This is a genomic window from Streptomonospora sediminis (genome assembly GCF_054778995.1).
On the sequence record NZ_BAAGYZ010000069.1, the window covers coordinates 55,017 to 110,206 of the forward strand.

At 72.0% G+C, this 55,190-nt stretch carries 52 protein-coding genes and 3 pseudogenes (2 of these 55 cut by a window edge); 30 read left to right on the top strand and 25 right to left on the bottom strand.

Going from position 1 to position 55,190, the window contains the following annotated elements; all coding sequences use genetic code 11:
- From ACYVD5_RS13935 to ACYVD5_RS13945, 3 genes are all read right to left on the bottom strand, one after another.
- Nucleotides 1-572, bottom strand: partial view of a zinc-dependent alcohol dehydrogenase family protein gene (locus ACYVD5_RS13935; RefSeq protein ID WP_461001448.1) — the 5' portion only. 448 nt of this gene lie to the left of the window's left edge; only the first 572 of its 1,020 coding nucleotides appear in the window; its start codon is at nt 570-572; its stop codon lies beyond the left edge, outside the window.
- Between the two features lie 155 nt (nt 573-727).
- Nucleotides 728-1,126 carry a (R)-mandelonitrile lyase gene (locus tag ACYVD5_RS13940; protein ID WP_461001449.1) on the bottom strand — a complete coding sequence of 133 codons (399 nt, stop codon included), beginning with the start codon at nt 1,124-1,126 and terminating at the stop codon, nt 728-730.
- Between the two features lie 110 nt (nt 1,127-1,236).
- Nucleotides 1,237-1,560, bottom strand: a complete 324-nt coding sequence (locus ACYVD5_RS13945) for a carboxymuconolactone decarboxylase family protein (protein ID WP_461001450.1) — start codon at nt 1,558-1,560, stop codon at nt 1,237-1,239.
- Nucleotides 1,561-1,969: 409 nt separating this feature from the next.
- Here ACYVD5_RS13945 and ACYVD5_RS13950 point away from each other — a divergent pair, with 409 nt between their 5' ends.
- Nucleotides 1,970-2,863 carry a manganese catalase gene (locus ACYVD5_RS13950; protein ID WP_461001451.1) on the top strand — a complete coding sequence of 298 codons (894 nt, stop codon included), beginning with the start codon at nt 1,970-1,972 and terminating at the stop codon, nt 2,861-2,863.
- A gap of 223 nt (nt 2,864-3,086) precedes the next feature.
- Here the strand turns inward: ACYVD5_RS13950 and ACYVD5_RS13955 are convergent, their stop codons facing one another.
- Nucleotides 3,087-3,638, bottom strand: a complete 552-nt coding sequence (locus tag ACYVD5_RS13955) for a YciE/YciF ferroxidase family protein (RefSeq protein ID WP_461001452.1) — start codon at nt 3,636-3,638, stop codon at nt 3,087-3,089.
- A gap of 18 nt (nt 3,639-3,656) precedes the next feature.
- A complete protein-coding gene (locus ACYVD5_RS13960; RefSeq protein WP_461001453.1) occupies nt 3,657-4,454 on the bottom strand; it encodes a DUF1932 domain-containing protein in 798 nt (265 codons plus the stop codon).
- A gap of 130 nt (nt 4,455-4,584) precedes the next feature.
- Here ACYVD5_RS13960 and ACYVD5_RS13965 point away from each other — a divergent pair, with 130 nt between their 5' ends.
- The 7 genes from ACYVD5_RS13965 (at nt 4,585) to ACYVD5_RS13995 (ending at nt 10,470) form a co-directional block, all read left to right on the top strand.
- Nucleotides 4,585-5,283, top strand: a complete 699-nt coding sequence (locus ACYVD5_RS13965; protein WP_461001454.1) for a GntR family transcriptional regulator — start codon at nt 4,585-4,587, stop codon at nt 5,281-5,283.
- Between the two features lie 191 nt (nt 5,284-5,474).
- On the top strand, nt 5,475-6,440 hold the full coding sequence (locus tag ACYVD5_RS13970) for a DUF6282 family protein (protein WP_461001455.1): 966 nt from the start codon (nt 5,475-5,477) through the stop codon (nt 6,438-6,440).
- Nucleotides 6,437-7,153, top strand: coding sequence for a PIG-L deacetylase family protein (locus tag ACYVD5_RS13975; protein WP_461001456.1), 717 nt, complete (start codon nt 6,437-6,439; stop codon nt 7,151-7,153). The genes ACYVD5_RS13970 and ACYVD5_RS13975 overlap by 4 nt, the downstream gene beginning before the upstream one ends.
- Nucleotides 7,150-7,800, top strand: coding sequence for an RraA family protein (locus ACYVD5_RS13980; protein ID WP_461001457.1), 651 nt, complete (start codon nt 7,150-7,152; stop codon nt 7,798-7,800). The genes ACYVD5_RS13975 and ACYVD5_RS13980 overlap by 4 nt, the downstream gene beginning before the upstream one ends.
- Nucleotides 7,797-8,561, top strand: a complete 765-nt coding sequence (locus ACYVD5_RS13985) for an ABC transporter ATP-binding protein (protein ID WP_461001458.1) — start codon at nt 7,797-7,799, stop codon at nt 8,559-8,561. The genes ACYVD5_RS13980 and ACYVD5_RS13985 overlap by 4 nt, the downstream gene beginning before the upstream one ends.
- A complete protein-coding gene (locus ACYVD5_RS13990) occupies nt 8,558-9,436 on the top strand; it encodes an ABC transporter permease (protein ID WP_461001459.1) in 879 nt (292 codons plus the stop codon). The genes ACYVD5_RS13985 and ACYVD5_RS13990 overlap by 4 nt, the downstream gene beginning before the upstream one ends.
- Nucleotides 9,433-10,470, top strand: coding sequence for an ABC transporter substrate-binding protein (locus tag ACYVD5_RS13995; protein WP_461001460.1), 1,038 nt, complete (start codon nt 9,433-9,435; stop codon nt 10,468-10,470). Before ACYVD5_RS13990 ends, ACYVD5_RS13995 begins: the two co-directional genes overlap by 4 nt.
- 241 nt (nt 10,471-10,711) lie before the next feature.
- Here the strand turns inward: ACYVD5_RS13995 and ACYVD5_RS14000 are convergent.
- Nucleotides 10,712-10,948 (bottom strand): annotated as a pseudogene (locus ACYVD5_RS14000) (MarR family transcriptional regulator); the annotation flags it as partial.
- A gap of 96 nt (nt 10,949-11,044) precedes the next feature.
- Here ACYVD5_RS14000 and ACYVD5_RS14005 point away from each other — a divergent pair.
- Nucleotides 11,045-11,779: an SDR family oxidoreductase gene (locus tag ACYVD5_RS14005; RefSeq protein ID WP_461001461.1), complete on the top strand. Its 735-nt coding sequence runs from the start codon at nt 11,045-11,047 to the stop codon at nt 11,777-11,779.
- 61 nt (nt 11,780-11,840) lie between these two features.
- Here the strand turns inward: ACYVD5_RS14005 and ACYVD5_RS14010 are convergent, their stop codons facing one another.
- Complete coding sequence (locus ACYVD5_RS14010; RefSeq protein ID WP_461001462.1) at nt 11,841-12,704, bottom strand: DUF817 domain-containing protein; 864 nt, start codon at nt 12,702-12,704, stop codon at nt 11,841-11,843.
- Nucleotides 12,705-13,161: 457 nt separating this feature from the next.
- Here ACYVD5_RS14010 and ACYVD5_RS14015 point away from each other — a divergent pair, with 457 nt between their 5' ends.
- Nucleotides 13,162-13,347: a hypothetical protein gene (locus ACYVD5_RS14015; protein ID WP_461001463.1), complete on the top strand. Its 186-nt coding sequence runs from the start codon at nt 13,162-13,164 to the stop codon at nt 13,345-13,347.
- Nucleotides 13,348-13,624: 277 nt separating this feature from the next.
- Here ACYVD5_RS14015 and ACYVD5_RS14020 read toward each other — a convergent pair whose 3' ends face one another.
- Entirely contained in the window at nt 13,625-14,290 is a 666-nt protein-coding gene (locus tag ACYVD5_RS14020) for an FMN-dependent NADH-azoreductase (RefSeq protein ID WP_461001464.1), read from the bottom strand.
- 90 nt (nt 14,291-14,380) lie between these two features.
- On the opposite strand from ACYVD5_RS14020, the gene ACYVD5_RS14025 reads away from it, so the two are divergent.
- Nucleotides 14,381-14,815, top strand: a complete 435-nt coding sequence (locus ACYVD5_RS14025; RefSeq protein WP_461001465.1) for a winged helix-turn-helix transcriptional regulator — start codon at nt 14,381-14,383, stop codon at nt 14,813-14,815.
- 229 nt (nt 14,816-15,044) lie between these two features.
- On the opposite strand, the gene ACYVD5_RS14030 is transcribed toward ACYVD5_RS14025, so the two are convergent.
- Nucleotides 15,045-15,722, bottom strand: a complete 678-nt coding sequence (locus ACYVD5_RS14030; RefSeq protein ID WP_461001466.1) for a DsbA family oxidoreductase — start codon at nt 15,720-15,722, stop codon at nt 15,045-15,047.
- 417 nt (nt 15,723-16,139) lie between these two features.
- Here ACYVD5_RS14030 and ACYVD5_RS14035 point away from each other — a divergent pair, with 417 nt between their 5' ends.
- From ACYVD5_RS14035 to ACYVD5_RS14050, 4 genes are read left to right on the top strand one after another with little or no spacing between them, the layout of a single operon-like run.
- Nucleotides 16,140-17,069 (top strand): ATP-binding cassette domain-containing protein, encoded by a 930-nt coding sequence (locus ACYVD5_RS14035; protein WP_461001467.1) that lies wholly within the window; start codon nt 16,140-16,142, stop codon nt 17,067-17,069.
- Nucleotides 17,070-17,071: 2 nt separating this feature from the next.
- Nucleotides 17,072-17,800, top strand: coding sequence for a hypothetical protein (locus ACYVD5_RS14040; RefSeq protein ID WP_461001468.1), 729 nt, complete (start codon nt 17,072-17,074; stop codon nt 17,798-17,800).
- Between the two features lie 10 nt (nt 17,801-17,810).
- Nucleotides 17,811-19,016 (top strand): sensor histidine kinase, encoded by a 1,206-nt coding sequence (locus ACYVD5_RS14045; protein ID WP_461001469.1) that lies wholly within the window; start codon nt 17,811-17,813, stop codon nt 19,014-19,016.
- Complete coding sequence (locus ACYVD5_RS14050; RefSeq protein WP_461001470.1) at nt 19,004-19,684, top strand: response regulator; 681 nt, start codon at nt 19,004-19,006, stop codon at nt 19,682-19,684. Before ACYVD5_RS14045 ends, ACYVD5_RS14050 begins: the two co-directional genes overlap by 13 nt.
- A 249-nt stretch (nt 19,685-19,933) precedes the next feature.
- On the opposite strand, the gene ACYVD5_RS14055 is transcribed toward ACYVD5_RS14050, so the two are convergent.
- Both ACYVD5_RS14055 and ACYVD5_RS14060 read right to left on the bottom strand, forming a co-directional pair.
- On the bottom strand, nt 19,934-21,337 hold the full coding sequence (locus tag ACYVD5_RS14055) for an amidase (protein WP_461001471.1): 1,404 nt from the start codon (nt 21,335-21,337) through the stop codon (nt 19,934-19,936).
- A complete protein-coding gene (locus ACYVD5_RS14060) occupies nt 21,334-21,564 on the bottom strand; it encodes a hypothetical protein (protein ID WP_461001472.1) in 231 nt (76 codons plus the stop codon). The genes ACYVD5_RS14055 and ACYVD5_RS14060 overlap by 4 nt, the downstream gene beginning before the upstream one ends.
- A gap of 328 nt (nt 21,565-21,892) precedes the next feature.
- Between ACYVD5_RS14060 and ACYVD5_RS14065 the strand changes: the two genes are divergently transcribed.
- A complete protein-coding gene (locus tag ACYVD5_RS14065; RefSeq protein ID WP_461001473.1) occupies nt 21,893-22,417 on the top strand; it encodes a DUF6924 domain-containing protein in 525 nt (174 codons plus the stop codon).
- Nucleotides 22,418-22,465: 48 nt separating this feature from the next.
- On the opposite strand, the gene ACYVD5_RS14070 is transcribed toward ACYVD5_RS14065, so the two are convergent.
- Both ACYVD5_RS14070 and ACYVD5_RS14075 read right to left on the bottom strand, forming a co-directional pair.
- Nucleotides 22,466-23,647, bottom strand: coding sequence for a metal-dependent hydrolase family protein (locus ACYVD5_RS14070; protein ID WP_461001474.1), 1,182 nt, complete (start codon nt 23,645-23,647; stop codon nt 22,466-22,468).
- Nucleotide 23,648: 1 nt separating this feature from the next.
- A complete protein-coding gene (locus tag ACYVD5_RS14075) occupies nt 23,649-24,878 on the bottom strand; it encodes a metal-dependent hydrolase family protein (RefSeq protein ID WP_461001475.1) in 1,230 nt (409 codons plus the stop codon).
- A gap of 93 nt (nt 24,879-24,971) precedes the next feature.
- Between ACYVD5_RS14075 and ACYVD5_RS14080 the strand changes: the two genes are divergently transcribed.
- From ACYVD5_RS14080 to ACYVD5_RS14100, 5 genes and pseudogenes are all read left to right on the top strand, one after another.
- Nucleotides 24,972-25,901 (top strand): MurR/RpiR family transcriptional regulator, encoded by a 930-nt coding sequence (locus ACYVD5_RS14080; RefSeq protein WP_461001476.1) that lies wholly within the window; start codon nt 24,972-24,974, stop codon nt 25,899-25,901.
- 119 nt (nt 25,902-26,020) lie between these two features.
- Nucleotides 26,021-27,502, top strand: a complete 1,482-nt coding sequence (locus ACYVD5_RS14085) for a sodium:solute symporter family protein (RefSeq protein WP_461001477.1) — start codon at nt 26,021-26,023, stop codon at nt 27,500-27,502.
- A gap of 1 nt (nt 27,503) precedes the next feature.
- Nucleotides 27,504-28,229: an HAD-IA family hydrolase gene (locus ACYVD5_RS14090; protein ID WP_461001478.1), complete on the top strand. Its 726-nt coding sequence runs from the start codon at nt 27,504-27,506 to the stop codon at nt 28,227-28,229.
- 29 nt (nt 28,230-28,258) lie between these two features.
- Nucleotides 28,259-28,594 (top strand): annotated as a pseudogene (locus ACYVD5_RS14095) (UvrD-helicase domain-containing protein); the annotation flags it as partial.
- Nucleotides 28,595-28,614: 20 nt separating this feature from the next.
- Nucleotides 28,615-28,848: pseudogene (locus ACYVD5_RS14100) on the top strand (integrase core domain-containing protein); the annotation flags it as partial.
- Nucleotides 28,849-28,986: 138 nt separating this feature from the next.
- Here ACYVD5_RS14100 and ACYVD5_RS14105 read toward each other — a convergent pair.
- Nucleotides 28,987-29,952 (bottom strand): polysaccharide lyase, encoded by a 966-nt coding sequence (locus ACYVD5_RS14105; protein ID WP_461001479.1) that lies wholly within the window; start codon nt 29,950-29,952, stop codon nt 28,987-28,989.
- A gap of 511 nt (nt 29,953-30,463) precedes the next feature.
- On the opposite strand from ACYVD5_RS14105, the gene ACYVD5_RS14110 reads away from it, so the two are divergent.
- Entirely contained in the window at nt 30,464-32,161 is a 1,698-nt protein-coding gene (locus ACYVD5_RS14110; protein ID WP_461001480.1) for a translation initiation factor IF-2, read from the top strand.
- A gap of 49 nt (nt 32,162-32,210) precedes the next feature.
- Here the strand turns inward: ACYVD5_RS14110 and ACYVD5_RS14115 are convergent, their stop codons facing one another.
- Nucleotides 32,211-34,448 (bottom strand): NB-ARC domain-containing protein, encoded by a 2,238-nt coding sequence (locus ACYVD5_RS14115; protein WP_461001481.1) that lies wholly within the window; start codon nt 34,446-34,448, stop codon nt 32,211-32,213.
- Between the two features lie 349 nt (nt 34,449-34,797).
- Between ACYVD5_RS14115 and ACYVD5_RS14120 the strand changes: the two genes are divergently transcribed.
- Complete coding sequence (locus tag ACYVD5_RS14120) at nt 34,798-36,318, top strand: glycoside hydrolase family 43 protein (protein WP_461001482.1); 1,521 nt, start codon at nt 34,798-34,800, stop codon at nt 36,316-36,318.
- Between the two features lie 108 nt (nt 36,319-36,426).
- On the opposite strand, the gene ACYVD5_RS14125 is transcribed toward ACYVD5_RS14120, so the two are convergent.
- Entirely contained in the window at nt 36,427-37,509 is a 1,083-nt protein-coding gene (locus ACYVD5_RS14125) for a LacI family DNA-binding transcriptional regulator (protein WP_461001483.1), read from the bottom strand.
- Nucleotides 37,510-37,697: 188 nt separating this feature from the next.
- On the opposite strand from ACYVD5_RS14125, the gene ACYVD5_RS14130 reads away from it, so the two are divergent.
- From ACYVD5_RS14130 to ACYVD5_RS14150, 5 genes are all read left to right on the top strand, one after another.
- A complete protein-coding gene (locus ACYVD5_RS14130; protein ID WP_461001484.1) occupies nt 37,698-39,554 on the top strand; it encodes a glycoside hydrolase family 2 protein in 1,857 nt (618 codons plus the stop codon).
- A 124-nt stretch (nt 39,555-39,678) separates the two neighbouring features.
- Nucleotides 39,679-41,034, top strand: coding sequence for an extracellular solute-binding protein (locus tag ACYVD5_RS14135; RefSeq protein ID WP_461001485.1), 1,356 nt, complete (start codon nt 39,679-39,681; stop codon nt 41,032-41,034).
- Nucleotides 41,031-41,987, top strand: a complete 957-nt coding sequence (locus ACYVD5_RS14140) for a carbohydrate ABC transporter permease (RefSeq protein WP_461001486.1) — start codon at nt 41,031-41,033, stop codon at nt 41,985-41,987. The genes ACYVD5_RS14135 and ACYVD5_RS14140 overlap by 4 nt, the downstream gene beginning before the upstream one ends.
- Before the next feature lies 1 nt (nt 41,988).
- The gene (locus ACYVD5_RS14145; RefSeq protein ID WP_461001487.1) at nt 41,989-42,894 is read left to right on the top strand and encodes a carbohydrate ABC transporter permease; all 906 of its coding nucleotides are present in this window, start codon (nt 41,989-41,991) and stop codon (nt 42,892-42,894) included.
- A 179-nt stretch (nt 42,895-43,073) separates the two neighbouring features.
- Nucleotides 43,074-45,068: a sulfatase gene (locus ACYVD5_RS14150; RefSeq protein ID WP_461001488.1), complete on the top strand. Its 1,995-nt coding sequence runs from the start codon at nt 43,074-43,076 to the stop codon at nt 45,066-45,068.
- A gap of 37 nt (nt 45,069-45,105) precedes the next feature.
- Here ACYVD5_RS14150 and ACYVD5_RS14155 read toward each other — a convergent pair whose 3' ends face one another.
- Entirely contained in the window at nt 45,106-45,711 is a 606-nt protein-coding gene (locus tag ACYVD5_RS14155; protein WP_461001489.1) for a TetR/AcrR family transcriptional regulator, read from the bottom strand.
- Between the two features lie 7 nt (nt 45,712-45,718).
- Complete coding sequence (locus ACYVD5_RS14160; protein ID WP_461001490.1) at nt 45,719-46,297, bottom strand: sugar O-acetyltransferase; 579 nt, start codon at nt 46,295-46,297, stop codon at nt 45,719-45,721.
- Between the two features lie 16 nt (nt 46,298-46,313).
- Between ACYVD5_RS14160 and ACYVD5_RS14165 the strand changes: the two genes are divergently transcribed.
- Nucleotides 46,314-47,573, top strand: a complete 1,260-nt coding sequence (locus ACYVD5_RS14165) for an MFS transporter (RefSeq protein ID WP_461001491.1) — start codon at nt 46,314-46,316, stop codon at nt 47,571-47,573.
- Nucleotides 47,574-47,891: 318 nt separating this feature from the next.
- On the opposite strand, the gene ACYVD5_RS14170 is transcribed toward ACYVD5_RS14165, so the two are convergent.
- Both ACYVD5_RS14170 and ACYVD5_RS14175 read right to left on the bottom strand, forming a co-directional pair.
- A complete protein-coding gene (locus ACYVD5_RS14170; RefSeq protein WP_461001492.1) occupies nt 47,892-48,521 on the bottom strand; it encodes a stage II sporulation protein M in 630 nt (209 codons plus the stop codon).
- A 1,330-nt stretch (nt 48,522-49,851) separates the two neighbouring features.
- Nucleotides 49,852-50,262, bottom strand: a complete 411-nt coding sequence (locus tag ACYVD5_RS14175; RefSeq protein ID WP_461001493.1) for a MarR family winged helix-turn-helix transcriptional regulator — start codon at nt 50,260-50,262, stop codon at nt 49,852-49,854.
- Nucleotides 50,263-50,513: 251 nt separating this feature from the next.
- Between ACYVD5_RS14175 and ACYVD5_RS14180 the strand changes: the two genes are divergently transcribed.
- Nucleotides 50,514-52,043 (top strand): nitrilase-related carbon-nitrogen hydrolase, encoded by a 1,530-nt coding sequence (locus ACYVD5_RS14180; RefSeq protein ID WP_461001494.1) that lies wholly within the window; start codon nt 50,514-50,516, stop codon nt 52,041-52,043.
- Nucleotides 52,044-52,185: 142 nt separating this feature from the next.
- Here ACYVD5_RS14180 and ACYVD5_RS14185 read toward each other — a convergent pair whose 3' ends face one another.
- The 5 genes in view from ACYVD5_RS14185 to ACYVD5_RS14205 are tightly spaced (at most 48 nt apart) and all read right to left on the bottom strand, a layout consistent with a single transcriptional unit that may run on beyond the window.
- Nucleotides 52,186-52,980, bottom strand: coding sequence for an acetoin reductase (locus ACYVD5_RS14185; protein ID WP_461001495.1), 795 nt, complete (start codon nt 52,978-52,980; stop codon nt 52,186-52,188).
- 48 nt (nt 52,981-53,028) lie between these two features.
- Nucleotides 53,029-53,361 (bottom strand): putative quinol monooxygenase, encoded by a 333-nt coding sequence (locus tag ACYVD5_RS14190; RefSeq protein WP_461001496.1) that lies wholly within the window; start codon nt 53,359-53,361, stop codon nt 53,029-53,031.
- Nucleotides 53,362-53,395: 34 nt separating this feature from the next.
- Nucleotides 53,396-54,421, bottom strand: a complete 1,026-nt coding sequence (locus ACYVD5_RS14195) for an NAD(P)-dependent alcohol dehydrogenase (protein WP_461001497.1) — start codon at nt 54,419-54,421, stop codon at nt 53,396-53,398.
- Complete coding sequence (locus tag ACYVD5_RS14200) at nt 54,418-55,161, bottom strand: iron-sulfur cluster assembly protein (protein ID WP_461001498.1); 744 nt, start codon at nt 55,159-55,161, stop codon at nt 54,418-54,420. The genes ACYVD5_RS14195 and ACYVD5_RS14200 overlap by 4 nt, the downstream gene beginning before the upstream one ends.
- Nucleotides 55,161-55,190: the final stretch of an amidohydrolase family protein gene (locus ACYVD5_RS14205; RefSeq protein ID WP_461001499.1), read on the bottom strand. It continues 978 nt past the right edge of the window; the window shows 30 of its 1,008 coding nt (coding positions 979-1,008); its start codon lies off the right edge, out of view; it ends in the stop codon at nt 55,161-55,163. The genes ACYVD5_RS14200 and ACYVD5_RS14205 overlap by 1 nt, the downstream gene beginning before the upstream one ends.

The window sequence follows — 55,190 nt, forward strand, 5'->3', positions numbered from 1 at the left end:
ATGCGTTCGGCGCCCAACTGCTTGGCGGCCAGGACGCCGTGCAGGCCGACGGCGCCGTCGCCGACGACGGCGACGGTCTTGCCCGGCCCCGCCTCGGCGGCCACCGCGCCGAACCAGCCGGTGCCGAGTACGTCGGATGCCGCCAGCAGGCTCGGGACCAGCTCGGCCGGCGGCGCTTCAGGCGTGGCGACCAGGGTGCCGTCGGCCAGTGGGATGCGGGCGTACTCGGCCTGGGTGCCGATATCGGCCATCACCTCGGTGTGCACGCAGCGGCTCTGGTAGCCGGCCCGGCAGATCTCGCAGGTGTTGTCCGAGGCCATGAAGGAGCCGACCACGAAGTCGCCGGGTTCGACGGTCCGGACCTCGCTGCCGACCTCCGCCACGACACCGACGTACTCGTGGCCCATCGCCTGGTGGTCGGCCGGATCGGCGCCGCGGTAGGGCCACAGGTCCGACCCGCAGACGCAGGCGGCGGTAACGCGGATGATCGCGTCCGTCGGAGCCTGGATCGCCGGGTCGGGGCGCTCTTCGACCCGGACGTCGCCGGGTGCGTGCATCACTGCACCGCGCATGTCGTTCACTCCTTGGTATTGCAGATGGATCCGCGCAGGTGGCGGCCTGTTCCGTTCTCAAGGCCCGCCCCGCAGACCACGGTAGGAATCCCGGTGCCCGTGCCGGGAGGGCCTCTCAGGCCCCCTCGCGCCGGCGCCCGATGCGCCGGGGCGCTTCAGGCGAAGTAGTCGGCGTCGGTGACGTGTTCGAGCCAGGTGGTGGTCGCGGCCGGGTCGTCGGCGTTGTCGAGCATCGCCAGGTGCTCCATGAAGGAGTCGGCGGCGGCGCCGTGCCAGTGCTCCTCACCGGGCGGGCAGTACAGGGTCTGCCCGGGGTGGGCCTCGACCTTCGGGCCGCCCCGCGACTGCACCCAGGCCACGCCCTGGGTTATGTGCAGGGTCTGCCCGCGGGCGTGGGAGTGCCACGCCGTGCGGGCACCGGGTGCAAAGCGCACCTTGGCGACGACCATCCGCTGGCCCTGCTCGCGCGGCACGGCTATGGGGTCCAGCCAGACGTCGCCGGTGAACTGCTCGGGCGGATTCTTGGTGGTGGATGGGCGGGAGTCGATCTGCACAGCGGTTCCTTTCGTTCTCCGGGGCGCTGCGTTGCCGGGATGCTGCCGGGTTGGTGCCGGGATCCTGCGCCCCGCCGGGGCGGGGCCGGTTCGACGGTTCGCCGGAGGCCTCAGCCGGCCGTACGCTGCTCGACGGTCTTCTTCAGCTGGTTGATCGCGGTCATGGCGTTCGGCCAGCCCGCGTAGAAGGCAAGGTGGGTGATCGCCTCGGCCAGCTCCTCGGCGCCAAGCCCGTTGTCCAGGGCCACACCGAGGTGGTAGCCGAGCTGCTCGCCGCGGTACAACGCGGCCAGCACGCTCACCGTGACGAGGCTGCGGTCGCGCTGCGACAGCTCGGGGCGCTCCCAGATGTCGCCGAACAGGACATCGTCGGTGACCTCGACGAGCTTCGGCGCGATCCCGGTCAGCTCCTGCGGTGCGGACTGCTTCGGCATCGTGATCCCTCCAGCAAAGCGGTACGGAATGGGACTCTGGCGGCGCGGAGGACACCAACCCCAAAGAGCAATTACTCAGCGTAATTGCCGCATGCTCCCAGTGAGGTAACTGCAGCGGCGAGTTGGCGGGGCCTGTGTCGGCCGCTCCCGCCAGTCAATCTTCCCGATGGCGCACGCGGGAGGCTCTGCCAGAACCCGCCAGGGCGGCCTCCGATGGAACCGCCGCCGCCATCGCAAGTGCGGCCGCAGGCGCAGCGGCCCCGCGTTCTCCCGCTACCGGCGCATCCGACGACGGTGCGGGTTGTCCGGGGAACCAGGGGTAGTGGCGACCGGGCACGGGGGTCCGCGGCGCAGGAACCGGCCGGCCGCGCGGGCCCCAACCGATCCCGAACCACCAAGGGAGCCGCTCGTGTTCCGCCACACCAGCCAACTGCAGTTCGAGGCCAAACCCGAACAGCCCGATGCGCTCTACGCCATGAAGCTCCAAGAGCTCATCGGCGGCGCCTTCGGCGAGATGACCGTGACCATGCAGTACCTCTTCCAGGGCTGGAACTGCCGCATGGAAGGCAAGTACAAGGACCTGATCATGGACATCGCCACCGAGGAGATCGGCCACGTGGAGATGATCGCCACCATGGTCGGCCGGCTGCTCGACGGCGCTCCCGACGATGTCACCGCCGAAGCCGTCAAGGACCCGGCCACCGCCGCCGTCGTCGGCGGCATGAATCCCCAGCAGGCCATTGTCGGTGGCGGCGGTGCGCTGCCGTCCGACGCCGCGGGCACCCCGTGGAACGGCAAGTACATCGTGGCCAGCGGCAACCTCATGGCCGACTTCCGCGCCAACGTCGCCGCCGAATCCCACGGGCGGCTGCAGACCGCGCGCCTGTACCACATGACCGACGATCCCGGCGTCAAGGCGATGCTGCAGTTCAACCTGGCCCGCGACACCGTGCACCAGAACCAGTGGCTGGCCGCGATCGAACAGCTCAAGGACGAGGGCGTCGAAGGCCCCATCGTGCCCGACGGCCTGTTCGACGAGGAGAACCAGGCCCACGCCCGCACCCACTGGCACCTCTCCGACGGCGGCGAAGCCGACCAGGGGCCCTGGGCCGGCGGGCGGGCGCCCGACGGGCGCCACTCCTTCGAGTACATGGCCGACCCGTCGCCGCTGGGCGGCAAGGCCTCCGCGCCGGCGCCCAAGCCCGACCAGTACGTGACCTCGCACACCGACTCCTCCGGCCGGCCGAAGATACCCGGCCAGGCCAAGAGCGCCGGCGAGAAGATCAAGGACACCTTGCGCTGATCCGTCGCAGCACGGCCCGGGGCCGCCGCGAAGGGGGTGCGGCGGCCCCGGGCCCGGGCGCGCAGGCGTTGCCGTGCGGGGTACTCCTGGTGCTCGTACGGTGCCGGGGGTGCCCGTGCTGCGTCCGGGAGGCGTCCGGGATGCGGTCATACGCAAAAACCGTGCCTTGCACCCCGCGGACCGGCGGGGACGCAAGGCACGGCGGCCGGCAGGAGCAGCAGCGTCAGCTCGGCTGCAGCACCTTCTCGTCGAGCTCGTGGGCGAAGCGCTCCAGCTTGCCCGCCGTCTCCTCCTCCTGCTTGAGGATCGTGGTGAGGCTCTGGGCAAGCCCGGGATCGCCCATGGCCAGTGCCTGGTCCACCAGAGCGCGGTAGGAGGCGATCTCAAAATGTTCGATCTTCATCGCGCCGCCCAGCGCGAACATCGTCAGGACCTGCGACGAAGGCTGCCGGCTCCGGAAGTCCTTGTACTCCTTGCGGATCGTGTCGACGACACCGCACGGGATGTCCTGCGGCGACTCCCCGAGACGTTCGAAGCACTCCTCGAGGATCTGCGCCTGCTGCTTGGTCTCGCTCTGGTGGGTGCGCATCATGTCGGCCAACGTGTCGTTGTCGATGTCCGCAGCGACCTCTTTGAGCATTTCAACGATCGTCTTCTCGCCGTTGTACATTGCTGACAGCTCGTAGAGGCACAGGTCCTTGGGCTGCTGCAACTGCATATCGGTCCCCCCGAACAGCGGTTGTGGTCGCTGGCCGCCTACCCATGGCCCGTACATCCGAACGCGGCGTTTCGCCTAGGCGGGATCCTGCAAGCCCTGCAGCAGGTCGCGGCTGGCGGGGCTGATCCGTGCGGGCACACCCAGGTCGGCGAGCATGTCGGTGGCGGCCTGCATCTCGTCGGTGCGGCGGACGGCGTGGCGGCGGCTGCCGTCGACCAGGCGCTCGACGGTGGCGGCGTCGGCGCGGGCCAGCTCGTCGGCGATATTGCCGCGCAGCCAGTCCTCGCAGCCGGCGGCACGTCCGGCGGCCAGGGCCTCGGCAACGGCCGCCGCCATGCCTTTGAAGAAGACGCTCCGCAGCAGCTTGCGTTCGGCGGCCACCCCCGCCGGACCCTCCAGCACCTCGACGCCGGCGCCCAGCGGGCCCATCAGTTCCGCATAGCGGGCGGCTCCGGGGCCGGAGGCGAGCATCGGGGTGTGCAGCCCGCGGCCGGGGACCGGGCTCATCAGCGAGACGTCGGCGAAGGCGATCCCCGCTTCGGCCGCGATCTCGCCCAGGCGGCGCTCCACCCGGGGTGCCGCGGTGTTCAAGTCGGCCCACACGGTGTCCGGGCCCGCGCCGGCAAGGCCCGCCAGCAGCGCGTCGGCGGCGGCCTTGGAGCTGTTGACGCTGAGCACGAGGTCGCACCCTGCCACGGCCGCTTCCTCGCTGGGCAGGTCGGCGACGCCTTCGGGCGCGCTTTGGGCCGGGTCGTAACCCTGCACGCGCGCCCCGGCGTCCCGCAGGTCGGCGGAGATCAGCCCGCCCGCCTCTCCCAGGCCGAGTACGGCGATCCGGACATCGGACGTGTCGGACGCTTGCTTCCGGATCACGTTCAGCTCCCCACAGTCGGCGGTCGGGCCATGCCTACACTAATGTGATAACGAAATTGGCGACAATATTGCGGCCGGGATTCGGTGGGATCCGGTGGAATCGGCGCAAGATCCGGAGAAGCGAGGGAACGTGGCTGACAACGGCGGAGGGTCCGGCTCGCGCAGGGCCGCCAAGGGTGGGAAGGGTGCGGAGGGCTCCGTCGCAGCGGCGATCCGCGAGGGCATCACCCGCGGCGAGTTCGCGCCCGATCAGCGGCTGGTCGAGGCCGACCTGTCCGCTCGTTTCGGTACCAGCCGCAGTGCGGTGCGCTCGGCGCTGCTCCAGCTCACCGAGGAAGGGCTGGTGGAACGCGAGCAGAACCGCGGCGCCCGTGTCCGCGCGGTCTCGTTGGCGGAGGCCGTCGAGATCAGCGAGGTGCGCATGATGCTGGAAGGGCTGTGCGCCGCCAAGGCCGCCGAGCGGGTCGACGGCGAGCAGACCGCCGAGCTGCGCGAGATCGGCGCACGCATGGAGCGGCTGGTCGCGGCGGGCGATGTGCTGGGCTACTCCGAGGCCAACCAGCTGCTGCACCGCCGCATCCGCGAGCTCAGCGGGCAGCGGACCGCGGGCGCGGTACTGGAGCGGCTGCGCGCGCAGAACGTGCGCCACCAGTTCCGGCTGGCCCTGCAGCCCGGCCGGCCCAACACCTCGCTGCCCGAGCATTCGGCGATCATCGCGGCCATCGCCGACCACGATCCCGTGGCCGCCGAGCGCGCGATGCGGGCGCATTTGGGCAGCGTGATCGAAGCACTCAAGGATGTCGCACCAAGCGGCGGCCTGCAGGTGTAGGCCGCCGCTTCGCTCACGAAACGCGGTCGGCGGGCTCTGGTTGCGGGCCGCCGGCCGCGTTTCGTATGCCGGGCGCCGGAGTCGGCGCAATGCCGTGACGAGGGGTGATCCGCCTTCCGTGACCCTTGACACATGTGACCGAGATTGTTAACAATTTTTTCAGACATTATGTCGACAGGAGACGAGGCAGTATGGCGGAGCATCCGACGCCCTCCTCCCGGGCGCGGGAACTGGTCGAGGGCGCCTACGACACCCACATCCACGTCGCCCCGGACGTGATGCGGCGGCGCATCGACGACCTCTCCCTGGCCCCCCGCTTCGCAGCGGCGGGACTGGCCGGGTTCGTACTGAAGTCCCACTACGTGCCCACCGCCGAGCGCGCCGCGGTGGTCAACGCCGCAGTGCCCGCATGCCATGCGGTCGGGGCCATCACGTTGAACGGCGCGGTCGGCGGACTGAACCCCATCGCCGTCGACATCGCCGGCCGCAGCGGAGCCCAGGTGGTGTGGCTGCCCACCGTCGACAGCTCCAACCAGCGCGCCTGCACCGCCGACATGCCCGAGGGCGCCACGCCCCCAATGTGGGCGCAGCTCCAGGACGAACTGCGCGCCGACGGCATGGCGGCCGACCCCGTCGAGGTGCTCGACGGCCAGGGCGGGGTCCGCGAGATCGCCCGCCAAGTGCTGCGGGTCATCGCCAAGCACGACATGACGCTGGCCACCGGCCACCTCAGCACCGCCGAGATCGAGGTCGTCGCCCGCGCCGCCCTGGACGAGGGCGTCCGCCGCGTCGTGGTCACCCACCCGGAGTTCACCTCCCAGCGCGTGGCCGCCGAACGGCAGCGGCGCCTGGCCGAGCAGGGCGTGCTGCTGGAGCGGTGCTTCACCACCCCCTACACGGGCAAGGTCGACTGGCGCACCTGGGTCGACAACATCCGGGCCGCGGGGCCGGAGAACTCCGTGCTCTCCAGCGACCTCGGCCAGCCGTTCAATCCCCCCGTTGAGGACGGCCTGGCGATCCTGGCCGACTGGCTGCTGGCCGAGGGATTCACCGAGTCCGAGGTCCGCACCATGGCCGTGGCCAACTCGCGCTGGCTGGCCGGCGCCGTCAACGAGCGCACGACCGCCCCCGCAACCCCCCAGGAGGCAACCCGATGAGCAACCGCCGTATGATGGTCGTCGGTGCGCACAGCGCCGATTTCGTCTGGCGCGCCGCAGGCGCCGTCGCCTGCCACACCGCCGCGGGCGGCGAGGCGGTCGTGATCGCGCTGTCCTACGGCGAGCGCGGCGAGTCCGGGAAGCTGTGGGAGCAGCCCGGCCAGACCGAGGAGAACGTCAAGCGCATCCGCCACGCCGAGGCGGAGCAGGCCGCGGGCGCGGTCGGCGCCCGATTCCAGGCACTGGACCTCGGCGACTATCCGCTGGAGGTGGGCGCCGCGGCGATCGACCGCCTCGCCGAGATGATGCGCGACTTCGCGCCGCACGTGGTGCTCACCCACCCCGAGAAGGACCCGTTCAACCCCGACCACCCCGCCGCCCACGCGGCCGTGGCCAAGGCCCGGCTGCTGACCTCGGGTGCCGGCGTGGCCAGCGGTTTCCGCACCGCGCCGCCCTCGGAGTTCCTCGTCTTCGAACCGCACCAGCCCGAGCTGTGCGCTTTCGTGCCCACGGTCTACGTCGACATCACCCCCGTCTTCGAGCAGAAGGTCGAGGCCATGTCGGCCATGCAGGCCCAGCACTACCTGCAGGACTACTACCGCCAGCGCGCCGACCAGCGCGGCAACCACGCCCGCAAGGTCACCGGCGACGCCGCGATCCGCCAGGCCGAGGCTTTCCACCGGCTGCTGCCGAACACGGTGGCTGCGCTGTGAGCGCCCAGGGGCAGGACGCGGTGCGCGAACTGGCCGACGCGGGCGTGGCCACCGTTTATGAGGCGGCCGGACGCGCGGGCCTGATCGACCTCGGCCTGGAGCCGCTGCTGCCCGGCGCGCGGGTGGGCGGCCCGGCCCGCATCGCGGTCTGCGGCCAGGACGACAACCGCGCCGTGCACGAGGTCATGGTCCGGCTCCAACCCGGCGAAATCCTGGTGCTGACCATGCCCGAACCCCGCCCGGTGGCACTGTTCGGCGACCTGCTCGCCACCCAGGCCAAGCTGCGCGGCGCGGCCGGCGTGCTGGTCAACGCCTCCGTGCGCGACGTGGCCGACCTGCGCGCGATGGGTCTGCCGGTGTGGGCGCGATGGCGGCGGGTGCGCGGCGCCACCAAGGACGTCCGCGGCGCCGTCGACGTGCCGGTGGTGCTCGGCGGCACCCCGGTGGCACCGGGCGACGCGGTGCTGCTCGACGACGACGGTGCGGCGGCGGTGCCGGCCGACCGGGTCGGGGCCACCGTTGCCGCGGTCCGCGAGCGGATCGCCAAAGAGGACGGCCTGCGGGAGCGCTGGCGCTCGGGCGAGCTGAGTTACGACGCCTACGGTCTGCGGGCCGCCGACGAGACGACGGGCAGCGGCCGGACATGAGCGCGCTATTGGAAGTACAGGGACTGACAAAGCAGTTCGTCAAGGACGACACCGGTATCGTCGCCCTGCGCGACTTCGACCTGGCGGTCGAGGAGGGCAGCTTCGTTACCGTCCTGGGGCGCAGCGGATGCGGCAAGTCCACCGCGCTCAACCTGCTCGCCGGGTTGATCCGGCCCACCGCGGGCACCGTGGCCTACCGGGGCGAAACCGTCTCCGGGCCGCGCACCGAGATCAGCTACCTCACCCAGAGCGACACCCTGATGCCCTGGCGCGATGTGCGCCGCAACGTCGAGATGCCGATGGAGATCAGCGGTGTCGGCGCCCGCGACCGGCGCGGGCGGGCGCTGGAGCTCATCGAGCGTGTCGGGCTCACCGGGTTCGAGCGCCACTACCCCCGCGAGCTTTCCGGCGGTATGCGGCGCCGGGTCAGCCTGGCCCGGATGCTCGCCGGCAACCCCGAGACCCTGCTGATGGACGAACCGTTCGGGGCGCTGGACGCCCAGCTGCGCATGGACCTGCAGACCGAACTGCTGCGCCTGTGGCAGGACAGCGGCCAGACCGTCGTGTTCGTGACCCACGACATCGAGGAGGCCCTGCTGCTCGGCGACCGCACCGTGGTGCTCGGGTTGCGCGGGCGCTGCGTCCTGGACCGCGAACTCGACCTGCCGCGCCCGCGCGACCCCGACGAACTGCGGGTGGAGCCCGACTTTGTCGCGTTGCACCGGCAAATGACCGAAGCCCTGCGCAAGGGGGCCAGATGAGCGCCATGACCGAATCACCGCAGACCGGCAAGTCCGGTAATCCCGGCGATGCCGGCCCCGGCGCCCAGGACGGCATCGTCGCCCTGCAGCGCACCTGGTGGCAGCGCCACGGCCGCACCGCCTCCATCTGGACCGCGCGGATCCTGCTCGTGGCCGGCTTCATCGCGGTCTGGCAACTGACCGCGGGCTCCGTCTTCGATGCGAGCTTCACCAGCCGCCCCAGCGACATCTGGGGCCGCCTGGTCGACTGGAACGCCGACGGCACCCTGTGGATGCACTCCTGGATCACCCTGCAGGAGATCGTCTACGGCTACGCGCTCGGTTCCGCCGGGGGCGCGGTCCTCGGCTTTGCGCTGGCCACCCTGCCGACCGTTTACCGGGTGCTGGATCCGTTCATCATGGCGCTGTACTCGATTCCGAAGGTGGCGCTGGCGCCGCTGTTCATCGTCTGGTTCGGCATCGAGATGGACATGAAGATCCTGCTGGCCGCGGTCACCGTGTTCTTCCTCGTCTTCTTGAACACCGCGGCCGGCGTGCGCGAGGTGGACCGCGGCCTGATCGACGCGGTGCGGCTGATGGGCGGCGGCCGGCGCGACATCGCGCTCAAAGTGATGCTGCCCGCTTCGATGACCGGCATGTTCACCGGGCTCAAGGTGGCGATCCCGTATGCGCTGATCGGTGCGGTGATCGGTGAGCTGGTGGCGTCCAACCGCGGGTTGGGCTACCTGATCAGCAACTCCGCCGCCACGTTCGATACCGCCGGGGTGTTCGCCACGCTCGTGGTGCTCAGCGTGATCGCCGCGATCCTCAACTTCCTCGTCGGACTCATCGACCACCGCGTGAGCCGGTGGAAACCAGTGGAGGCCAGAGCATGACAGCCACGACCACGGCGCGCCGCGTGCGCGCAACGGCGGCGGCCGGAGCCCTCGCCGCCCTGGTCCTCGGGACCGGCGCGTGCGCGGGCGGCTCCGCCGACTCCCCCGAGGGCACGCTCAACGTCGGCCAGATCAGCGACTCGGTGGCGTTCTTCCCGCTGTATGTCGCCGAACAGCGCGGCTACTTCGCCGACGAGGGCGTGGAGCTGGGCGAACGGCCGCGCTTGGGGACAGGCGCGAAGGTGGCCGCCGCCCTGCAGTCCGGCAGCATCGACCTGGGCGCCGGCGTGCTCACCGACGCCCTGAACCTCTACGGCAACGACGACTCCGCCGAGTTGGCGGCCGGCCTGGTCGACAAGTACTACGTCGACATCATCGTCGGCCCGGACTTCGGCGGGCCCGACCAGGACGCACCGCTGGAGGAGCGCGTCGCCGCGCTGGAGGGCGCGAACATCGGCATCACCGGGCCCGGCAGCGGCACGGAGGCGCTGGTGGCCTACATCTTCAAGCAGCAGGGGATGGACCCGGCCACCGACGCCAAGCTGGTGAACCTGGGCGCCGACCCCGCTGCCGCGCTGGGCGCGCTGGAGTCGGGCCAGGTGGACGCGCTGTCGTTCTTCCAGCCGGTCGCCCAGCAGGCCCACGCCACCGGAGCGGGCACGGCCTACATCTCGCCGTCGCGCGGGGACATCCCCGGTTTCGAGGACACGGCCCACGGCGTCGTCTTCACCACCGCCGGCATCCGCGAGCGGAAGTCCGACGAGGTGGCCGCCTTCCAGCGGGCCATCGAACGGGCCAATACCGACATCCGCGAGGATCCCGGGGTCGAGAAGCTGCTCGGCGACTACATGGAGGGCATCGACCCCCAGGCGCGCGCGGAGCTGATGCCCATCATGCAGGAGGAGGTGGCCGCCGGCGCCGGGTTCTCCAAGGAATCCGTCGAGACCGCGCTGGAGTTCCACTCCCGGACCGGGCTGGTCGAGGACCCGCCGAGCTACGCCGAGATCGTGCCCGAGGGGCTGCGCGAGCAGTGACTTCGCAGCGCCGCCGCGACCGCGCCGCCGCGTGCCATGCGCTGCGGCGGGAACGCGGCGGCGGCGCGCCCTCGACGGCCGCGAGCCCGGCGAGGGCGGCGCGTTCCTGCGGCGAGAGCACGCCCCAGCGCTCTTCGATGGCCGCGGCCATGGCGTCGCGGACCTGCTGCTCGAAGGCGCGGCCTTCGCCGGTCAGCCGCAGGCGCGATACCCGGCGGTCGGCGGGGTCGGTGTAGCGGTGCACCAGGTCGCGGCGCGCGAGCCGGTCGGCCAGGCCGGTGATGTTCGTCTTGTCGCAGCCGAGCAGCTCGGCCAACTCGCCGAACGAGGGTTCGCGGCTTTGCAGTACGCAGAGGATCTCGGCCTGCTGAACGGTCAGCTCGAAGCCGTGGGCCACCACGACGAGAGCCGAGCGGACCTGCCGGTGCAGCTGCATGAGTGTCCAGGCGAGGTCGGTCGCCCGCTCCGTCGGTGCCATAGGAGCAAAGACTACGCCATCGCAAATTGACGGTTCGAGCGAAAATAGGAGCGAGTATCGACTAACGATGTAGTCGACTATTTGCGAGGTCCCATCATGCAGGCCACACGAGTCGCCCTAGTCACCGGAGCGTCGCGGGGCATCGGCCGCGCCATCGCCGAACGGCTCGGCGCCGACGGCATGAGCGTGGTCGTCAACTACCGCACCGACCGCGGCGCCGCGCAGGAGGTGGTCGACCGGATCGCACACTCGGGCGGCACGGCCGTGGCCGCCCAGGCCGATGTCAGCGACCCCGACGAGCTGTACGGACTCTTCGACGCGGCCGAGCGGAACTTCGGCGGCCTGGACGCGGTCGTCAGCAACGTCGGCTTCGCCCGCTTCGCACCGGTTACCGATGCAACGGACGAGGATTTCGACGCCATGTTCGCGACCAACACGCGCGCAGGCTTCATCGTGCTGCGGGAGGCCGCGCGGCGCGTTCGCGACGGCGGCCGTATCGTGGCGGTATCCGCGGGAGCGACAGCCGACCACTCCCCCGGCACCGGCGTATACGCAGCGAGCAAGGCAGCCGTCGAGCAGGTCGTCCGCGTACTGGCCAAGGAGCTGGGCCCCAGGCGCGTCACGGTGAACAACGTGCTTCCCGGCCCGACCCGCACCGATGCCCTGATCGGAGCCCTCACGGACGAGACCGTCGAGCGGATGGTCGCGGAGACCCCGTTGGGACGCCTTGGCGAGCCCGAGGACATCGCCGACGTTGCCGGCTTCCTCGCCTCCGACGACAGCCGATGGCTCACCGGCCAGAGCCTGCGGGCCGATGGCGGCATGTACTGAGCCGCACCCCGCCGCCCGAGCCGCGCACGAGGAGGCGGGTACCGGGCCGGCGGGGCCGCGGTCAGCGGCTTGTCCGGTCGCGCCCCCGCACCGGTTCCGCGCCTTCTTGCTTCCAGGTCGCGACGATCACGCAGGCCACCGTCACCAGCAGCGCCCACGCCCCGAACTTGGCCGGGTGCACCAGGTGCCACACCTCGGCCTGGTCGGGGTACTCCCAGGCGCCGAGGAACGTCGCGATGTTCTCGGCCACCCACAGGAAGAAGCCGATGAGTACGAACGACAGCGCCAGCGGCATCCGGTAGCGCACTCCGCCGACGGTGAAGCGCACCATCACGCCCCAGGTGGCGGCGACCATGGCGGCGGCCAGGGCGATGCGCACATCCGGCAGCCAGTGGTGGGTCAGGAAGTTGGTGTAGATACCGGCGGCGACGAGGGCCGTGGCGGCCCTGCGGTATCCGGCGAACTCCAGGTCCAGCCGGCGCCACGCCTGGCACACGTAGCTGCCGACGGCCGCGTACAGAAACCCGCTGTAGAGCGGCACCCCGGCGAACTTGGCCAGTGCCTCCTCCGGGTAGCTCCACGACCCCATGTGCACTTTCACCAGCTCGAAGACCAGCCCCACGACGTGGAACCCGGCCACGGCGAGCGCCTCGGATCCGGTCTCCAACCGAGTCATCCAGAACACGGCGGTCAGGGCCAGGCCGTAGAGCAGCAGCGCGTCGTAGCGCGCGATGGGCAGCGGCACCAGCGCCGAAAGGGCGAGCCCGGCGAACAGGCATACCGCGAACAGGCAGGACAGCCCCTGCTGCCAGGCGAAGCGCAGCAGTTGGGAAAAGCGGAACCAGTCGGCGGCGGTGGCGGCCCGCGCCGCCGAGCCGGCCGCCGGTGCCGGTTCCGGTGCCGGCTGGTCTGCCGCCGCGGCCATGCGGGCCCCCTTTCCGTCGGCCACCGGTCGGCGGCCCGTGAGGCCGACAGCATGGCAGACCGCCGCCCGGCGCGCCGCGCAGTGCCGCGGTGCCCGACCGGCCCGGCAACCGCCGGCGCCGGGTGCGCGTTTCCTCCGTGGTCGCGCGCACCCGGACTTTTTGCCGCCGAATCCGTTTTTGCGGATAACCGGGACGGGAATCGGAGATCATTTCGGCGTTCTCGCTCCGGACGAACGGGCGAGGGCAGCCGACCCCAATGCCTTCAGCCTCTGCACTCGGCAGAAACGGCGACCATGCCATTGTCGGGCACGCAGCGCTGTGGTAGATATTGTCCCTATTGCGGTGAATCGCCGCTGGTCCCCACCGGGATTCCGGACGGGTCCCGGCCCTGTCCGCTCCGGTACGGCCGAACGAGGCCGCGCACCGGTGGGGCATCCTTTTCGGAAAGGAACGCCTATGCGCAGGATCCTGCTCTCTTCAGTGGCAACCGGTGCCCTCGCCTTCGGAGCCCTGGGCCTGTCCGCCCCCGCCGCCCTGGCCGAATCCCCCGCACCGAGCGTCCAGGCCGAGTGCCCGCCCAACACCCTGCCGCACCCCATCACCGGCGAGTGCATCCCCGTTCCGCCCGGCCCCAACGGTTGATCGCGTTCCCGAAAGGGCCGGTCGGTAGCCGGTACTTTTCGGTGAACGTGAATCCCGGACGCGCTGCCGGATGCAGTGGGCGGAATGCCGATTGCCCATTGGAATCGGCACAGGCCGGCGGGTTCGGCCGGGATCCCGGGAATGATTGAGCAGCAGGCACGGGACTCATTTCCGATCATCGGGCGCAAGACCCCACGATGATCTTGAATCCCGTGCCTGTACTGCTATGCGGCCCGATCCGTCCGGTCCAGGCCCGCTACGCGGCCCGGGAACCCCATCACGCGCCGGCGGCAAGGGCGGTGGCGAGCTGCCGGGCCTGATCGTGGGCGGCGGCCATCGACGCCTCGTGTTTCGGCAGCAGCTCAGCGAGCGCAGGGGTGTCCGGGACCATCGTCAACTCGGGAACCACGCTGGTCACGTCCAGGCCGAGCAGCTCCTCCCGACCCAGGACGGTTTCCAGGGCGGGCACGACGTAGTCCAAGCCGTGGTTGGGGGCACCGGGACCGTATCCCCCGCCGCGGGCGGAGATCACCACCGCCGGGCGCCCCGCGGCCGGCGAAGGCCCGGCGTGGTGGAAGGTGCGGCCGTCGACGACGATCTGGTCCAGCCACGCCTTGAACACCGACGGCATCGTCAGGTTGTACATCGGCACGGTGAACAGGTAGGCGCCGGCACCGAGGAACTCCTCGATGAGCTCGTCCTGCACCTTGACCGCTTCGGCCTGCTCCGGGGTGTGCCGGGCCGGTTCGACGGTGCGCGCGGTGATGCCTGCCGCGTCCAGGTGGGGCACCGGAGCGACGGCGAGGTCGCGGTGGACGACCTGCCCGGTCCATGCCCGGCGGAAGGACCGGGCGACCTGGCGCGAGACCGAGGCCTCGCCGAGCGACGACGAGTCGATGTGCAGCAGATACGACATGGTGAACGGCCTTTCAACAGTTGCCATGGTGTGTTCGGACCGGCAGCGGACGGCCGGACCGCGAAAATGCGTTACATACCGTTGGTGCGGTAGAATCCGCTTCGGAAGGGGCGGTGGATGATGAGTGCGCGAACGATCCAAGGGCCGTGCCAGGCTTGGCCGCAGGACAGCGGGTTCGTCCGCGAAGTGCTCGACCGCATCGGCGACAAATGGACGGTGCTGGTCATCAGCACGCTCGACGGCGGCCAGCTGCGCTACTCCGACCTGCAGGCGAGCATCCCGGGTATCTCGCAGCGGATGCTCACCGTGACCCTCAAGGCCCTCGAACGCGACGGCCTGCTCTCGCGCACCGCCTACCCCGAGATCCCGCCGCGGGTCGAGTACGAGCTCACCGCGCTAGGGCATTCCCTACTGGACGCCGTGACAGCGCTCGCAGGGTGGGCGGCGGCCCATCACGAGGAGGTCGCCACCAGCCGCCTTCGCCACGATCAGACCGGGGTCGGCCGAGAGAAAGCGCGCGGCACCGCTCCGGACACCTCCCCCGCCTCCTGATCCGGATCCTCAGCCGCTGCTTGCCCGGCCTGCGTTGCGACGGCTGCCACCGGCGGGCCGCCGCCGCCGTTGCCCCCGGGCGCATCGGGCGGTTCGGGCGCGGGAGCCGGGCCCCCGGCGCCGCCGGCGTACTCGGCCCCCGGCACGGTGCAGGCGCCGCCGTCCGGTTCGCAATGGCCCGCAGCATCCGGTTCCAGCACCCGCAGGACCGGGCGATCGGACCGGCCGTTCATGCCACCGCTCCGGAGACCGCCGCGGCCGCCTCGTCCAGGGCGCGGGCGTAGCCCTCCACCGACTGCGCTCCCGAGAGAGCCAGGCGGCGGTCGAGCACCGTGAACGGCACCCCGCGCGCACCGAGCGCACGCCCCTCGTCGATGTCGGCGCGCACCGCGCCGGTGTACTCGTCGCCGGCGAGGACCTCCCGCACCCGCTGCCCCGACAGCCCGAGCGACTCGGCCTCGCCGGCAAGCGCGCCCGGCTCGAACGGGTTGAACCCTCCGGCGAAGAACCGGTCCTGGACCTGCGAGAACAACGCCGCCCCCAGTCCCGACTCCTGCGCGTAGTGCATGACCCGGTGCAGGTCAAAGGTGTTCGCGTTCAACCGGCCGAGGTCGAACGGCAGCCCCTCGCGCTGCGCCAGAGCCTGCATGCGCTGTTCGGCCTGCACCGCGACCGCCGCGTCGCCCCCGTGCGAGCGGACGAACGCCTTCTCGACCGGCTCCGGCTCCCGCGGTGCGCCGGGGAGGAGCTCGAACGAGCGGATCTTGATGACGAACCGGCCGGCGTCCGGGCGGCGGCCGATGGCCTCCCGCAGCCGGTGCTTGCCGACGTAGCACCACGGGCACCCCAGGTCGGCCCAGTCCTCGACGATCACCGGAGGCTGTTCTCCGGCATCGGTCCCCTGCATGAAAACCACCTCACTATCAGTGCGTAACACCACCGTAGGTGCGTCGAGAAAGGCGTACAAAAGGCACTTTCAGCTGCGTAGGGCACACCGATGTCAGTAATCCGGCCGGCAGCGGTGCTGTGCTTCCGGGCCTTCGCTGCCGCAGGCTTGCGTCGGCGCCGCCTAGGGTGGAGCGGACGGCGGGGACGGTCGCGGGGGGTGGGCTGTCCGCACAGGGACAGCGCTCAAGGGGCGTGGGGCGGCCGTCGCGGTTGTCGGTTGAGGCGATCATCGCCGCGCCGGACGCGGCGGGCCACCGGGGTGGCGGCGCGGATTCCGGACCGCCGGCGGCGGGCCGAGGCGGGGTTGGGGCGAGGCGGCGCGGGTCCGCACTTTCGTAGGTGTCGGCGGCGCGGGCCAGGCGGCGAAACTCGCGGCATGATCGAGTTCGACCGCATGACCAAGCGCTACGGCGGCACCCTCGCCGTGCATGAGCTGAGCTTCACCGTCCGGCCCGGGCTCGTGACCGGCCTGCTCGGCCCCAACGGCGCGGGAAAGTCCACCTCGATGCGGGTGCTGCTGGGCCTGGACCATCCCACCTCCGGCCGGGCCCGGGTCGGCGGCCGGCTCTACGGCGATCTGTCCGACCCGCTGCGCACCGTCGGCGCGCACCTGGACGCGCGCTCCGTGCATCCGGGGCGCCCGGCGCGCGAACACCTCAAGGCGCTTGCGCGCAGCAACCGCATCGCCGCGAGCCGGGTCGACGAGGTCCTCGAACTCGTGGGCCTCGCCGCCGTTGCCCGCTCCCGGACCGGCACCTATTCCCTGGGCATGAGCCAGCGCCTCGGTATCGCCGCCGCGCTGCTGGGCGATCCGGAGATCCTCGTGTTCGACGAGCCCGTCAACGGGCTGGACACCGACGGCGTGCTGTGGATCCGCGGGCTGCTGCGCGGCTTCGCCGACCAGGGCCGCACCGTTCTGGTCTCCAGCCATTTGATGGCCGAGATGCACCAGACCGCCGACCACGTCGTGGTGCTGGGCCGGGGCCGCGTACTGGCCGACTGCGCCACGGAGGAGCTGGCGGGCCGGGCCGACGGGACCGTGGTGGTGCGCTCCCCCGACCCCGGCGCGGCCGAGGCGCTGCGCGCAGCGCTGCCAGCGGCCGCCGTCACGGCCGCGGCCCACGACCGAGAGGAGCTGCACGTCACCGGCGCCGGCGAACGGCTGGTCGGCGAAGCCGCCCACGACAGCGGTATCCCGGTCCACCACCTCGCCCGCCGCCCGAGCACCCTGGAGGCCGGATACCTCCGGTTGGTGGCCGATGACGTCGAATACACCGGCGGCGCGGTCGCCGCGGAAAGGACCTGAACATGCTGCCCACGCTGCGCAGTGAATGGGGCAAGACCTGGTCGGTGCGCGCACCGCTGGTATGCCTCGCGGTGACCGTGCTACTGATACCGGCCACCGCATCGAGTCTGGCCAACGACTTCCTGCACGGCCTGACCATCGGGGAGGCCCCCGAGGGTGCGACGATGCCGATGATGGACGCCGTCGGCCCGGCGCTGCTCGCCGGCGAGATCGGATTCGCGGCGTTCGCGATGCTGCTGATCACCTCCGAGTACTCCACCGGGGAGATCCGGTCCACGCTGCGCGCCCGGCCCGGCCGCGGCACCGTGGTGGCCGCCAAGTGCGTGGTCAGCGCGGTCTGCGGCGCCGTGCTCGGCGCGGTGGCGGGGGCGGGCGCCGCTCTGGTGACCCGGCTGGTCCTCGGCGGCAACCTCGCGGCGGCGCCGGAGCCCTACCTGGAGGTCGCGCTCCGCGCCGGGGCCCTGATGGCCGTCGTCGGGGTCCTCGTGGTGGCCGCCGGCACGCTGCTGCGCAGCGGGACGGCGACACTGGCCGCGGCGTTCGCGATGCTGCTGGGCACACTCGTGCTGCCCGCGGAGGTGAACAGGTGGTTCCCCGGAGAGGCCGCGTCGACGTTCCTCGCGGGCGACGGCGACCCCTATCCCGGCCCGGTGGGCCTGCTCGTGATGGCGCTATGGGCCGCGGGCCTGCTCGGGCTGTCCCTGTGGACGATCCGCCGCCGGGACGCGTAGGCGGCCTACGATGATGTCCATGCGCGTGTGGGGCGGCTTCCTCCCGTGGGCCGCCGCCGTCCTGGCGGCGGCCCAACTGGCGCTGCTCGGCGGGTGGGCGGCCACCGGCGCCGCGGTACTCGCCCTGCTGCTGCAGACCCTGCTGGTCGCCGCCGCGCTGCTCGCGGTGGTATGGGACCGCTACCTGCGCATCAGGCGCCGGCAGTGGGCCGACTACGCCCGGGCCGAACGGATGCGCGAACGCTCCCGCCTCGCCGAGGACCTGCACGATGTCATCGGCCACGAACTCAGCCTGATCGCCATCCGCGCCGGCGCGATCCAGGTGCACAGCACCGGCGCGGCGGCCGGCGAAGCCGCCGCGCTGCGCGCCGAGTCCCAGCGGGCGGTGCTCCGGCTGCGCCAAACCGTCGCGCTCCTCGGCGACGACCGCGCGTCGCCGGCCGACACTCCGCCGGCCGCAACCGATATCGGGGCGCTGGTCGAACGCGCGCGCGACGCCGGTCTCGAGGTCGTCCTGCACGGCGTGCCCTGCTCCGACGACCTCCCCGCTCCCGTGCTGCTGACCGCGCACCGGGTGGTCCAGGAATCCCTGACCAATGCGGTCAGGCACGCGCCCGGGGCGCGGGCCGAGGTGCGGCTCGCCGTCCGCGGCGGCGCGGCGGTGGTCTCCGTGTCCACCTGGGCCGACGACCCCAGCGGCGGTGCCGGCTCCGGCGGCGGCACCGGTCTGGCGGCGCTGCGCCGCCGGGTCGAGGCGATCGGCGGGGATTTCGCCGCCGACTCCCGCGACGGCTGCCACGTGGTGCGCGCCCGGCTCCCGCTGGCCGATGCACCCGCCGCCGCTGACGAAGACGCGCACGGGCAGGGGCCGCGGCCCCTGTTCGCCACACTGCGGTGGGCGCTGCTGCCCACGCTGGTGATGGCGGTGCTGGTCAGCGCGTTCCACACCTGGACCACCTATGGCAGTACCCTCGAAGTCGCCGACTTCCGGCGCCTGGCCCCGGGACAGCCCTACGACCGGGTGCGCCCCTTGCTGCCGGAACGCGAGGCCCCGATGCGGTTCGCGGTCGGCGCCGCCGAACCCTCCGCGCAGCAGTGCCGCTACTTCACCGACGGCAATTTCCCCTTGGGCCTGGCGAGCTTCCGGATCTGCCACGACGGTTCCGCGGTGACACAGGCGACCGATCTGCGGAGGCTCCCGCTGTGGCTGTGGTGACCGCTGCGCCGATCCGGGTCCTCGTCGCCGACGATGAGCCCGAGGTCCGCGCGGGGCTGCGCACGATCCTCGCCGCCGATCCCGCCGTCGAGGCGGTCGCCGAGGCCGGCGACGGCCGGGAGGTCCTCGACCTCCTCTCGCGGCACCGGATCGACGTGGTCCTGCTCGACATCAGGATGCCGGTCCTCGACGGCCTGGCGGCCCTCGCCGAACTGCGGCGCCGCGGCTCCGCGCAGCGCGTGGTCGTCCTGACCACCTACGGCGAGCAGGACTATGTCGCGCGCGCCCTTGCGCTAAACGCCGCCGGGTTCCTGCTCAAGGCCGGCGACCCCTACGAGCTGCTGCAGGGCATCCGCGCCGCGGCGGCGGGCGGCACCTGCCTGTCTCCCGGCGTGGCGGCGATGGTGGTGGCCGACCTCCGCCGCCGGCAGCGCGACGATGCGCAGCAGGAGTCCGCGCAGCGCCTGCTCGACCGGCTCCCGCCGCGCGAGCGGGCGGTGCTGCAGGGCATAGCCGCCGGGCGGTCCAACGCCGAGATCGCCGCCGCCCTGCACCTGACCGAGACCACGGTCAAGGGTTACACCACCGCCCTGTTCGCCAGGTTGGGCGTACGCAACAGGGTCGAGGCGGCGCTGGCCGCCTGGGAAGCCGGCTGGCGCGGCCGGTAGACCGCCGCCGGATGCGGCCGGCCGTGACCGCGACGGCTCGGCCGGCGCGGGGTCGCGGCAACGGCCCCTCAAGCACGCCGAAATGGCTTCCCATGACCGCGGGCCGCGCCGCCCGCGCAGCAAGCGGGCGCCTGCGCGGTCTTGGGCCCGGGGCCGGCAGCGGTCGCGGCTGCGCGGCCGCGGCCGATCACCGGTTCCCCTCACCGGCACCCGCCCGGCTTGGAGAACGGAAAGAAAGCCGCGACCGCCTCAGATGGCCGCGCCTGCCGCCGGTGCGGGCGTGCGAACCGGTTGTGTCCTCTCGTAGGCGTGTCCGACGCGCAGGAGCATCGCCTCGGAATGGGGGCGGCCGAGCAGCTGCATGCCGATCGGCAGGCGCGCCGAGTCATGGCCCACCGGCAGGGAGAGCGCGGGCACGCCGGTGATGTTGGCGGGAGCGCACAGCCGCACGTAGGCGTCGGAGACGCTCTCGGTCGTTGTGTCGCCCCAGGTGACCGTCTGCCGGCCGGCCGGTACCGCGGTCGTCGGGACGGTCGGGGCGGCGATCACGTCGACCTCGCCGAGCATGCGCTCCCATTCCCGCCGCATGAGGGTGCGAGCGCGCTGGGCGCGCAGGTAGTCGCCTGCGGTCATCAGCTCGCCGGCTTCGAGCAGGGCGCGGACGTCCGCACCGTACAACTCCGGCGTCTCCCGCATGCCGCGCTCGTGGTTGGCGGTGGCCTCGGGCACCATCAGGCCCCACTGGGTGGCGTGGATATAGCGGGCCATCGGGATCTCGACGTCGACGAGGCGGGCGCCGAGACCGGCGAGCCGGTCGATGGCGGCGCGGACCGCCGCCTCGACCTCCGGATCGACGCGGTCGAAGAAGTGGTTGCGCGGCACCCCGACGCGCAACCCGGTCAGCTCGGGATCGGGGGCCGGCCGGTAATCGGTGGCGGGGTTGGGCAGCGAGGCCGGGTCCCGCGGGTCGTGTGCGGCCAGCACTGCCAGCACGGCGGCGGCGTCGTCGGCGGTGCGGGTGATCGGGCCGACGTGGTCCAGCGACCACGACAGCGACGCCACTCCGTGGCGGGGGACGAGGCCGTAGGTGGGTTTGAGGCCGACGGCTCCGTTGAGCGAGGCGGGTACGCGGATCGAGCCGCCGGTGTCGGTGCCGAGCGCGAACGTGGCCGCGCCTGCCGCCACTGCCACGGCCGATCCGCCGCTGGAGCCGCCGGCGACGCGCTCCTGATCCCAAGCGTTGTGCGTTCCCGGTGTCGTCAGGCCGTAGGCCAACTCGTGTGTCCGGGTCTTGCCGAGCAGGACGGCCCCGGCGGCCCGCAGCCGTGCGGCCACCGTGCTGTCGGACTCGGCCAGGTGACCGCTCCGCGCCCGGGAGCCGGCGGCGGTGGGCGCGCCGGCAATGTCGATGAGGTCCTTCAGCCCCATGGGGACTCCGTGCAGCGGGCCGCGGAGCCGGCCGGCGAGGATCTCGCTTTCGGCGGTGCGCGCCGCTTGGCGCGCTTGGTCGGCCTCGACCGCCACGTAGGCGTGCAGGGCGGGTTCCACCCGGTCGATGCGCTCCAGGACCGAGTCGACCAGTTCAACCGGCGATATACGGTGCTCCCGGATCGCGTCCGCGGCTTGGGCGAGGGTCAGGTCGGCCGGCGTCATCGGCGTTCGCCTTTCGATTCGTCTGTTCCGCCGTGTTCTCCGCTTTCGGCGCTGTAGGCGAAGGCGGGCGGGGTGTCGCCGAAGTCCAGCTCCCGCAGGACGGACACGACGGAGTGGGTGTGATCGGCGGTGGCCGCGGCGCCGGCGTGGCGGGCCTCGTCGAGCGGCAGACCCGCGCGTGCGGCCAAGCGGGCCGCTTCTGCGGGCGTGAGTTCGGCAGCGGACATGGTGTCCCTTCGTGGGGTGCGGCGCGATGGGGCGGAGCCGGTCGACCTGGGGCACCTGGACACCGGGGACCGCGCCATTAAAGCTAAATATTTGCTTTAATGCAGCGTACGAGCCCCGCCCCCTTAACGCAAACTCATTGCGTTAGTGCTCATCCATTTACCCGTCCCGATGTTCCGATCCGCCGGCGCGACGAGGGTTGCCGGGCATGTCGGGGATGTCAGGGATGTCGGAGGCGGTGGCTACGCTAACCACCGCTGCTTCGCGCAATGCCCACTCGCCGGCCCTGTCCAGTGCCGGTGCCGTCGTCGCCGTCGATGTGGAGGAACCATGGGGTCAGAGCCGGATGAAGCACCGGGGGTGGCGGACGGGATGCGGCAGCAGGGTGCCGGCGCCGCGGGAGGGCGGGCGGGGCCGCCGATGGAGGCACTGCTCAACACCGACCACACCCCGATCGTGCGCACCGACTTCTCCGACGAAGCCGCGTGGCAGGCCGCCTGGCAGGACATCATGCTGCCGCGCACGTACTGGGACGACGGAGTCGTCCTCGACGCCTCGCTGGTCGCCGAGCCCGAGTTCGCAGGCTGGACGGGCAAGGAACTCGCCGCGGCGCTGGCATCGCAGGACGAGCACGCCCTCGTCCTCGTCGTCGACGCGGAAACCCTCGCGTCGCCGGAACACCCCGTACTCGTCGTGGAAATCGACCCCGATCTCGACGAGGCGCGCTCGTTCCGCGCCATTCCGCACGCGCTGCTCGACGCCGTAATCCAGCTGTCGATCGCCAACATGGACTGGGAGGACTTCAGCGAGTCCGCCGGCCCCGACGGCGTGCTGCGGACGTCCACGGCCGACTGACCGGGCACGTATGCGCCGGCGCGCCGGGGGCGGCCGGCGCGCGCCGCCTCAGTTCCAGCGCAGCGACTGGTGGCGCACCACGCCCCAGGGTCGGCGCAGCAGGCCGGGGTCGGTGAACGGGTCGCCGTCGACCAGGACGAGGTCGGCCGGCGAACCGGGCAGCACCCGGCCTGCTGCGGGCATCCCGAGCGCGTCCGCCGCCGCCGACGTCGCCGCGCGCAGCGCCTGCAGCGGCGACAGCCCGTAGTCCCGCAGCGTCGCGATCTCGTCGGCGAGGCTCGGGTGGGCCATGCCCGGGGCGCCGGCGTCTGTACCGGCGATGACCGGCACGCCCGCCTCGATCGCAAGGGCGACACTGCGCCGGTGCGCCTCGACCACCTCGCCCGCCTTGCGCACCGCGTAGCCGGGCGCCTGCCCGTCGGCCATGCGCCGGTACACCTCGGCCGTGGGGCACAGCACGGTGCCCCGCCGCACCATCTCCTCGATCACGTCCTCGGCCAGGAAGACGCCGTGCTCGATGGTGTCGATGCCGGCGCGGACCGCGTTGCGGATGCCGTCCTCGCCGAGCGCGTGGGCGGCGACCCGGCGGCCGCGGCGGTGGGCCTCGTTCGCGAGTGCCGCGAGCTCCTCATACGTCAGCTCGCTGGCCCCCACCTCCTCGCCGTGGGCCTGGCCGTAGACCCCGCCGGTGGCCGCGGTCTTGATGACCCCGGCGCCCTTGGCGACCTGGCCCCGGACGCCGCGGACCACCGCGTCCGGGCCGTCGCAGCCGATCCCCCAGAACGGGTCGTGGCCGCCGGTCATGATCACCGTCTGGCCGGCGGCCACGATCGCGGGCCCGTCCAGGTGGCCCCGGTCGACGGCCTTGGCGAGGGTGATGGCGACGTCCCAGTTGCCGCCGAGATCGCGGACCGCCGTGATTCCGGCGGGCAGGTAGGCGCGGGCGTGCTCGGCGGCCCGCACGGCGGTGAGCTGCTCGCCGTCCTGCTCCACGTGCGAGACGGGGTCGGTGCTGCCGTCCCACACCAGGTGCACGTGGGAGTCGACCAGGCCGGGCAGCACGGTGCTTCCGGCGAGGTCGACGTCGATGTCCTCCGCAGCGGCGCGGACCGTGCCGGGGTCGGCGACCTCGCGCACCGCGCCGCCCTCGCAGACCACATCGGCGGGCCGGGGCTGGGCGGACAGGCCGTCCCACACCAGGCCGTCGCGGAGCACCAGCGCGGGCGCCATGTCAGGGCCGTCCCGCGACGACGGTGCCGCCCTGCACCACGGCGCGCAGGTTGCGCTCGGGCTCGGCCAGGACCGCTGTGTCGGCCAGCGGGTCGCCGTCCACGAGCAGGATGTCGGCGGCGGCGCCCGGAGCGATCGTGCCCAGCTCGCCTTCGCGGCCCAGCAGCTCGGCGGCGGTCGTTGTCGCCGAACGCAGTACCTCGTGGGCGGGCTGGACCCGGCCGCGGATGGCGAACTCGCCGTTCTGGTGGCTGTGCATGCTGCCGAGCAGGTCCGTGCCGAACACCAACCGCACCCCGCCCTTGCGGGCCAGGTCCAAGGCGTGCAGGCCGGCCTCCAGCACGTCGGTCACCTTGGCCTGGCTGGCCGGCGGCAGGCCGGCGGCGGCGCCCTCGCGGTGCAGGTACTCGTAGGTGACCAGTGTGGGCACCAGGAAGGCGTCGTGTTCGGTGAAGAGCCGCACGCTGGACTCGTCGATGAGGTTGCCGTGCTCGATGCAGCGGACCCCCAGTTCCAGGCCCCGGTTCACCGCTGCGGCCGTGTAGGCGTGGCCGGTGACGTAGCGGTTGGCGTTGCGGGCCTCCTCGACGGCGGCCCGCACCTCCTCGGCGGAGAACTGCATAGAGTCGACCCGGTCGGTGGGCGAGGCGACTCCGCCGGAGAGCATGAGCTTGATGTGGTGGGCGCCGGTGCGCAGCTGGTGCCGGGTGCCGCGGCGCACTTCGTCGACGCCGTCGCAGACCAGGCCGATGCTCGGGCAGCAGGCGTGGTCGTCCAGAACCTGCCTGCCGGCGGAGCGCAGGTCGGCGTGGCCGCCGGTCGGCGACAGCGACTTGCCGCCGAAGATTACGCGCGGACCGGCCCACAAGCCTTCGGCGACCGCGGCGGCCACACCGTGGTCGGCGCCGCCGACGTCGCGCACCGTGGTGAACCCGCGGTGCAGCATGCCGCGCAGGATCCGGCTCGTGTGGGCGGCGACGTAGTATGGGGACTCCTCCGCGACGCCCCCGAGGTCGGCGCTTGCGGCGGTGGCGTGCACGTGGGCGTCGACCAGGCCGGGGACCAGGTGGCGCCCTGCGGCGTCGATCTCCTCAGCCGATTCGGGTGCCTGCAGCCCGCTGCCCACTTCCTGGACCCGGCCCTCGTGCACCAGCACGTCGGCTCCGCGCGTTTCGCCTGTGGCCGCGTCGCACACCGCGCCGCGACGGATGATGAGAGTGTTCGAAGTCATGATCTCCCTTCCCGCAGCCCTACCGGGCTCCCGGTTGTCCGCATCCTGCCAAGCACCCCCCAGAAATGCAATAGTTGTTGCAACATGGCGGAAATGAGTTCGGGTGCAGACGGGGCGGAAGGCCCCCGGGAACAGGCGCAGCCGCAGACGCAACCACGGACATTGCCCGGCTGGCTGACCGCGCGCCTGGGAGGCAGGCGGCCCGCCGCCGGTGCCCGGCGGGTGCTGGCGGCGATCGCCACCCAGCCCCGGCAGATGTCCTACGCCAGCACGTCTGCGGCGGCCGCCGCGGCCGAGGTCAACGTCGCAACGGTCGTGCGCACCGCCCAGCAGCTGGGCTTCACCGGCTGGCCGACACTGCGGTCGGAGATCCGCTCGCGCTACCTGTCGGGCCTGTCGGCCTCGGAGGTGCTCAGCGAGCACCACGACGACGCCGGCCAGGGGCCCGCGTGGTCGACGCTGCGCCGGGACCTGCACAACCTGCAGGACCTCGCCCGGCTGCTGGACGAGGCGCAGGTGGAGCGGGTGGCTCGGCTCATCCACGGCGCCGGCACGACGCTGGTGCTGGGCTCGGGCAGCTTTGCGGCGCCGGGCCTGCAGCTGGCCCACCTCGCCCAGACCATCGGCCACGACGTGCGGCTGCACCGGATCGGCGGGACCGCGCTGTTCAACGCGGTGCGCCTGCTGGGGCCGGGCGACTGCCTCGTCGTCTTCCAGCTCTGGCGCACGCCCCACGAGATCATGCACGCGATGCAGGTGGCCGCCGAGGCCGGCGCCGCGGTCGTGCTGGTGAGCGACCAGGCGCGCGAGGACCTGCGCGAACTCGCCGACGAACTGGTCGCGATGCCCAGCGAGGGCGCCAGCATGTTCCCCTCGCTGGCCGCCGCCACGACCGTCGTACAGGCGGTGGTCGCCGCCCTGGTGGCGTGCGATCCGGCCACCGCTGCGGCGCGCAGCGACGAGGCCGAGCGGCTCTGGTCGCGCTTCTCTCTCTTCCCCGATCCGGGAGAACGTCTGCAATAACTATTGCGTTCGAGCCGTCGGAGCAGGTTACATGGGCCACCACCCCGACGAGGGGAGCCCCCAGGGCCGCTCGGGCCGCCTGCCCGCACGGCCGCCCTTCGACCGCCCCGGAGGCGTCCATGCAGACGACCCACGTGATCGTCTTGGTGCTGTACCTACTGCTCATGGTGGGTATCGGCGCCTGGTTCACCCGCTCGAAAGAGGTGGCCACCGGCGACGATTTCGTGTTCGCCGGCCGGAGCCTGCCGCGCCCGGTCATGATCGGCACCCTGCTCGCCACGTGGGTTGGCTCGGGCACGATCATCGGCGGCGCCAGCTTCGCTTACAGCTACGGCCCGCTGGCCTCGATCTTCTTCCTGGCGGGCACGCCGGTGGGGATCGTGGTGCTCTACTGCCTGGCGCGCCGGATCCGCCGGAACTCGACCTACACCGTCCCCGAGCTGCTGGAGCGCCGCTACGGCATCTCGGTGCGCATGATCGCGGCCGTCATCACCGTGCTCGCCTACACCGGGATCACCGCCTACCAGTTCACCGGCGGCGGCCACATCGTCAGCGTGATCACCCCGCTCACCCCCGAGCAGGGCGCCATCGTGGTGGGGCTGCTGGTGACGTTCCTGGCGGTTGGCGGCGGCCTGAAGTCGGTCGCCTGGAGCGACTTCCTGTCCGCGCTGGTGATCGTGGCCTGCCTGCTCGCCGCGCTGCCGCTGGTGCTGGGGATGGAGCTCGGCGGTGTCGCCGAGTATTGGCGGAACCTGCCCGACACCCACCGCAGCCTGACCGGCGGGCTCACGGCGCTGCAGCTGCTCGGCTACTTCCTGCCGCTGTTCCTGCTGATCCTCGCCGACCAGAACATGTACCAGCGGCTCGGCGCCGCCCGCGACGAGTCGGAGGCCCGCCGCTCCACCGCCGGCTTCTTCGTGTCCAGCTTCCTGGTGACGGTGCCCGTCGCGCTGCTGGGCTCGGCCGCCTTCATCCTGATGCCCCGCGTCGAGCCGGACTCCGCGGTGCTGTCGCTGGCCGGGCAGGGCTACCTGCCCGCCGTGCTGGGCGGCCTGCTGCTGGCGGGCGCGCTGGCGTTCATCATCACCACGGGTTCCTCGTTCCTGCTGTCCGGGGCGGGCAACGTGGTCTACGACGTGACCCAGCGCCTGTTCGGCGTGCAGCTGAGCGACCGCCGGCGGCTGCTGGTCCACCGGCTGGCCGTCCTGGGCATCGGCGCCGTGGCCTACGTTCTCGGCCGGTTCTTCCCGACGGTGCTGGAGCTGCAGATGTACTCCTACACCGTCTACGGCGTCGCCCTCGCACCGCCGGTGCTGGCGATCTTCCTGTGGCGGCGCGCGAGCAAGTGGGGCGCGCTGGCGGCCATGCTGCTCGGCACCGCGGTGACCATCGTCTGGGAGCAGCTGGGCCAGCCCTACGGCGTGAACTCGGTGCTGGTCTCGCTGCCGGTTTCGCTGGTCGCGCTGGTGGCGGTCAGTCTCGCCCTGCCGGGCCGCGGCGCCCGCCCGGCCGAAGAGGGGGCCGCCGATCCCGATGCAGGCACGGATGCCGCCGGTGCCGGTACCGGTACCGGCTCCGAACCCGCCCGTCCCAAGGAGTGAGATGACCTTCGACCTGACCGCGTTCCGCGTCCTGAGCTTCGACTGCTACGGCACCCTCATCGACTGGGAGCAGGGAATCACCGCCGTTCTGGCGGCCTGGGCCCGCGAACAGGGCTTGGAGCACGGCGGCGAGGAGCTGCTGGAGACCTACGCCGGCCATGAGGCCGCGGTAATGCGCGAGTACCCGGCGTGGCTGTACCCGGACGTGCTCGCCGAGGCGTTCGTCCGCACCGGCGCATCGGTGGGCACCGAGGTCGGCGGCCGGTGGGCCCGGCGGCTCGGCGAGTCGGTCCCGGACTGGCCGGCCTTCCCCGACTCGGCCCGGGCACTGGCGCGGCTGCGCCGCCACTACGACCTGGTGATCGTGAGCAACGTGCACCGCGCCGGGTTCGCCGGCAGCGACAGGCACCTGCAAGGCGGCTTCACCCGGATCATCACGGCCGAGGACGTCGGCGCCTACAAGCCCGCCGACCCGCACTTCGAGGCGCTGGACACCGTCCTCGGCGAACTCGGCTGCGAACCCGACCAACTGCTGCACGTGGCCCAGAGCCTCTTCCACGACCACGTACCGGCCCGCCGCCGCGGCCTGCACTCGGTATGGATCAACCGCCGCCACGACCGCCCGGGCTGGGGCGCCACCCCGGAACCGTCCGGACAGTGGCGCTACGACGCCGAGTTCCCCACCATGGCGGCCTTCGCCGACGAGGTGGACCGCCAACACAGCTGACCGCACAAGGGCCGGGCGCCGCCGACACACTGCCGGCGCCCGGCCCCGCCTATCTCAGGCGATGTCCGCCGGAGGAGAAACAGGTGCAGGAGCGGGTGGGTGAGGCGTTGGCGAAGTTCGACCACGCCACCCACACCGGTCTGCACCTGGAGAAGATCACCGGAGCCCGCGACCAGCGGTTCAGCACCATCCGTATCGACAAGTTCTGGCGCGGCGTCGTCATCGCGCCGGATTCCGGCGACATCTACACCCTGCTGAAGGTGCTTCCGCACGATGACGCCACCCTGCCGCAGCTGGAACGTATTGCCTCCGGCCGGCCCGCCGCGGACACGCGCCTGTTCGCCGCGGTCTCCGACGCCGACATCGCGGCCTACTGGCCGGCCAGGGGATCATGCACAAGCGCACCCGCCCCTACCGGCCCCAGACCAACGGCAAGGTCGAACGCTTCCACCGCACCCTGGCCGACGAATGGGCCTACTCCCGGGCCTATACCTCCGAGAGCGAGCGGCGGGAGGCCTTCGGTGACTGGCTGCACCACTACAATCACCACCGGTTCCACACCGCGATCGACGGCCCTCCCGCCTTCCGCGTCACCAACCTCACGGGACAGAACAGCTAGCGTGTGCTTGGCGGGTCGCTGTCCTACTGCGCGGCGCCCGGCGATGATCATGCAGAGATGTCCGTCCCAGCCGTAAAACGCGGGCATTTCTGCATGATCGTCAGTGCACCGGGCGGCCCGGCCCGTTCCGCTCGCCGGTTACCGGCAGCTGTTGCCGAGTTCGCAGATGTCCGCCGGGTCGGTGGAGACCTTGATGTCGTCGTACCAGATGTGGCTGTCGTGTCGGGGGGCGTACTCCGGGGAGGAGCCGCCGGCGAAGCTGGAGAAGTAGGCCTTGTCGACCTGGTCGTTGTTGGTGACGAAACGCAGGCCGGTCACCTCGGCGACGGAGCGGCCGTTGTAGAACGCCTCGATCTCGCCGTCGGCGTTGGCCCGGCCGCCGGTGACCGTGTTGGTCTTGACCCGCTGCACGACGTTCACCCACTCGCCCCTGGGCCAGTTGATGGCGGGGCCGTCCGCGCCGCCCTGCTTCAGCATGACGTAGTCGCCGTAGGTGCCCTTCTTGTCCATGTGGTAGTAGTACAGCGCCGCAGCGCCGTCGGCGCGCCGCCAGATGAACCGCGACGTGAAGCCGTTCGTGCCGTCGCAGGTGCGGCCGCCGGAGCACGCGCCGCCGCCCGCGAGGCCGATGCCGATCTTGCCGCCGTACTTGCCGCTGCCCCAGCTGAAGTCCGCGCCGAACCTGACCCACATGGACAGGTGGTACTCGCGCGCCTTGTCCAGCTCGAAGGGCGCCCACGCCCCCGATTCCGCGACCCCGATCCCGCCCTCGGGGTACAGCACCCGCAGCGAATGGTCGCCGCTGTGCGCCGGGGTGGCGCCGTCGACCAGGGTCCGCTCGCCCAGGCCGCGGGACCGCGGCGCGTACCAGCCGTCCGCGCGCCACTCGCTGAGGGGGTAGGTGCTGCCGGCAGCGGGCCTTTCGAACGTGTTCTCCAGGTGCGTCCCGGACCGCTGCGTCCCGGGCTGCCCGCCCGGCGCCCGGTGCACCGCGGCATGGGCCACCTGCCCGGCGGGCTGCGCGGCCAACTGCGGTGCCGCCACGGCGGGGGTGAGCAGCGCGGCGACGGCCGCGGCGCGCAGGAGCAGGGGCCTCGGTTTCATGGCGGGTTCTCGGCTTCCCGGTCGGCACAGGCTCGGTGGGCTGGGCCGGCCGTCGGGGGCCGCCTCGGGGACCGGCCGCACCGGGCAGGCGCCGCTACCTGGAGTATCTCCCCGAGTCCGTTCCGCGGCTCGGAAGGACACGCCGCACGCCAGACACGGCCACGGGCATGGGCATGCGGATGACCGCCGGGTACCCGCCCCGGTACACCGGCCCTTGCGGGCGATGGCCCCCTTTCTTGGTGTCCACACCCGGCATGTGTCCCAAGGCGGGCGAGTGTTGCAGCGGCGGAGCGGATGTGCGCGCGGGCCCCGGGCGCACCCGGAGTTCCGGCTCCGGGCCGACCCCGCGCGGCCTGTGCGCGGCACCTCCCCTATGCTGATCAGTCGGCCGGATCAGCCGACCGGATCCGTGTCCCACCGGGGAACGGCCACCGGACACGGCCCCGCCGACCCAGCGAGCCACCGAGCCGGGCAACCAACGAACCAGCAACCCAGGAAGCCGCCACCGCCAGTGCAGCCCCGATCCGACGTTTGGGCGACCTTTGCTCCCGACCGGGAGGTCCTGGCCGTAGCACGCAGCGTCCCCGCAGCCGGCCGCCTCCTCGACGTCTCGGCGCTGCTGTCCGACGACCGGATCGGGGTCACCTTCACGGCGATGCCGGGTTCGCGCTCGGCCGCCGGGGTCGTGCCGCTCCTGCGGGCGGCGGGCGTCGAGCGGATCATCCCCTGGGACGAGGCGGTGGCCACGGCCGCGGACTACCACCTGGCGCTGGCGGCCAGTACCAAGGGCGGCCTGCACGAACTGTCGACTCCCCTGGTCCTCATGCCGCACGGCGCGGGCCACAACCGCCGGGTCGGCTCCGCGCCGGGCTCGCTGTCCCACGCTTCCGGGCTCGACCCCTCCGAGCTGCTGCGCGACGGGCGGCCGTTTCCCGAGCGCATCGTGCTGTCCCACCAGGAGCAGGCGGACCGCCTCAAGCAGAGCTGCCCGCCGGCGGCCGAGCGCGGTGCCGTTGTGGGCGACCCGGCCTTCGACCGGATGCTGGCGGCGCTGGGGCGCCGCGAACGCTACCGGGAGGCGCTGCGCGTCCGGAACCGGCGCCTGGTCGTCGTCACGTCGACGTGGAACCGCGGTTCGCTGCTGGGCGCCCAGCGCGAGCTCGTGCGGGAGCTGCTCGCCGAACTGCCCGAGGACGAGTACCGGGTGTCGCTGGTCGCCCACCCCAACGTCTGGTACGAGCGGGGCCGCGGACAGCTCGAACTGTGGTTCGCCGACGAGATCGAGGCCGGGCTGGCACTGATCCCCCCGTTCGAGGGGTGGCGCGCCGCGCTCATCGCCGCCGACCTGGTGGTGGGCGACACCGGATCGGTGACCTCCTACGCGGCGGCGCTGGGTCGCCCCGTGCTGCTGGCCGCCTTCGACACGGCCGACATCGATCCCGGCTCGCCCCTCATCGGGTTCGGGGCCGCCCTGCCGCGCATCGCACCCGGGGGTGTGCTGGAACAGGTGGAGCACGCCGCCCGGGGCCCGGCCGCTCCTGCGGCCGACACGCTGATCGACCACCCGGGCGGGTCGGCCGCGCGGCTGCGTTCGCTGCTGTACTCCCTGCTGGAGCTGCCCGAGCCCGGCGCCGCCGCGCGGTACCTGCCGCTGCCCGATGTGCCGGAGGCGCCGGACGACCCCACCGCCTGGCGGATCGCCGGCGAGGTGCCCGCTGTGCCGCCGGGCGGACCGGCACGGCTGCGTGTGCGCCGGTTTCCCGCCGGAGCGCCCTCCGCAGCGGCCGACCGCCTGCTGGTGGTCGACGCCGAGGACGCGATCATCCCGCGCTGGGATTCGGCCGACGCCTGGTCGCACCGCCGCGGCCGGACCGAGGCCGAGGCTCTTGCGTGGATGCGGGACCGGCTCACCGCCCACCCCAAGGCCGTCTTGGCGACGGCTTCGGTCGGCGAGCACTGTGCGCTGCTGCTGCACCGCTGCGGGCAGGCCATGCGCGTCTACGGCGAATCGGCACCGCTGGACGCCGCCGTGCTGGCCGCCGCCGCGGCCTGGTGGGCACGGGACCGGCGGCCGTGGCGGGCCTGGCGCGAGCGGTTGCTGCTTGAGGTGGGCGAACAGACCTTACGGCTGAGAGCCGACCCCCCCCCGCTCGATTTTCGCTTTCTTGGGGACGACGAGGCCGCCGGTGGCGCAGGCCCGGGGATGTGAGGTACCGCGGTCCGCCGGCCGCGACCGGTGTCCGGGGGCACTTCCCAGGTCACTGCTCGCCGGCGGCCCCGCCTGTGCTGCGGGAGAGTTCGCGGCGGGTTTCGGCGGCCACCTGGTCCAGGTGGTAGTGCTCGGCCAGCCGTTCGACGTGGCGGAGCAGGTCGCGCGCCTGCTCGGCGTCGCCGTCGCGGGTGGCGGCGTCGGCGAGGAACCGCGCCGCCTGCACCTCCTTGACCGGTTCGGCCACCCGGGTGAAGACTTGCCAGGCCGCGTCGGCCTTAGCCCTTGCCTGCCCGCCCCGGTCGGTGTCCAGGAGGGTGCGGGCCAGCGCCAGCCGGACGCGGGCCCGCAGCAGCTCCCAGTCGTCGGCCAGCCACCGGGCGCTGGGCTCGTCGCCGGCAGCGTGCAGCTCCGCCAGCCTGCGGTCGGCGATCCGCTCGGCGTCGAGCAATTCGGCCTCGGCGGTCTGCAGGTCGCCGGTGCGGCGGGCGTTGTCGCCGAGCTGGTAGGTCTGCAGCGCGTCGCCCCGCGGTCGGCGCAGCCGCCGGTGGATCTCGCGGGAGCGCAGCAGTAGGTCGTGGGCGTCGTCGCCGTCTGTGCGGGAGGACCGCCCCGCCAGGAGCCCGCGGGCCTCCAGGACGACGGCCCGGTCCAACTCGCCGCCTGCTGCATCGGCCGCCCGAGCGGCCTCTTCGACCAGTTGCTCGGCTCGGGCCCCGTCGCCCAGTTCGAGGTACAGCCGGGCCGAGTAGACGGCGAACCGGGTTTCGGCCGCGCGGTGGCCGGCGAGCCGGGCGATCTGCAGGGCATAGCCGTAGACCGAGGTGCCGATCGCCAGGCGCCGGCGCCCATAGCAGGCCGGCCAGCAGTAGTCGGCGAGCAGGAACGCGGCGACCGGCCTGTCGAGGTCGACGGCCAGCCGCATCAGCTCGGGAATGTGGACCAGGTGGGTGTCCTGCCAGTCGGCGGCTTCCCTGCGGCTGTCGAACGGGGCACGGTAGTCGGCGGGTGCGACGGTGAGTTCGGCCGTGTCCAGGCTGTCGGCGAGCCGGTGGCGCTCGCCCAGGCTGGCGAGGTCGGCCCGGTGGTGGGAGACGGTGAAGAAGCGCAGGATGGCGGCGGTGTCGACGGCGCGCCGGCCGGAGCCGTCGGAGGCAGCAGGGTCCGCCGGTTCCCCGGCGGGACCGGCACTCCCGCTGTGGATGCGGGTGCGGACGAGTTCGACGATGCTGCGGCCCGAATTCGCCACCGGGCGCAGCACGCTGGCCTCGCACAACCGGTCCATGACCTGCGGGGCGCGCTCGCCCAGCGCAAGGTGCCCGAGCTCGGGCGGGAAGAAGCGTCCGGGGTGCGCGGCGAGGAGGTCCAGCAGGCGCCGTTCCTCGTCGCCGAGGCCGGACAGTGCGATGTCGACCACGGCGTCGACGCCGGACAGGCCCGGCACGCTGCGCTGGCGTGCGACAACGGCCTCGACGAGTTTGCCGATGGTGAGGTCCTCCTGGGACTCCAGCAGCCCCGCCGCCATCCGCAGTGCCGACGGCAGGCCGCCGCACAGGTCGGCGAGCCGCTCGGCGCTGTCGTGCTCGCTCCGGTCCTCGGTTCTGCGGCCGACCGCGTGGAACTCGCGCAGCAGCCGGGTTCCGTCGAGGGGCCGCAGTTCGCGCAGCCGGAACGACTCGGCGCCCCGGCTGACCAGCTCGGCGGTGCCGGTGAACCCGGGTGCGCAGGCCGCCACGACGAGGTTGGGACCGGCGCCCAGGGTGAAGTGGCCGAGTTCGCCCGCCGAGAGTGCGCCGTCGAGCAGCAGGAGCACGCGCCTGCCCGCGGTGACGTCGCGCAGGCGCGCCACGAGTGCCGCGGTATCGGTTTCCGCGGCGCTGTCGGCGACCTGCAGGTGCGACAGCAGCCGGCGCAGCGCCGCCGGGAAGTCCGCGTTGCGTTCGCGGTCGCGCACGGCGGCGAGGTCGCAGTGCAGGACGCCGCCGTCGAAGCGCCCGGCCAGCCGGTCGGCCGCCTCCGCGAGCATGGCGCTCTTGCCGATGCCCGCTGGGCCGCCGATGACGACGGTCCCGCTGCGGCCCTGCCGGACGACGTCGGCGGCGACGGCGTCGATCCGCGCGAACTCGGCCTCGCGGTTGGTGTACTTGCGATCGGCGGGCGGGGCCTGGCCGGCCCGCGGCGGCGGGGGCACCGGCGGGAGGTGCAGGTGGACGCCACCGTGCACGGTGCCCGCCTGGACGAACTGGCCCGAATTGTCCGCCGCCTCGTTGCGGTGTGGTCCCGCCACCAATGGCCCCCCGGGGAAAAGAGCTGCGCGAGTACGCCGGGTGCGGCGCCGTCGGCCAATCCTAGAACGCCGTCCCCGCCCCGTGGCGAGCCCCCGCATCCCCGGGTTGCCGCCCGCAGGCGGCGGGCACCCGGCGCACCGAAATGATCTGCAGTAATGCCGAGATTTCACTGCTCAGACGGGCGTTACTACAGGGTCATCTCCGAATACCAACCCGAAACCCGACATAAGGGACAGACGCCCGCCCGGCCGAAATTATCGAGCGCGGGAGGCTTTACCCAGCATTTACAACGATGTAAAAAAGCAGTGTCCGGGCAGACCGGCATTCCTCTTCGGACAGGAAGCAGCGATGTCACCACGCACGTCCACGTCCCTCCGCTCGCAACGGCATGTGATGGCCATCGGCGCGCTGATCCTCGCGCTGCTCATGCTCCCCTTCGCCACCGCAACCGCCAACGCCGAACCGGCCCGGCCGCCGGTTCCCGCCGGACCCGCGCAGAGCGGGGAGTTCCGCAATCCCCTCAACCCCGGCGCCGATCCAACGGTCGTCCACCACGACGGGAACTACTACCTGTCCGCCACCCAGGGCGACCGCATCTCGGTCTGGAAGTCGCCCAGCCTGGCCACCCTCGCCAACGCCGAACCGGTGGTCGTGTGGCGCGACAACAACCCAACCCGCAACACCGAACTGTGGGCTCCGGCGCTGCACCGGTTCCAAACCGAGGACGGGCCGCGCTGGTACCTGTACTACACGGCCGCCGACAGCAGGCTGACCGACCCGGTCGAGCGCGACGCCAGCCACCGGCTCTACGTGCTGGAGTCGGCCGGCGACGACCCCGCCGGCCCGTACCATTTCAAGTCGAAGATCGCCGACACCGGCACCTACGCCATCGACGGCGAACCGTTCATGCACGACGGGCAGCCCTACTTCGCCTGGAGCAGTCCCGGACGCGGATTCGACGGCGGACCCCAGCAGCTCTACGCCGCGCGAATGCGCAACCCCTGGTCGATTCAGGGCGAACCGGTCGCGCTGCCCAACGAGGGCGGCTGCCCGGAGGTCCGGGAGGGGCCCACGCCGCTGTACCGCGACGGTAAGACCTTCCTCACCTATTCGACCTGCGACACCGGCAAACCCGACTACCAGATCTGGTCGATCGCGCTACCCGAGGATGGCGACCCGCTGTCCGCCGGCGCCTGGGAGCAGCTGCCGGGGCCGCTGTTCAGCCGCAACGACGCGGCCGGCGTGTGGGGGCCGGGGCACCACTTCTTCTTCAAGTCGCCCGACGGCACCGAGGACTGGATCGCTTACCACGCCAAGAACACCCCCGAGTACACCTACTCGTACCGTTCCACGCGCGCCCAGCGCATCGGCTGGACCGCCGATGGCACCCCCGACCTCGGCGAACCGCTGCCCGCCGGCGCGTCCCAACCGCTGCCCTCCGGCGACCCGGGTGCGGGCAGCACCGCGATCGACGACACCGCCACCGGCCAGAGCGGGCCGCGGGTGTCCTACGAGGGCGACTGGACCGCGGGCGGCCGCTGCGGGGTCCACTGCTTCAACGGCGACGACCACTACACCGGCCAGGCCGGCGCCACGGCCACCTACCACTTCACCGGCTCGCGGATCGCGGTCTACGGGGCCCTCGACAGCGATCACGGCTACGCGACGTTCTCCGTCGACGGCGGGCCGCCCTCGGAGCCGGTGAGCTACTACGACAAGCTGCGGATCGGAGAGCACCGCACCTATCTCAGCCCCGAACTCGGGCCCGGTGAGCACACCCTGACCGTCACGGTCACCGGGGAAAAGCCCGCACAGTCCGGTGACTCCATCGTCACCATCGACCGCGCGGAGGTCTATTCCGCGCGGTGACACCGGCCGGATCCGCCCGCGACGGGGGTCCGCGGGCGGATCCGGCACGGCTCCGCACTCCCCCGCCTGCACGGGCGGGACAGGAGGACCCGACGGCCAACAGGGGCCTCAGGCCGCGGTGCCGCTGCTTTCGCGGACGACGAGGGTGTGGCCGACCACGACCTTGGCGGCCTGCGGGTCGGCCGGGCCGGCCTCCCGCGCGAGCACTGTGTCCGCGTCGGCATCCGCGACCGCGGCACCGGGGCGGGCCCCGACCGCCTGCAGCAGCAGCTGCACGGCCTCGCCGGCCAGGCACGGCTTGTCGGGGGCAACGGTGGTCAGGCTCGGCACGGAGTAGCGCCCGGGGGCGATGTCGTCGAACCCGACCACCGCCACATCCTCGGGAACCCGCACCCCGGCGTCGTGCAGCGCGCGCATCGCCCCCAGCGCCAACAGGTCGTTCATGCACAGCAGGGCATCGGGTCGCGGCCCGGGGCCGGCTATGAGCTCGGCTGCCAACTGGGCTCCGTCGCGCCAGTGGAAGTGCCCGGCCGGGCGCACCAGCGCGGGGTCGTAGGCGACGCCCCGCGCCTCAAGGGCCGCGCGGTGGCCCCGGGTGCGGAGTTCGGCGGTCCCCGACGGTCCGGGCGGCCGGCCGCCCACCACCGCGATGCGGGTGCGTCCGGCGTCGAGCAGGTGGCCGGTCGCCTCGCGCGCGGCGGCCACGTTGTCGATCGCGACGTGGCTGCGCGGGACCGTGCGGGGGATCTCGCCCAGGAGCACGACCGGCAGCCGGGACGGGTAGGCGTGCAGGTCGCTGTCGTCCATGGCCAGCGGGCTGAGGATGACGCCGTCGACGAAGTCGGTGCCGAAGCCGTCGAGGGCGGATTCCTCGCGTTCGCGGCGTGCCTCGCTCTGGTGGACCAGAACGGTGTGCGAGCGGCGTTCGGCCTCGCGGATGACCAGGTCGGCGAGCTCGGCGAAGTAGCCGAGGTCGAGTTCGGGCACGACCAGCGCGATCACACCGGTCTGGCCGCGGCGCAGGTGGCGGCCTGCCAGGTTGACCCGGTAGTCCAGCGCGGCGATGGCGGCCTCGACGGCGGCGCGCTTGGCGGGCCGGACGTGCGGATGGCGGTTAATAACGTTGGAAACCGTTTTCTCCGAGACCCCGGCATGACGCGCGACGTCCTTGATACGCGGCCTCGTGCCCACGTCCACCTCCCATCGGCGCCATCCTAGCCCGTGCCCCGCCGCCGACCGCCCGGCCGGCCCCGCGCGGCCCGCTGCTTCCCCGAAACCGCATGACCTTTGGATGGAGGGATTTACATCGATGTAAAAATGTGCTGACATTTCCGGTGACGCCAGTCACAGCACGCCGCCGCGAGAAGGAGCAGACCTCCGTGCCGACGCAAGCCCAGCCCCAACACCAGCCCCGGCCCGAGGACGGATCCGCCGCTGTGCCCCGTCCCGAGTACCCGCGCCCGCAGCTCACCCGCCCCGACTGGCTGTGCCTCAACGGCACCTGGGGCTTTGAGACCGACCGCGGCGACAGCGGGCTGGAACGGGGCCTGCTGGACGCCGAACCGTCCGGCACCATCACCGTCCCGTTCTGCCCGGAATCGGAACTGTCCGGTGTGGCCGACACCGACTTCATGGAGGCGGTCTGGTACCGGCGCAGCGTCCGCATCCCCGGCGCCTGGGCGGGCCGGCGGGTGCTGCTGCACTTCCAGGCCGTCGACTACGACACGACGGTGTGGGTCAACGGTGTCGAGGCCGCCCGCCACCGCGGCGGCTTCACCCCCTTCACCGCCGACCTGTCCGGGATCGCCGGCCCCGGCGACGAGGCCGTGGTGGTCGTGCGGGCCCGCGACAGCCGGCACGGCCCGCAGGCCCGCGGCAAGCAGGCCACCTGGTACGCCAATTCGGGGTGCCACTACACGCGCACCACCGGGATCTGGCAGACCGTGTGGCTGGAGCCGGTCCCCGACATCCACCTGCGCCGGCCCCGCATCACGCCGGACCTGGCCAACGGGGCGTTCCACCTGAGCCTGCCGCTGTCGGCGACGGCCGAGGGACTGCGGGTGCGCGCCGTCCTGGGCGACGCGGACGGCGAGGTCGCCGCGGCCGAGGCCCGCGCCGACCTCGACCCCGCGCCCCGGCTGACTCTGCCGGTGCCCCAGGAGCGGCGCCGCGCCTGGTCGCCCGAGGACCCGCACCTGTACACGCTGCGGCTGGAACTGCTCGGCCCGGCAGGCGAGGTGGTCGACACCGCCGACTCCTACGCGGGCCTGCGGTCGGTCTCCATCCGAGGCAAGGCGGTACTGATCAACGGCCGGCGGGTTTTCCAGCGCCTGGTCCTGGACCAGGGCTACTACCCCGGCGGGCTGATGACCGCGCCCGACGACACCGCCCTGGTGCGCGACATCGAACTGGGGTTGCAAGCCGGGTTCAACGGTGCGCGCCTGCACCAGAAGGTCTTCGAGGAGCGTTTCCTGTACCACGCCGACCGGCTCGGCTACCTGGTCTGGGGCGAGTTCGGCGACTGGGGGTGCGCCTTGCCCGGCGGTGCGGCCGACGACAACCAGCGCCCGGACGCCTCCTATGCGGCCCAGTGGTCCGAGGCCGTGGAGCGCGACTACTCCCACCCCAGCGTCATCGGGTGGTGCCCGCTCAACGAAACCTTCCAGCGGCTGCACGACCGCTTCACCGCCCTGGACGACGTGACCCGGGCGATGTTCCTGGCCACCAAGGCGATCGACCCGTCCCGTCCGGTGATCGACGCCTCGGGCTACTCCCACCGGGTTCCCGAGACCGATGTCTACGACTCGCACAGCTACGAGCAGGACCCCGCGGCGTTCCGCGAGCAGATGCGCGGCCTGGCCGAGGACGCCCCCTACGTCAACCGGGGTGCGGACGGCCGCGAATGGTCGGTGCCCTACCGCGGGCAGCCCTACTTCTGCAGCGAGTTCGGCGGGATCCGCTGGGACCCCGGCGCCGCCGGAGGTGAGCGGTCGTGGGGCTACGGCAGCGACCCGCAGACCCTGGAGGAGTTCCACACCCGTTTCGAAGGGCTGACGGGCGTGCTGCTGGAGAACCCGGGCATGTTCGGTTACTGCTACACCCAGCTCACCGACGTGTTCCAGGAGCGCAACGGCATCTACCGGTTCGACCGGAGCGAAAAGCTCGACACCGCCCGCATCGCCGCCGCGCAGCGCAGGCCGGCCGCCTACGAGCAAGGCGAGCCCCGGCCCGAGTGAGCACGCCCGCCGGGCGGGGCCCGGCCACCGCCCGGCCACCGGCCCCCGTTGCGCCCCCTCCCCGCCCCCGTGAAAACCCCTGAACTCCCCTCCTCCCGTTTCCGTTGTTCCTTGGAGGCCGCCGATGCCGCACGTGCCACACAGGGCCGGTCCACCGACCGGGTCCGCTCCCCCGCTCTCCCGGCGCAGCATGCTGCTGGGCACGGGCGCCCTCGCCCTGGGATCGGCCCTGGGCGCCGCCGGATGCGCCCCCGGTTCCGGCGCAGGGCCGACGACACAGGTGCGGTTCTGGAGCCTGTTCCAGGGCGGCGACGGCGCCCTGGTCCAAACCATGCTGGACGCGGTGCGCGACGCGGCCCCGCACCTGAGCGTCACCTCCAGCACGCTGGCCTGGGGCCCGCCGTACTACACCAAACTGGCCGTGGCCTCGGTCGGCGGGCGCGCCCCCGAGACCGCCGTGCTGCACCTGTCCCGCCTGCCCGGCTACGCCCCCGGCGGCCTGCTCGAACCCTTCGACCTGGACCTGCTGGCCGAGTTCGGGGTCAAGCCTGAGGACTTCGTCCCCGACCTGTGGCAGCGCGGCATCCACGACGGCGTGACCTACGCGGTTCCGCTGGACGCCCACCCGATGATCGTCTTCTACGACACCGAGCTGGCCGACCGGGCCGGGCTCCTCGACGGCGACGGCAAGCTGACCGGCATGGACTCCCCCGAGGGTTTCCTTGCGGCCTCCCGGGCGCTGGCCGAGACAGGCGGCGGCAACGGCATCTCCTACGGCCACGTCAACGACGACTCCCAGGGGTGGCGGCTGTTCTGGATGCTGTACAACCAGACCGGAGCGTCGATGCGCCTGCCCGAGGGCGGGCCGGCCGAGTTCGACCGCGGCGCCGCGCTGCGGGTCTTCACCTTCCTCGCCGACCTGCTCGACGGTGAGACATCGCCACCGGATTTGACCTACCCCACCGCCCTGGCGGCCTTCGCCTCCGGGCGTTCGGGGATGCTCATGTGCGGCGAGTGGGAACTGCCCTACCTGTCGGAAAGCGTGGAGAACCTGGGGGCGGCGCCGTTCCCCACTGTCTTCGAGCAACCCGGCGGCTACGCCGACTCCCACTCCTTTGTGCTGCCCCGGCAGTCGAACCCCGACCCCGAGCGCACGCGCGCCGCCCACGAGTTCGTGGCGCTGATGGTGCGCAATAGCCTGACCTGGGGCAAGGCCGGCCACATCCCGGCCTACTCGCCGGTCGCGGAGTCGCGGGAGTACCAGGCGCTGACCCCGCAGTCCGACTACGCACCCGCGGGCGACACCCCGGTGCTCGACCCCGAGGTGTGGTTCGCCGGAGCCGGCTCGCAGTTCCACACCGACGTGAGCGAGGTGCTGCGCACGGCCCTGACCGGCGACGGGCCCGAAGCCGCGGTGGAGCACCTGGAGCGGACCCTGAACTCCTGGGCCGCCCGGACCAACCCGGGAGGTCTGCAATGAGTGCGCCCACCGAAGCCCCCGACCGCATCGGCGCCCGCCGGCACGCCGGTTCCGGTTCCCCGCAGGGCCGCCCCGGCGCCGCGCGGCTGCGGCTGCGCATCGCCGATTCGCCCGCGCTGTTCCTGCTGCCCTTCCTCGCGGTGTACGGGCTGTTCCTGGTCTGGCCGCTGCTGAACGGCCTGTGGATGAGCCTCACCGACATCGCCCTCAACGGGGCGGGCGGCGCGTTCATCGGGCTGGACAACTACACCGAGGCACTGGGCGATCCGATGGTGTGGCGCACCTTGGGCAACACCGTCGTGTTCACGCTCATCACCACGGTCCCCCTGGTGGTGGTCGCGCTGACCATGGCGACCCTGGTGCACACCGGGCTGCCCGGCCAGTGGCTGTGGCGGCTGTCGTTCTTTCTGCCGTTCCTGCTGCCGGTGGCCACCGTGGCGCTGGTGTGGGACTTCCTGTACGTGGAGGACTTCGGCCTGTTCAACCAGGCCCTGGGGCTGTTCGGGATGGAGGGCCTGGGCTGGCTCACCGACGAGCACGTGGCGATATGGTCGATTGCCCTGACCACGGTGTGGTGGACGGTCGGGTTCAACTTCCTGCTGTACCTGGCGGCCCTGCAGTCGATCCCCGGCCACCTGTACGAGGCCGCCGCGCTGGACGGCGCGGGCGCCTGGGCCCGGCTGCGCTACGTCACGCTGCCCCAGCTGCGCGGCACCACGGTGGTCGTGCTGCTGCTGCAGGTGCTGGCGTCGCTGAAGGTCTTCGACCAGATCTACCTGCTGACCGGCGGCGGACCGGGCGAGGCGACCCGCTCGCTGCTGCTCTACATCTACGACGTGGGATTCACCGGATACCGGTTCGGCTACGGCGCCGCCGTCTCCTACCTGTTCCTGGCGCTCGTCCTCGGAGTCGCCGCCGTCCAGTTCCGGGTGAGCGCGCGGAGAAAGGGCTGACATGGCAACGCAGAGTTTCCGTGCGGCGCGGCGGGCCGAGTTCGCCCGCGACCGCGCCCGGCAGCGCGACCTGGTACTGGGCGGGGGCCGCGGACCGCGGATCGCCGCCATGTCGGCGCTGGTGGTCCTGGCGGTGCTGTGGCTGGCGCCCATGGTGTGGGGCCTGATCACCTCGTTCAAGACCGAAGAGGACGCGGTGTCGCTGCCGCCGAGCCTGGTCCCCGAGACCGGGTTCACCCTGGAGCAGTACCGCAACCTGTTCGCGGCCGGCAACGTCCAGTCGTGGATGTTCAACAGCCTGGTCATCGCCGTGCTGGTCACCGTGCTGACGATCGCGGTGGCGGCCCCGGCGGCCTTCGCGATGTCGCGCATGGAGTTCCGGGGCCGCGCGGCGCTGATGGCCTTCACGGTCGCGGCGATCGTGGTGCCGCCGCAACTGCTCATCGTGCCGCTGTTCCAGCAGATGGTGTCGCTGGATCTGGTCGACACCTACACCGCCGTGATCCTGCCGCAACTGGTGTCGCCGATCATCGTGTTCGTACTCAAACGGTTCTTCGACGCGGTGCCGCGCGAGCTGGACGAGGCGGCCCGCATGGACGGGGCGTCGTACTGGCGGCTGTTCGCCACGGTGATCATGCCGCTGTCGCGGCCCATCCTCGCGGCGGCGTCGATCTTCGTGTTCATCACCGCCTGGAACAACTACCTGTGGCCGTTCATCGTCACGACCGACCCGGCGCTGATGACGCTGCCGGTGGGCATCCCGAACATCCTGGACTCCTACGGGACCTTCTACGCCTCGCAGCTGGCCGCGTCGATGGTGGCGGCGGCGCCGATGGTGGTCGTGTTCGTGCTGTTCCAACGGCAGATCGTCAACAGCGTCGCCACGACGGGGATGGGCGGCCAGTGAGGGCTGCCTGCGTCCGCACGGGCTGAGCGTCGCTGCACGCCGGCCGGCGCGTCAAGGGCCGGTGGCGGCGGTGGCCGCACTAAGCAACGAATTCCTGCGGAAATACGGGTTGACGTAGCAGAAATACAGGAGTTACAACGTTGTAACCGCGGGATACCGCTTACACGGAGGTCATCGCAATGGCAGCAGAGATGCCGGACCGGCGCACAGTGCTGCGGGGGCTGGCCGCCGCCGGCCTCGGTGGCGCCGCCGCCTCGGCGGCGGGCGCCCAGTCCGCCGCGGCCGCGGCACAGCCCAACATCGTCGTCGTGCTCATCGACGATCTGGCCCAGCGGGAGCTGGGCTGCTTCGGCAACACGTTCAACGAGACACCGCACATGGACCGCCTGGCCGCGGACGGGATCAGGTTCGAGGCCGGCTACACCGCGGCTCCGGTCTGCTCGCCGACCCGTGCCAGCATCATGACCGGCCAGTACCCGGCGCGGGTGGGCATCACCGAGTTCCTCGGGGCCCGCGGCGACGACCACCTGCCGACCGGCCACCGCACCCTGCCCGAGACACTGCGCGACGCGGGCTACCGCACCGGCCTCATCGGCAAGTGGCACCTGAGCGAGACCTATACCGGCCCGGTGCGCGACCGGCCCGGCAACCCCTGGTCCCACGGCTTCACCGAGGTCATCGCCTCGGAGCAGAAGTACATCGCGGGCGGCGACTACTTCCACCCGTACTTCATGCTGCCGGACCTGCCCGCGCGCGAGGAGGACGAGTACCTCACCGACCGGCTGAACCTGGAGGCCGTGGAGTTCATCACGCGCGCCCGCAACGACGGGCAGCCGTTCTTCCTCTACCTGTCGCACTACGCCACCCATACCAAGCTGGCGGCCCCGCAGCCGCTGATCGACAAGTACGCGGCCAAGCCGGGCGCCGGAGAACCCGGCAGCAACCCGGTCCTGGCGGCGATGCTGGAGGTCATCGACAACGGCGTCGGCTCGATCCGGGAGACGCTGCGCGGGCTCGGCATCGCCGGCAACACGGTGATCCTGCTGCTGTCGGACAACGGCGGCGAAGCCAGAGTGGCGACCAGCACCCCGTTCCGGGGCAGCAAGGCCACCCTCTACGAGGGCGGTGTGCGGGTGCCGATGATCGCCTACCACCCGGCCGGCCCCGGCGGCCGGGTCGTCGACACGCCGTTCAGCACCGTCGACTTCATGCCCACCCTGCTCGACACCGCCGGCGTCGCCAGGCCGCCGGGACAGCATCTGGACGGGACCGGGTTCGCGGGCCTGTTGGCCGGGGGCGCGGCACCCCGGCGCGGCGACCTGTTCTGGGTCTACCCGCACTGGCACGACCCCGGGGCGCCGACCGCCTCGGTCCGGCGCGGCCGGTACAAGCTGCTGCGCTACCTGCACAGCGGCCGGGCCGAACTGTACGACCTCACCGCCGACCCAGGCGAGTCTGCGGACCTCGCCGACCGGATGCCCGGCCGGACGCGGGCACTGCAGGCGGCCCTGGACAAGCACCTGCGCGACGTCGGCCTGCCGCCGCCCGCCCCCACCCGGGGGAACTACCCCGTCCCGGTCCTGGATCAGGGGTTCGAGCACGGGCTCTCCGGATTCACCGTGCTCGCACCGGATCCGGAGCAGCGCCCCGGGACCGTGCGCAGCACCGGCGGTGCGCTCACCGCGGCGGCCGACGGGGCGCCCGCTTTCGCGCTGCTGCGCTCGGACCGCGCCGCCGCGGAGTCGCCGGCCGCGATGGTCGTGAGCCAGCGCTCGTATGCCGGGAGTGCAGCGGCCGACCAGGACACCCTGTTCGCAGGACTGGTCGCCGACGCGGACAACTACCTGCTGGTCTGGTACAACCACCGGCGCAAACGCACCGGCTGGGACGTCCGGATCGACGGCGACCTGGCCGCCGAACGCATCAAGCAGCTCGACGGGCGGATCGACTACCCCGGACCGGACGCCCGGCTGGCGTGCGTCGTGCACGGCGACCGGCTCACCGCATACGCGATGGCCGGCGGCGGTGCTTGGCAGTACCTGTTCACCGCCGATGCAGGCCGCTACGCGCGGCTTGACGACCCCGCGGTCCGCGGCCGGTACCGCTACGGCTTCGGCGCGCGGGTCGACGGAGGCACCTTGGCCGTGGAGCGCTTCGCGGTCCGCGGCCGCTGAACCGGGCGGCGGCGGTGCCGGCCGGTACCGCCGCCGGCTAGGCGGGCGCCCGGGTGATCCGTTCGACCGCGGCGACCACGAGGGCGCGGTCCTGGGGTGCGGTGTCCAGGGCGCTGTGGATGGTCAACCCCTCGATGAGCGCGTCGATGAGCCGCGCCGTGGTCGGATCGAAATGCCGTTCCAGCGCGGCGCGGCTGCCGGCCATCCACGCGTTGGTGAGGTCGCGGTAGGCCGGATCGCGTGCGGCGAGGGTGTAGAGCTCGTGGGTCACCACCAGGTCGCGGTGCGTACCGAACACGTCCTCGGTGATGATCGCGACGACGGCCCGCTTGGCTTCCTCGGCGTCCGCGGCGGCGGCCATCCGGCGCTCGAATCCGTCGCTGACCGTCCGGGAGAACCGGGCGAAGGCCGCGTGCAGCAGCTCGGCCATACCGGTGAAGTGGTAGGTCATCGAGCCCAGCGGGACACCGGCCGCCGCGGCGACGTGGCGGTGGGAGGTGCCGGCCACGCCCCGCTCGGCGATCACGTCCAGGCATGCGCGCACGATCCGCTCCCTGCGGTCGGGGTCGTGGCGGCGGCGCCGGGAGCCGCCCGCGGCGGCGGCCGGTTCGGCCGGTTCAGCGGGGTCGGCCGGTTCGGTCATGGCGGTCTCAGATCCTCCGGGTGACGCGGGCGGGGTTGCCGACGGCGACGACGCCTGCGGGGATATCGCGCGTCACGACCGATCCCGCGCCGACGACGGAGTCGGCGCCGATCGTGACGCCCGGGCACACGATGGCCCCGCCGCCGAGCCAGACATTGTCGCCGATGGTGATCGGCAGGGCGGCTTCGAGCTTGTCGCGCCGGGGCTGGGGCTCGATCGGGTGCGTGGGGGTCAGCAACTGCACGTTCGGCCCGATTTGGCAGTCGGCGCCGATCGTGATCGGTGCGACGTCGAGCGCGGTGAGGTTGTGGTTGGCGAACGTGCGCGGGCCGATGGTGATGTGGTCGCCGTAGTCCACGAACAGCGGCGGTTTGACGTGCGCGTCCTCGCCCAGGTCGCCGATCAGCGCGGCCAGCCACGAGCGGGCGCCGGGCTCGCCGTCGGCGAACGCCCGGCGGTAGCCCTCGGCGAGCCGGACGGCCCGCTGCGCGCGCCGGTCGTTCTCGGGGTCATCGGCGATGTAGAGGTCGCCGGCGAGCATCCGCTCCCGGTTGGTGCGGGGGTCATCGGGGAAGTACGCGGTCATGTGTACGATCGTACACATGTCGCTCGATGCCGCCCCCACTCCTCCGTTATCCGATCGCCGCGCCCGGGCCGCGGTCGCTGCGCTGTTTTTGACCAACGGCGCCCTGCTCGCCAACGTCATCCCGCGGTACCCGCAGATCAAAGCCGACCTGGACATGGGCAACGCGCTCTACGGCGCGGCGGTCGCGGCGTTTCCGACCGGCGCGATCGTCGCCGGCCTGGCCGCCGGGGTGCTGATCCGCCGGTTCGGGTCGGCGCGGACGGCCGTGGCGGGCACGGCCGTGACCGGCCTGGGCCTGTTGGCGGCCGGGTTGGCGCCTTCGGCGGTCGCCTTCGCAGTGGCGCTGTTCTGCGCCGGGGCCGCGGATGCCGCCACCGATGTCGCGCAGAACGCCCACGGGCTGCGCGTCCAGCGCCGGTACGGCCGCTCGATCATCAACTCCTTCCACGCGCTGTGGTCCATCGGCGGGGTACTGGGCGGGTCGATGGCCGCCGGGGCGATCGCCGCGGGCCTGCCGCTCGGTGTGCATCTGGGCGTTTCCGCCGCGGTGTTCACCGGTGTCGCGCTTGCCGCGCTGCGGTTCTGCCTGCCCGGCCGCGACGGCGACGACGACGCCGAGGCGGCTACCGGGGCGGATGCGGCTGCGGCGGCGCCGCGCGGAATCCGTCCGCGGACCGTGTTGGTGATCGCCGCCCTGGTCGTGATCGCGATGGCCGGCACGATGGTGGAGGACGCGGGCAACACCTGGGCGACGCTGTACCTGGCGGAGTCCCTGCACGCACCGGCCGCGCTTGCGGCGACCGGCTTCATCGCCCTCATCGGCGCGCAGTTCATCGGCCGCATCATCGGCGACCGGCTCGTGGACCGGTTCGGCCAGCGCACCGTCGCGCGCGCAGGCGGGCTGACCGCCGCAGCGGGCATGGGGGTAGCGCTGGCGTTCCCGACGATCCCCGGCACGATTATCGGCTTCGGCGCCGCCGGGCTCGGTGTCGCAACGCTGGTACCTGCGGCGATGCACGAGGCCGACGAACTTCCGGGGTTGCGCCGGGGTACCGGGCTGACGGTGGTCTCCTGGCTGATGCGCCTGGGCTTTCTGCTCTCCCCGCCCCTGGTGGGCCTGGTCGCCGACGCCACCGCGCTGCGCATCGGCCTGCTCGTCGTCCCGATCGCAGGCGCCGCGGTCGTCGTGCTCGCCGGTGTGCTCCACCCCCTGCGCAAGGCGGCGGAACAACCACGCAACCGCGAGCCCGCACCGGCGGCGGAACCCGGGCAGTGAGCGTTTTTCATCGTGCTCGGCGTAGCTGAAGGCCGCCGCTCGGCTGCGCCGGAGGCGCCCTCCGGGAACACCAAGAGCGGGCCGCCCCCGAGGCTGCGGCAATGGGGCGCAGCTCGCGCAGCGAGCAAGCCGGCTTGCCGCCGAGCGCACGCCGCGCCGTGCAGCGGGCCCCGCCACCACCGCTACGCCAGCGGTGGTGCAGGGGGGCCGCCCCCGCGCATCGTTCCCGAGGGCGGCCCGCACGTCACCCGGGGACGACAGGATGGAAAGCGCTCAATGGCGGCGGAGAATGCACCCAACCCTGCGTTCGAGTCCCGGTCAGCTCTCAGTGAGCACGGGCACCAGGTAGATGACCGAGAACGACTCGTAGATCGCCCCGACCACGAGCAGCGCCAGCGCGGGCAGGCTCAGTCGGCCGAGTTGACGCAACCCGCGGACGTACCCCTGGCGCCGGTTCTCGGCCCCGACCGTCCGGGGCCGGATCCACGCGCGGCCCAGCAGGTAGGCGCCGAGAGCGAGCAGCACGAAGCCCTGGAGCTCGATCAGGACGGTCAGCGAGTGCGGTATGAAGGCCAGCCATCCGTCCCTGTCGGTCGGTGCGAGAGTCACACCAACCGTGTACAGGTTGTAGGCGAACCAGGGGATGCCCGCGAACGGGACGATCATCGACGGTAGGACGAGGTTGAGCAGGCCGGACCGCAGCGCGTTGTTGGCCAGGATTATGAGGGCGAACAGCCAGGGGTTCTCGAGCAGCGACCGCACCAGGTCGGCCGTGCTGCCGCCCTCCAGGGCCTCAACCTGTGCGGCGGTCAGGCTGGGGAAGAGCAGGCCTGTCCCGAGGCCGACGAGAAACGGGCCGTAGAGGAGCGTGTTCAGTACGAGATAAGCACGCCGGTTCGCCCGGATGATCTGGATGGCATTGTGCAGGAAGCGCAATTCGTGCTCCATGAAGGGTTGGACAAGGGCCGCCGTTCTCGACGCCCGCGCCGAGGTGTGGTCGCATGCGTCTGCTGTTATCGGGCTGCAGTCGCAAACGGGGGTGCGGCAGGGCACCGAGCTGCTCGATCAGGCGGCGGCCTTCACCGGCTGGTGCAGGAACCTCAGTGCTCGATCCCCCCGGTTTCGGCATCCGGGAGCCGCTGATGTCGGAAGGTGAGTGCTCGCTCGATCCCCGCGAGGGCCGCGGCGGCTGTCAGTGCTGTGTGCGCCGGTGCCGGCAGGTCGACAGGCGAGGCGAACGGCGTGCAGCGGTCCGCCCGATGCCCGGCCCTACAGGTGATCGACGTCGACCACGCCGCCGCATCGTCGAGGTCATCGCGCCCTGCGCGCCCGAAAGGGTCCTCGCCCCGCGAACCGCTCCGGGGGTCGTCGCAGCCCTTCGTGTCTCGCCCCGTCGGGGCTGGGACGGGGTGGAAGGCTGTCGCCCAACGTATTTAGCATATCCATGCTAAATAATTTAGCATGCGAATGCTAGAGATGGCCATGATGGGGTCATGCCGAACGAGTCGACCCGGGTGTTCGCCGGGAGCAGGTCGCCGACGCCGTGATCGATGAGATCGCCGAGCATGGACTGCGCTCGGCGGCCCTCTCCCGGATCACCGCTCGCTCCGGCCCGGCCATCGGGAGCATCCGGCACTACTTCGGAGACACTCTGCGCGAAGTCATGCGCTTCACGCTGAGCGTGCTCATGCAGCGCGCCGTGCGACGCGCGACGACGATGTCCGACGACCCGGTGGTACGGATCACGGACGTCATCGCCTTTGCCGCGCCGACCCGCGATCAGGAGCGCGGGGAGAACATCGCCCTCGTCGAGTATCGCGTCATGGCGCGCACGGACCCGGAGTTGGCGGCCGACATCGCCGCGACATCACTCGAGGGCGCAGAAGCGATCCGCTCGCTGCTGCGTGCGGCGCTGGCCGACCGCGAGATCGGCGAGGAGGCGCTGCGCCGCGAAGCGCTCCTGCTGTTCGCCCTGGTGGAGGGCTTCTCGTTCAGTTCTGCTCAGTTCGCCGCCCCACTGCACGAGACGGGACGTCCGTGCGGTCGTGGCGGCGACCGTGCACCGGCTGCGCGACGCCTATCCACCCGTCGAAGAGGTTGCCGAGGACCCACGGAACCAGGCGGGACACCCCGGCATAGGCGCCCGTTATGCCGGGTTTCCGGCGATGATCCTGCTGGAATGCCCGTCTCGGCCTTGATTTTTGGGCATTTCCGCGGGGCAGGCGCGCCACCCCGCCCCCGCCGCCTTCTGCATGGCCGCCACCGGCCCCGCAACAGCTCAGAGGACGCGGGCGAGGATGCCGGCCAGCTGTTCCAGGTCGCCCGGGGTGCACCGTGCGAACGGGCTGGATTCCAGGGTGGTGTGCACGACCTGTTCGCGGACGGTGCGGCCCTTTTCGGTGAGCACGAGGACGCGCGAGCGGCGGTCGGCGGGGTTGACCGCGCGCTCGACCAGTCCGCGCTCGACAAGCTGGTCCGTTATGAAGCTGGCGTTGGGCGCATTGCAGAACAGCTGCTCGGCCAGCACCTTCAGGGTCGGGGGTTCTCCGGCCGGGTCGATCACCCAGAGTGCCTGCGCCGTTGCAAGGGTCAACCCCTGTTCGGCCAACACCGCCTCGATGCGGTTGCTGGTCAGCATGAAGATCTCGTGGTTCGCGCGCACGACGGCTTCGAGTCCGGTTCGGCTCATGGCGCCAACCCTAACGCTTGTCGTTCGAGTTTCGAAGTGCTAGCGTCACCAAACTAGTTCGAGTACCGAAACAAATGCGCTCGGATGGCCCGGCGCACGGCGTCCGGCGGCCACCGGCCCATCCCCGGGCCGCTCCACCGCCGCACGCCGGCCGCGCCTGCCCGACCGACCCGCCGGCCGCGCCGAACGGTGCGGGGCCCGGCGGCTCCACTCGGCGACCCACCCACCTCCCGCCACTGAGAGGCGACACCATGGCAGCACCACCCGCATCCACCCCACCCGGTGACCGGCTCCGCTACCTCTGGCTCGGCATCGGCGCCGCGGCGGCGCTGCTCGCCGTCGGCGGCCGGTGGGACCTCCCCCTCGCCGCGTGGGTCTTCCCGATCCTGCTGCTGCGTTTCGCGCGCACCAGCCGGCCCGCCGGCCTGCTGTGGGTCCTGCTGGTGTCGGTGGCCGCGGCGCTGTTCTGGATGGTCCAGTCGGCGGTGCCGGTGACCCCGCTGGTCCTGGTGGGAGTCGCCGGCTTCGGCGTCGCCTATGCGCTGCCGTTCCTCGCCGACCGGCTCCTCGCGCACCGCACCGCAACGCTCGGCCGGGTGCTGCTGCTGCCGGCGGCGATGATGTCGGTGGAGTTCCTGCTCGGCACCTTCGGCCCCTTCGGCACCGCCTACGGCCTGCGCGCCGCCACCCAGAACGCCGAAACGGACCTGCTGCAGGTCACCGCGCTCACCGGCCCCTACGCCATCTCGTTCCTCATCGGCGCAGTCGCCACCGTCGCCAACCTCGTCTGGGAGCGCGGGTTGACGCGGACGGCGGTGCGCGCGGCCGTCGGCTACGCCGCTGTGCTCGCCCTGATCGCGGTCTCCGGACAGATCCGCCTGGCCACGGTGCCGGTCGGCGCCGAGACCGTCCGCATCGCCGGTATCAACCCGAGCCAGGCCGCGATGGACGCCGAAACCGCCATCCACGGCGCCTCCCGGTTGGAGGTCACCGACCCGCGCCGGGTCGACCAGGCGAAGGTGGCCGCCGCCTCAGAACCGGTGCTCGACGACCTGTTCGCCCAGACCCGCCAGGCCGCCCGGGGCGGCGCGAAGATCGTCGGCTGGTCGGAGAACGCCGCACGCGTCCTCGGCGCCGACCACGACGCGTTCCTCGAACGGGCAGCGCGGGTCGCCGACGAAGAGGACATCTACCTCAACGTCGCCGACCTGGTGTATCTCCCCGACTCGCCGCACGCCCGCGACGAGACCCACATGTTCGGCCCCGACGGCGAGCGGCTCTGGGACTACCAAAAGGCCAAGCCGATCCCCGGCCTGGAGATCTACCGCCCCGGTGACGGCGACATCCCCGTCATCGACACTCCTTACGGGCGGATATCCAACGTGATCTGCTACGACGCCGACTTCCCGGCGATCAACCACATCGACGCCGACATCGTGCTCGTTCCCGGCGGGGATTGGCCCGAGATGGGCCGCATCCACACCCGGATGGCCGGGCTCCGCGCCATCGAAAACGGCTATTCGCTGGTCCGCCAGGACTTCAACGGGGAGTCCACCGCCTATGACTCCTACGGCCGGGTCCTCTCGACTCAGGACACCACCAACGGTTCGGGCATCTGGTACGCGGAGGTGCCCACGGCCGGCACCGGTTCCGGCTACCGGGTGACCGGCGACCTGCTGTCGTGGGCGGCACTGGCCGGCACCGCCGCGATCATCGGCACCGCGATCGCGCGCCCGCGGCGCCCAGGCAACCGGGCCGACCGGGCCGACCGGGCGGCCTGACGGCGGAGTGCCCCTGCAACGCCGCCGGCCGACCGCCGGCGGCGGGGCGGACGGGACGGGAAGGACGGTGCCCGTCCCGTCCGCCCGCACCGCCGAGCCGGTCGGGCCCCCTGCGCCGGTCGGGCTCGCGGCCCGGCGCGGTTCAGGAGAACTGGACGCCGCCGTCGATCATCACGGACTGGCCGGTCATGTAGTCGGAGTCCGCCGAGGCGAGGTAGGACACGAATCCGGCGACGTCCTCGGGTACCGACACCCGGCCGAGGTGGATCAGTTCGGAGTACTTCTCGATGGCGTCGCCCTTGCGCAGGCCCTCGTTCTCCGCGAGTTTCTCGTCGATGTGGTCCCACATGGCGGTGCCGACGATGCCCGGGCAGTAGGCGTTGACCGTGATGCCGTGCTGCGCCCATTCCATTGCGGCGGCCTGGGTGAGTCCGCGGACGGCCCACTTGGAGGCCGAGTACGGACCCAGCAGCGGGAACGGCCGGTAGGCCACGATCGAGGCCGCGCCGATGATCTTGCCACCGGTCCCCTGGCGGATCATCTGCTTGGCGGCCGCGGTGTAGCACAGGTACACGCCGCGCATGTTGATCGACATCAGGTGGTCGAACTCGGCGGGCGTGGTCTCCAGCAGCGGTTTCACATCGGCGATGCCGGCGTTGGCGACCATCACGTCCAGTTGCCCGAGTTCGGTGGCGACCCGGTCGACCATTGCCTGCACGGAGTCGGGGTCGGACACATCGGCCACGATCGCCGCCGACCGCCTGCCCAGCGCCCCGATTTCGTCGGCGACCGCCTTGAGCTGGTCGTTGTTGGCTTCGATGTCGTTGACGGCGACGTCGAGTCCGTCAGCGGCCAGCCGCAGGGCGATGCCCTTGCCGATGCCCCGGGCGGCACCGGTGACCAGCGCGACACGTCGCGGTGCATTCTTTTCGGCCATTTTTTCCTCCGGGTTTTCGGTCGGATGGTTTCAGGTGATCGGACGCGGTCATTCCTGGTCTGGCACGGACATTTCGCCGAGCAGGGACCAGTCGTCCTGCGGCAGGTCCGCGTTGATGATCCGCGGGGTTTCCGAGAGGTAGGGCGGCAGCGTCTGCTGCGCGGTCGCGAAGTGCGCGGAATGCACGTGTGCGGCGCCGGCCTCGCTGTCGTGGAATGCTTCGACCAGCACGTACTCGTTGGGGTCCTCGACGCTGCGCGACCAGTCGTACCAAAGGCACCCGGGTTCGGCGCGGGTCGCCCGGGTAAATGCGCCGGCGATTTCGGGCCACTGGTCGGCGTATTCGGGCTTGATACGGAATTTCGCGGTAATGAAGATCATGGGGTTGCCGTTCGGCCCTTTCGTTGCTGCTGGATCAGGGGGTGAGGATGGCCCGGCCGCGGACCCGGCCGGCGTCGAGGGCGCCGATGGCGTCCTGAAAGCCCTCCAGCGGGTACTTGGTGGTGTGCAGCCGGACCTCGCCGCGCGCGGCGAGGGTCATCAACTCGCACAGGTCGTTGTAGGAACCGACCAGGTTGCCGACGAAGTTGATCTCGGCCGAGATGATGTCGATGGTCGGAATGTCGAGGTTCTCCCCGTAGCCGACAACGTGGTAGTCGCCGGCGCGCCGCAGCATGCGGACACCGTCGGTGGTGGCGCCGCCTTCGCCCACGAAGTCGATGACGGTTTCGGCCCCGTGCCCGCCGGTGAGGTCGAGGACCTGCTCGACGTGGCCGCCGCCTGCGACGATTCCGCGGTCGGCGCCGATGTCGCACGCCAACTGCACGGCGTCGGAGTTGCGGTCGACAACGACGATTTCGGCGGCAGTGAGGGCCTTGAGCACCTGGATTCCGATGTGGCCCAGCCCGCCCGCGCCGATCACGACGCACACGTGCCCGGGCCGCAGGGCGCGGGCGGCTTTGGCCGCCGCGTGGTAGGCGGTCAGGCCCGCATCGGCCAGCGCCGCGACGTCGGCGGGCTCCAGGGAGTCGTCGATGCGGACGACGCTGCGGGCGGAGGTCTTGAGGTACTCCGCGTATCCGCCGTCGGTGTCGATGCCGGGAAACTTCGACCGCATGCAGTGCACGTCGTCACCGGACCGGCACGCCCGGCACAGCCCGCAGGTGATCAGCGGGTGCAGGATGACCTTGTCGCCCTCGGCCACGTTCGTCACCGCGCTGCCGGCGGCCGCGACCCAGCCCGCGTTCTCGTGCCCGATCGTGTAGGGCAGCGTGACACCGGACTTCTCCCGCCACTGGCCCTCAAGGATGTGGATGTCGGTCCGGCAGACACCGGCGCCGCCGATCTTGACGATCACGTCGTGCGGCTCGGTGACGGTCGGCGCCGGAACCTCGGCCATCTCCAGGTTCCGGTGGTAGCCGACGACCTGTACGGCTTTCATGCTGAGGACTCCTTGATGCGCGGGGACTCGTCGGGGTAGCGGGTACGTAGCAGGCCGCGGCAGAAGTGGGCGTTGCCGTCGACCGAAATGCGGGTGGAGCGCGCCCGCCGCAGCCGCAGCGGAACCTCCTCGGGCGGGAAGGACCTGCCGCGCTCGTCGACTAGGACGGCCAGCTCGCCGCTGGTGCCCAGGCCGATGGCCGCGCGGCGGCGCAGCAGCGAGCTGGTGGCGTCGCCGGCGGGCAGGTCGGCGATCGTGATGCGGTGCAGCCCGGTTTCGGCCAGGTCCGGATCGGCCCGCAGCAGCGCGGTCAGCACCCGCTCCATCGCGGCGGTGTGCGCCTTGCGGCGAAACGTGCGCCGCAGCTCATCGAGATCGGACTCGGCCTCGCTGCCGAACGTGCCGCGGTAGCCGGCATCCGCGGCGAGCCCGCGGTTGATCACCGCGGAGTCGTGGTGGTCGTCGAGTTCGACGGTGACCGCCCGGGTCCAGGGCAGGTCGGTGAGCACGTCCTTGGCGTCGGAGGCCATCAGGTAGGCGAAGTTGGGTGCGCAGAACGGGGTGGGCAGCCGCAGGTGCACGGTGACCGATTCGCCGTCGGTCTCCAGCGAGCGCACGAAACCGAGGTCGGTGATCGGTTCGTCCAACTCGGGGTCGACGACGGCGCCGAGGGCGGCGAAGGCGTCCCGTTCGAGGTGTTCGAGGCGTTCGCGGAATTCGCGGTCTCCGGTGCGCATCATCAGGCCACCGCCGGAGTCCGGGGCTCGGC

What these genes read in the sequence shown, in the direction of transcription:
- ACYVD5_RS13945 (WP_461001450.1), bottom strand. Translation starts at nt 1,560, where the DNA reads ATGCCGAAGCAGTCCGCACCGCAGGAGCTGACCGGGATCGCGCCGAAG.
- ACYVD5_RS13955 (WP_461001452.1), bottom strand. Translation starts at nt 3,638, where the DNA reads ATGTACGGGCCATGGGTAGGCGGCCAGCGACCACAACCGCTGTTCGGG.
- ACYVD5_RS13970 (WP_461001455.1), top strand. Translation starts at nt 5,475, where the DNA reads ATGGCGGAGCATCCGACGCCCTCCTCCCGGGCGCGGGAACTGGTCGAG.
- ACYVD5_RS13975 (WP_461001456.1), top strand. Translation starts at nt 6,437, where the DNA reads ATGAGCAACCGCCGTATGATGGTCGTCGGTGCGCACAGCGCCGATTTC.
- ACYVD5_RS13985 (WP_461001458.1), top strand. Translation starts at nt 7,797, where the DNA reads ATGAGCGCGCTATTGGAAGTACAGGGACTGACAAAGCAGTTCGTCAAG.
- ACYVD5_RS13990 (WP_461001459.1), top strand. Translation starts at nt 8,558, where the DNA reads ATGAGCGCCATGACCGAATCACCGCAGACCGGCAAGTCCGGTAATCCC.
- ACYVD5_RS13995 (WP_461001460.1), top strand. Translation starts at nt 9,433, where the DNA reads ATGACAGCCACGACCACGGCGCGCCGCGTGCGCGCAACGGCGGCGGCC.
- ACYVD5_RS14005 (WP_461001461.1), top strand. Translation starts at nt 11,045, where the DNA reads ATGCAGGCCACACGAGTCGCCCTAGTCACCGGAGCGTCGCGGGGCATC.
- ACYVD5_RS14010 (WP_461001462.1), bottom strand. Translation starts at nt 12,704, where the DNA reads ATGGCCGCGGCGGCAGACCAGCCGGCACCGGAACCGGCACCGGCGGCC.
- ACYVD5_RS14015 (WP_461001463.1), top strand. Translation starts at nt 13,162, where the DNA reads ATGCGCAGGATCCTGCTCTCTTCAGTGGCAACCGGTGCCCTCGCCTTC.
- ACYVD5_RS14020 (WP_461001464.1), bottom strand. Translation starts at nt 14,290, where the DNA reads ATGGCAACTGTTGAAAGGCCGTTCACCATGTCGTATCTGCTGCACATC.
- ACYVD5_RS14025 (WP_461001465.1), top strand. Translation starts at nt 14,381, where the DNA reads ATGATGAGTGCGCGAACGATCCAAGGGCCGTGCCAGGCTTGGCCGCAG.
- ACYVD5_RS14030 (WP_461001466.1), bottom strand. Translation starts at nt 15,722, where the DNA reads ATGCAGGGGACCGATGCCGGAGAACAGCCTCCGGTGATCGTCGAGGAC.
- ACYVD5_RS14035 (WP_461001467.1), top strand. Translation starts at nt 16,140, where the DNA reads ATGATCGAGTTCGACCGCATGACCAAGCGCTACGGCGGCACCCTCGCC.
- ACYVD5_RS14040 (WP_461001468.1), top strand. Translation starts at nt 17,072, where the DNA reads ATGCTGCCCACGCTGCGCAGTGAATGGGGCAAGACCTGGTCGGTGCGC.
- ACYVD5_RS14045 (WP_461001469.1), top strand. Translation starts at nt 17,811, where the DNA reads ATGATGTCCATGCGCGTGTGGGGCGGCTTCCTCCCGTGGGCCGCCGCC.
- ACYVD5_RS14055 (WP_461001471.1), bottom strand. Translation starts at nt 21,337, where the DNA reads ATGACGCCGGCCGACCTGACCCTCGCCCAAGCCGCGGACGCGATCCGG.
- ACYVD5_RS14060 (WP_461001472.1), bottom strand. Translation starts at nt 21,564, where the DNA reads ATGTCCGCTGCCGAACTCACGCCCGCAGAAGCGGCCCGCTTGGCCGCA.
- ACYVD5_RS14065 (WP_461001473.1), top strand. Translation starts at nt 21,893, where the DNA reads ATGGGGTCAGAGCCGGATGAAGCACCGGGGGTGGCGGACGGGATGCGG.
- ACYVD5_RS14070 (WP_461001474.1), bottom strand. Translation starts at nt 23,647, where the DNA reads ATGGCGCCCGCGCTGGTGCTCCGCGACGGCCTGGTGTGGGACGGCCTG.
- ACYVD5_RS14075 (WP_461001475.1), bottom strand. Translation starts at nt 24,878, where the DNA reads ATGACTTCGAACACTCTCATCATCCGTCGCGGCGCGGTGTGCGACGCG.
- ACYVD5_RS14080 (WP_461001476.1), top strand. Translation starts at nt 24,972, where the DNA reads ATGAGTTCGGGTGCAGACGGGGCGGAAGGCCCCCGGGAACAGGCGCAG.
- ACYVD5_RS14085 (WP_461001477.1), top strand. Translation starts at nt 26,021, where the DNA reads ATGCAGACGACCCACGTGATCGTCTTGGTGCTGTACCTACTGCTCATG.
- ACYVD5_RS14090 (WP_461001478.1), top strand. Translation starts at nt 27,504, where the DNA reads ATGACCTTCGACCTGACCGCGTTCCGCGTCCTGAGCTTCGACTGCTAC.
- ACYVD5_RS14105 (WP_461001479.1), bottom strand. Translation starts at nt 29,952, where the DNA reads ATGAAACCGAGGCCCCTGCTCCTGCGCGCCGCGGCCGTCGCCGCGCTG.
- ACYVD5_RS14120 (WP_461001482.1), top strand. Translation starts at nt 34,798, where the DNA reads ATGTCACCACGCACGTCCACGTCCCTCCGCTCGCAACGGCATGTGATG.
- ACYVD5_RS14135 (WP_461001485.1), top strand. Translation starts at nt 39,679, where the DNA reads ATGCCGCACGTGCCACACAGGGCCGGTCCACCGACCGGGTCCGCTCCC.
- ACYVD5_RS14140 (WP_461001486.1), top strand. Translation starts at nt 41,031, where the DNA reads ATGAGTGCGCCCACCGAAGCCCCCGACCGCATCGGCGCCCGCCGGCAC.
- ACYVD5_RS14145 (WP_461001487.1), top strand. Translation starts at nt 41,989, where the DNA reads ATGGCAACGCAGAGTTTCCGTGCGGCGCGGCGGGCCGAGTTCGCCCGC.
- ACYVD5_RS14150 (WP_461001488.1), top strand. Translation starts at nt 43,074, where the DNA reads ATGGCAGCAGAGATGCCGGACCGGCGCACAGTGCTGCGGGGGCTGGCC.
- ACYVD5_RS14155 (WP_461001489.1), bottom strand. Translation starts at nt 45,711, where the DNA reads ATGACCGAACCGGCCGACCCCGCTGAACCGGCCGAACCGGCCGCCGCC.
- ACYVD5_RS14160 (WP_461001490.1), bottom strand. Translation starts at nt 46,297, where the DNA reads ATGACCGCGTACTTCCCCGATGACCCCCGCACCAACCGGGAGCGGATG.
- ACYVD5_RS14165 (WP_461001491.1), top strand. Translation starts at nt 46,314, where the DNA reads ATGTCGCTCGATGCCGCCCCCACTCCTCCGTTATCCGATCGCCGCGCC.
- ACYVD5_RS14170 (WP_461001492.1), bottom strand. Translation starts at nt 48,521, where the DNA reads ATGGAGCACGAATTGCGCTTCCTGCACAATGCCATCCAGATCATCCGG.
- ACYVD5_RS14175 (WP_461001493.1), bottom strand. Translation starts at nt 50,262, where the DNA reads ATGAGCCGAACCGGACTCGAAGCCGTCGTGCGCGCGAACCACGAGATC.
- ACYVD5_RS14180 (WP_461001494.1), top strand. Translation starts at nt 50,514, where the DNA reads ATGGCAGCACCACCCGCATCCACCCCACCCGGTGACCGGCTCCGCTAC.
- ACYVD5_RS14185 (WP_461001495.1), bottom strand. Translation starts at nt 52,980, where the DNA reads ATGGCCGAAAAGAATGCACCGCGACGTGTCGCGCTGGTCACCGGTGCC.
- ACYVD5_RS14190 (WP_461001496.1), bottom strand. Translation starts at nt 53,361, where the DNA reads ATGATCTTCATTACCGCGAAATTCCGTATCAAGCCCGAATACGCCGAC.
- ACYVD5_RS14195 (WP_461001497.1), bottom strand. Translation starts at nt 54,421, where the DNA reads ATGAAAGCCGTACAGGTCGTCGGCTACCACCGGAACCTGGAGATGGCC.
- ACYVD5_RS14200 (WP_461001498.1), bottom strand. Translation starts at nt 55,161, where the DNA reads ATGATGCGCACCGGAGACCGCGAATTCCGCGAACGCCTCGAACACCTC.